The sequence below is a fragment of the Streptomyces sp. NPDC058674 genome, from assembly GCF_042716505.1.
Classification (GTDB): domain Bacteria; phylum Actinomycetota; class Actinomycetes; order Streptomycetales; family Streptomycetaceae; genus Streptomyces.
Genome location: NZ_JBHXSC010000066.1, coordinates 1 through 40,978 on the forward strand (window position 1 = coordinate 1; position 40,978 = coordinate 40,978).

Genomic DNA, 40,978 nt, shown 5'->3' on the forward strand with positions numbered 1-40,978 from the left:
TTCTCAAGGAACGGACGCTTCCTTCGTACTCACCCTCTCGGGCTTTCCTCCGGGCTTTCGTTCTGTTCTTGCGTTTCCGACTCTACCAGACTCTTCGTGTCCGATTCCCGGTCGAAGCGGGCTTCGCTTTCCAGGTATTCGCTTTCGCGCTTCCCTTTCCGGCGATTCCGACTCTACCAGATCGCTTCCCTGCCGCTTTCGGGCCGGGAATTGAATTCAGTGACCGTCGGAGGGTCTGTGCCTTTCGGCGCTCCGCTACGTTAGCGCTTTCCCCTTGGTGCTCATAATCGAGCCGGCGGTGAGGAATTCGGGCGTGCCGAAGAGGACCCCGCCAGGGGTAAGTCGTAGGGAGTGGGTTGGCCGCTCCGGGGTCTGCTGATGGCAGTGGCCCGTTCAAGCGGCTCGGGCAACGTTAGGCGTCCGGAAGGGGCGAGTCAAGTTGAGCGGCGGCGTGGCGCGTGGGCGCGGTACGGGCTGACCGTAGGGTCGCCCGTGAGCCAGTAGCGGTACGGGTGCAGGCCGCCCTCTCCGCCCACTCCGGTGCGGGGTCCGCTGCTCACCAGGTGGGGAGCCGTGGGGGCGCCCGCGAGTACGGAGAGGGGGGAGTCCGGGCCCCCGCAGAGGTCGGTGCCGTCGAGGGAGCGGTCGATGTCCAGGGCCGTGGCCAGGCGGGCCGGCCCTTTGGCCAGTTCCCTCGGGTTTTTGGCCGAGATGCGACGTTTCGCGGCCAGGTCGGCGCCCACCGTGACCTCGCCCGCGCGCAGGAGGACCCCGCTCGCGTGGCCGGGCGGACCGCACACCAGGTTGAGGCTGAACCACATGCCGTAGATGAAGTAGACGTACGCGTGTCCGGGCGGGCCGAACATCGATGCGTTGCGGGCGGTGCGGCCCCGATAGGCGTGGGAGCCGGGGTCCGCCTCGCCCTCGTAGGCCTCGACCTCCGTGATGCGCAGTTCCAGGGGGCCCTCCGGGGTGCGGCGGACCAGGGTGCGGCCGAGGAGGTCGGGGGCCACCGTGAGGACCGGGCGGTCGAAGAAGGACCGTGCCAGGGGCGTACGGTCGGTGCGCGCGCTCATCCGGTCGAGGGTAGTGGACGGTGCGCGCCTGCAACCGGGGCCTAGTGTTCCGCGTTGGTAGGGGTAGGTGCGATGCCGGTGCGGCGTCGTCGCCCGTCCTCAGGTCATAGGTCTTATGTCTTAGGTCTTCAGATCCTTCATCAGGGAGTTTGAACATGGGGTTCAAGAAGCTGTTCGCGAGCCTGGGTGCCGGTGGCGCATCGGTGGACACGGTCATCACCGAGCCGAACGTCGTGCCGGGCGGGATCGTCCAGGGCGAGGTCCGGATCCAGGGCGGCTCGGTGGAGCAGCAGATCGAGGGGCTGTCGGTCGGTCTCCAGGCGCGCGTGGAGGTGGAGGGCGGCGATCAGGAGTACAAGCAGGACGTCGTCTTCAACAAGCAGCGCCTCGGCGGGGCGTTCCAGGTGCAGGCGGGCGCCCTCCACGTGGTGCCCTTCGGGCTGGAGATTCCGGCGGAGACGCCGATCACCCACTTCGGGGGTCAGCAGCTGCACGGGATGAACATCGGGGTCAGCACCGAGCTGGAGATCGCTCGCGCGGTCGATGCGGGTGACCTCGACCCGATCAACGTGCACCCGGTGCCGGCCCAGCAGGCGATCCTCGACGCCTTCCGTCAGCTCGGTTTCTCCTTCCGCAGCGCGGACATGGAGCGCGGGCACATCCGCGGGACGCGGCAGACGCTGCCCTTCTACCAGGAGATCGAGTTCCTGCCGCCGTCGCAGTACCGGGGGCTTCACCAGGTCGAGCTCACCTTCGTCTCCGACGGACGCGAGATGGACGTCGTCCTGGAGATGGACAAGAAGCCGGGGCTGTTCAGCGAGGGCAGCGACACCTACCGCTGCTTCCAGGTCGGGCTGCAGTCGTACCAGGGGACCGACTGGGCGGCGTACCTGAACCAGTGGATCGCGTCCGTCGGTTCCACGCGCAACTGGCTCTAGCCTCCTAGGCTCTCCCGGGAGAAGCATCAGATCAGCCATCCGACCAGGAGGGTCAGCAGTGACCGAGCAGAGCAGGGCGCCGCTTCCGCACGACTTCCACCCCGAGGTGCAGGCATTCCGCGTGACGAGCGCGGAGCTGGCGCCCGGGGCGGATCTGGGTGACGCCCAGGTCCTGTCGGGCGGGAACGTCTCGCCGTCGTTGCGGTGGGAGGGGTTCCCCGAGGGGACGAAGAGCTTCGCGGTGACGTGCTTCGATCCGGACGCGCCGACGGGCAGCGGATTCTGGCACTGGGTGCTCTTCGACCTGCCGGCCTCGGTCACCGAGCTGCCGGCCGGCGCGGGCAGCGGGAAGTTCGAGGGGCTGCCCGCGGGCGCCGTCCACGTGCGCAACGACTACGGCACGAAGGACTTCGGGGGCGCCGCGCCGCCGAGCGGGGAGCGGCACCGGTACGTCTTCACCGTGTACGCGGTGGATCAGGAGGAGCTCGGTCCCGACGAGGACGCCTCTCCTGCCGCGGTCGGCTTCCATCTGCGGTTCCACACCCTGGGCCGCGCCCAGCTGATCGGTGAGTACGAGGCGCCCGCCGGCTGATCGTTCTCCGAGCGTTTGCCCGGTCCTGGTCTAAAGACGGCCAGGACCGGGCATTTTTATTGCGTTGTCCCGCGTGGCGCGCGCGGCCAGAGTGGTCGCGGGCCCTGCCGCCAGTGTGGTCGCGGGCCTGCACACGGGAGGTGGGCGAGATGCGGGACACGCTGGTGCTGAATGCGAGCTTCGAGCCGCTGTCGACGGTGACGTTGAACCGGGCTGTGGTTCTGGTGCTCCAGGACAAGGCCGTCGTCGAACAGTCGCATCCCGAGCTTCGTGTGCGCGCGGCCACGATGGAGCTCCCGATGCCCCGGGTGATCAGGCTCTGCAGGTACGTACGGGTGCCCTTCCGAAGACATGCTCCCTGGTCGCGGAGGGGGGTGCTGGTCCGGGACCAGCACCGGTGCGCCTACTGCGGGAAGCGCGCGACGACCGTGGACCACGTGCTGCCGCGGGCCCAGGGGGGTGGGGACACCTGGCTGAACACGGTCGCCTCCTGTGCCGAGGACAACCACCGCAAGGCGGCCCGGACTCCGGAGGAGGCGGGGATGCCCCTGCTCCGGAAGCCCTTCGTGCCCTCCCCCGCCGATGCCATGCTGCTGGCGATGGGGGTGGCCGGGCGGGACGTCCTGCCCGAGTGGCTGGAGCGTTCCGCCTAGTGCTGTGGCCGGGGGCCGTCCCCGGTGGGTACTCGGACGCGGGGGGCGGCGTAGCTCGGCTACGTCGCTCAGCGGATGAGCAGCTGGACGATCGCGATGACGCCGACGGTCACGATGACGGCGCGCAGGGCGGTGGGCGGGAGGCGCCTGCCCACCTTGGCGCCGATCTGGCCGCCGATGGTGGAGCCGACCGCGATGAGCAGCACCGCCGTCCAGTCGAACTCGGCGACGAAGAGGAAGACGACGGCCGCGATGCCGTTGACCATGGCGGCGATGACGTTCTTCACGGCGTTGGTGCGCTGGAGGTCCTCGCGGAGCAGCAGGCCCATCAGGCCGAGGTAGAGCACGCCCTGGGCCGCGCCGAAGTAGCCTCCGTACGCGCTGGCGAAGAGCATGCCGGTGAGCAGGGCGGGGCCGCCGTCGGGGTGGCCGGTGTCTCCCCCGGCGGCTTCCTGGCGCCTGCGCAGGGCCGCAGCCAGGCGGGGTTGGAGGACGACCAGCACGAGGGCCAGTCCGATGAGGACGGGCACGATCGTGTTGAAGGAGTCCGACGGCAGCGTGAGGAGCAGGACTGCGCCCGCGAATCCGCCGACGAGGGAGACGGCGCCGAGCCGCAGGATGCGGGCACGCTGCCCCTGGAGTTCCTTGCGGTAGCCGATGGCTCCGCTGATGGAGCCGGGCACCAGGCCGAGGGTGTTGGAGACGTTGGCGGTGACGGGCGGCAGGCCGGTGGCGAGCAGCACCGGAAAGGTGATCAGGGTGCCGGACCCGACGATGGTGTTGATCGTGCCGGCTCCGATGCCGGCGGCGAAGACCGCGAGTGATTCCCAGATGGACATGGACTGGGCCATCCCCTTTGCGTGAGTGAGTCGCCTCCCCGCCGTGAAGGTCGGGGGGCCTCACTGATCATGCAGGACGGGGCGGTCCGCCCGGGTTTCAGGGTCAGGCGTCGGGTGTCAGGCCGCCGGGGGCCGGGGGCCGGACCCGGGGTCAGTCGATGGGGGGCTGTTCGCGGCGCTCCCGGGTGTGGTCGTCACCCTGGCTGCCATTGCCATTGCCGTTGCCCTTGCCGGAGTTCTGCGGGTTGAAGCCGGTACCGCCGCCCATGGGGCCGAAGTTGCCCATGGCGCCGGAGAGGCCCTTGAGGGCGTCGCCGATCTCGCTCGGCACGATCCAGAGCTTGTTGGCGTCGCCTTCGGCGATCTTGGGGAGCATCTGGAGGTACTGGTAGGCGAGGAGCTTCTGGTCGGCGTCGCCGGCGTGGATGGACTCGAACACCGTCCGGATCGCCTGTGCTTCACCCTCGGCGCGCAGGGCGGCCGCCTTGGCGTCACCCTCCGCGCGCAGGATCGAGGACTGCTTCTCGCCCTCGGCGCGCAGGATCTCGGACTGGCGGACGCCCTCGGCCTGGAGGATCGCGGCGCGCTTGTCGCGGTCGGCGCGCATCTGCTTCTCCATCGAGTCCTGGATGGAGGTCGGCGGCTCGATGGCCTTGAGCTCGACGCGGTTGACGCGGATGCCCCACTTGCCGGTGGCCTCGTCGAGGACGCCTCGCAGGGCGGCGTTGATCTCCTCGCGGGAGGTGAGGGTCCGTTCCAGGTCCATGCCGCCGATGATGTTGCGGAGGGTGGTGACGGTGAGCTGCTCGATGGCCTGGATGTAGCTGGCCACTTCGTACGTCGCGGCCCGTGCGTCGGTCACCTGGTAGTAGATGACGGTGTCGATGTTGACCACCAGGTTGTCCTGCGTGATGACGGGCTGCGGCGGGAAGGGGACGACCTGCTCGCGGAGGTCGATCCGGTTGCGGATCGAGTCGATGAACGGGACGACGATGTTGAGGCCCGCGTTGAGGGTGCGGGTGTAGCGGCCGAACCGTTCGACGATGGCGGCGCTGGCCTGCGGGATCACCTGGATCGTCTTGACCAGTGCGATGAAGACCAGAACCACCAGAATGATCAGGACGATGATGATCGGTTGCATGCGGTTCCCCGTGCCCTTCCGGCTGTCTGTGCTGCCCCGTTGAGCGGAGTCTCGCAGACCCCGGGGCCGCGAGTCGGCTGGTTGCTCACATGACGGCTGCCTGACGGCTCACATCGGCTCACAACGGTTCACATGACGACTGCGGTCGCCCCGTCGATCTCCACCACGTCGACGGACTGGCCCGGTTCGAAGCTGGTGTCCGCGTCCAGGGCGCGGGCGGACCAGATCTCGCCGGCGAGCTTGATGCGACCCCCGCTGCCGTCGACGCGTTCGAGGACGACGGCGCTCTTCCCCCTCAACGCATCGATGCCGCTGCGGTGTTGGGGGCGTTGATCGCGGTGGCGGTTGGCGATCGGGCGGACGACCGCGATGAGCGCGACCGACACGACCGCGAAGACGAGGACCTGCGCCACCACTCCCCCGCCGAGGGCCGCCGTGACGGCGGCCGCGACCGCGCCGACGGCGAACATGCCGAATTCCGGCATGGCGGTCAGGACGAGGGGGATGCCCAGTCCGACCGCGCCGATGAGCCACCACACCCACGCGTCGATGTCCACATGGTCATGGTAGGTCGGGCGGGCACGGTGGGGACAGGGTGCGGGGACCGCGGCATGGGCGGACCCGCGCCGCGGGCGGACGACGCCCGCGGGCGGGTCCGCTAGCGCAGCGGCAGGCCCTGGGCGGTCCAGCGGTCGTTCTCGTTGCGCTCGACCACCAGCGGGAGTCCGAAGCAGAGCGAGAGGTTGCGCGACGTCAGTTCCAGGTCGATCGGCCCCGCCGTGACCACCTTGCCCTGGCGGATCATCAGGACGTGGGTGAAGCCGGGGGCGATCTCCTCGACGTGGTGCGTGACCATGATCATGGAGGGGGCGAGCGGGTCCCGGGCGAGACGGCCGAGCCGGCGCACGAGGTCCTCGCGGCCGCCGAGGTCCAGGCCGGCGGCGGGCTCGTCGAGGAGCAGGAGCTCGGGGTCGGTCATCAGAGCGCGGGCGATCAGCGTGCGCTTGCGTTCGCCCTCGGAGAGGGTGCCGAACTTGCGGTCGAGGTAGTCCGTCATGCCGAGGCGGTCGAGGAAGGCGCGGGCGCGCTGCTCGTCGACGTCCTCGTACTCCTCGTGCCAGGTCGCCGTCATGCCGTAGGCGGCGGTGAGGACGGTCTCCAGGACGGTCTGCCGCTTGGGGAGCTTGTCGGCCATCGCGATGCCGGCGACGCCGATCCGGGGGCGCAGCTCGAAGACGTCCACCTTGCCGAGGGTGCTGCCGAGGATGGTGGCGCTTCCCGTGGTGGGGAAGAGGTAGCTGGAGGCGAGGTTCAGCAGCGTGGTCTTGCCGGCGCCGTTGGGGCCGAGGATCACCCAGCGCTCCCCCTCCTTCACCGACCAGGAGACCTGGTCCACCAGAGCCCGGCCCTCGCGGACCACGGATACGTCCACCAGCTCCAGAACATCGCTCATGAGCGTGTTGTCACCCCTTGCAGTCACGGTTCTCTGTGCGCCGGCAGGCGCAGCCCCAGGGGAAAACCTACGCCACTCAGGGAGGGGTCCGGGGCCGGGGCCGGGTCGGGGGGCGGATCCGTAAAGTGGGGGGATGCTTTTCGAACCGCGTTCAGGGCGGCTGGCCGCCTGGGGGAATGCTCTGCTGGCAGGTCTGGTCTCGCCCGACGAGGCCGTGTCGTCGATCGTGGGCGAGGACGCCGTGCACCGCGTGGCGGGGCTGCCGGGGGAAGCGGGGCCGGTGGGGCTGACGCTCGCCCTGGGCCGGATGCGGGCGATGGGGGTGACCGGACTGCGGGTGGCACTGCCGGCGCCGGGGCATCCGCTGGGCCTGAGCGGACCGCCGGAGTTCAACGCGCGGGCCCTGGACGCCGAGGAGGCGGTGGTCGCCGTGGGCGCGGCCGTGGGCCTGGTGCCGGAGGTCTCCGAGGCGGGCCCGGACGGGGACGTGCACGTCTCGGTGACGTGGCACTGCCTGCCGGTACGGGAGGCTCCCCCGGCGGACGTACCGTCGCTGGGCGAGGCGGAGCGGGAGCTGGCGCAGGCGCTGCAGGAGGCGACGGTGGCGCTGACCCGGCTGGACGTGGCGGGCTCGGGGCCGGTGGCCGATGCGGCGCTGTCGGCGTACCGGGCACGGGCGGAGGCCGGGCGGGAGGTGCTGGCGCCGGGCTATCCGGCGCGGGCGGTACGGGTGCTGGCGCTGGCGCAGCGGGTGGACCTGCTGGTGTCGCTGGCACACGAGCACGGGCCCGGCGGTGCGGTGGCCGCCTCGGAGATGGCGGCGCGGGCAGAGGTGCTGCGCCCGGTGGAGCGGGTGGCGCGGCGGGCGCTGGTGGCGGCGTACAACGCGCCGGTGGAGGAACGCGAGCGGTAGGCCTCCGGCCGGGGTGGGCGGGGAGGCCGGGCTCCGGGCGCGCCTCCGCCCCGAGCGGGCGGGCGGGCTCGGCGGACGTGTGCCGCGCTGTGACCGCCGCGATTGCAGGTGCCTGCACGGCGCGGGCCGCTGCCGGGGGATTGGGGCGCCGGGGGATTGCCACTTTCACCCCGAAGCGCGAGGAGCGGGCATAGGCTCTTGGTCCATGAACATAAACGCGGACCCCGGGGCTCCCGAGGTGAAAGACGTGTACGAGGTAGGCCCGCTCACGTACCGCCAGGGGTACGTGATCGTGTCGAAGGAGCTGTCCGGACAGAGGGAGGACGCGCTGATGCACGACCGCGCGGTCGTCGCCGTGTACACGGGCACCCCAGAGCGGCGGGTCGAAGGCGACCAACTGTTCCGGGCGTGGGTGGACGCCAACGAGCTCCCCTCGGTCCTGGCCCATTGGGCCGACGTCCTGCGCTGACCGGGTCCCACCCCTCCCACCAGGCTTTCTGGGCGCGTTCGTTCACCCATCGCTCCGTGGATGCCGTCTCAGCGCCGAGGTGCATGGTGACTCCGACGAGGCGGCGGCCGCCTCAGGGTCCGATCTCGAACTTGGGCGCCTGGAGGTTCTTCACGCATTCGGTATCGGGTGCGGTCGGGTGGTCGAAGAACGAGAGGGTGATCTCCTGCGCGCACTTCGAGGTCGCGAACACCACGTGCGGCTCGTAGGGGATCGTGACGACGGTGGCCTTGTCCAGCGTGCGGGCGACGTAGGGCCCGTTGTCCGCCCCGGTCTGGGCGTCGAAGGCACCCGACAGGGCGAGGGTGGGGATGTCGCCTCGGGTGGCATCCCGGATCGAGGGCGCGGCCGCCGGGATGTCCCAGACGTCGCAGTCCGGACGCAGCGAGGCGAGCAGCGGAGCCTGTGCCTGCACCGAGCGCGGGAACGAGGGGAACTCCTTCTGACCGCCCTGGAGCGCCGCGTCCTCACCCTCGTACGGCGTCCACGCGCTGCAGAAGACGCCGTAGACGAGGCCGTGCGAAACCCTTCCGATGGCCTGGGGGCTGAGCTTGCCGCCCGCCCACTGCCGGGCGATGCGCTGCGGCTTCCCGTGCGCCAGTTCGTCGAGCGCAGCCGGTACCTGGGTCGCCACGTGGGTGGCGGACACCAGCCAGTTCACCAGCGCGCCGCCGTCCAGTACGACCTTCACCGGCTTGTCGCTGCCGGGGAGCGTGACGGTGGTGGTGACCGGCTCGGCCTCCAGGTCGCGGACGAGCTTCTCGAAGGTGGCCGACAGGTTCGGGTAGCGCTCGTTGCACGCCGGCTGGTCCGCGCACGCCTTGAACAGGCCGTCGAAGCCCTGCCGGGCGCTGCTCCAGGTCGACGCCTCCCCGGCCCGGGACGGCGGCAGGATGCCGTCGAGGCCGACCGAGCGGAGCCCTTCGGGGTGCAGGCGCATGGAGGTCAGGGCCAGGTGGGTGCCGTAGGAGATGCCGTACAGGTTCCACTCCTCGACGCCCAGCGCGGTGCGCAGGTCGTCGTAGTCGGCGGCGCTCTCGGTGTCGTTGTAGGCGCTGAGGTCCATCCCGCGGCCCGCCAGCTTGTCGCGGCAGGCCTTCGTGGCCTCGACGTGCAGGCGCTCGGTGGACGGCGCGCCGAAGACGAGGCCGACCGCGCGCGCGTTGAACTCGTCGATGTTGGGGCAGAGCAGGTCGGGCTCGGCCGAGTACGTACCGCGCTGGGACATGAAGATCACGTCACGGTCGCGGTTCAGGCCGCCGTCGATGGCCATCTTCGCCTCTCCGACCGCGTCGTCTCCGGGCCCGCCCGCGAGCCACACGACGGGGTCGGGCGCGGGCTCGTCGGTCGCGGCGGGCACGATCGCCACACCGAGTCGGATCGTGCGACCGCTCGGCTCGGTGCGGTTCTCGGGCACGGTGAGCGTTCCGCAGCGAGCCCCTTCCAGGGCTTCGATCGGCTCGGGAGTCTTGGGGCAGGGGCCCGGTTCGAAGCGGGCGTCGCCCACCGTGCGGGCCACCGTGCCGATCGGTGCTCCTGGGCTGGGGGCGGTGTCGGTACGGGGCTGCGCCGGCGCGGGCGCCGCGAGCAGGCCGGTGACGAGGAGACCTGTCGCCACGCCGGCCGACGGGGCCAGGAGCCGTCGCACGGTGCGCCGACGACGAGGCGCGTGATGACGTGCCATCTGCCCTCCCGGTTACTTCGGGATGATCGTGAACGGACCGGGCTCGAGATCGTCCACGCAACCGGTGTCGGGCGCGGTCGGGCGAGCGAGGAACGAGGCCAGTACGCGTTGCGCGCACGGCGACTGCGGGACCACCCAGTGGCCGATTCCGGGAACCTGGACGGCAGTCGAGTCGGACAGGTCGCGGCTCACGCCCTCCGCCCAGCTCGCACCGGTCTTCACGTCGAACGTGCCGGAGATGACGAGCGCCGGCACCGAGCTGACCGTGGGCACCCGCTGGACGGAGGCGCGGTCCGGAACGTTCCAGATCCCGCACGCCGCGTACTGGAAGGGCAGCTGGGGCACCTGCGCCAGGACCGTGTCCGGCCACCCGGGGAAGGCCTTCTGTCCCGCCTTCAGCACGTCGGGCTCCGTGTACCCCGGAGCCCACTCGCTGCACGCGATCGAGTTCGTCAGGCCGTGCGCGAATTCACCGACCTTCTGGACCGAGCCGGCCGCCCGGGCCTTCGCGAAGCGCTCCGGGTTGCCGCGGCTGAGCTCGTCGAGCGCCGCCGGCATGTCCTTGGGCCGCGGGGTGAAGGCGACGATCAGGTTCAGCAGCGCGCCGCCGTCGAGAACGGTCTTCACGGGCTTGCCGCCGTCCGGCGGCGTGACGTCCAGCGTGAGCGGCTGTGCCTCCAGCCTGCGCACCTGCTCCGTCAGCAGGCGCGGAAGGTCCGGGTACCGGTCCTTGCAGGCGGGCTGCGCCGCGCACGCCTCGAAGATGGTGCGGATCCCCTCGGCGGTGCTGCCCCACGTCCACGGCAGCGTCACCGACTGGGGAGGCGCGATCGAGTCGATCGCCACCGCGCGGATCCCCTCGGGGTGCAGGCGCAGGTAGGTGAGGGCCAGGTTGCTTCCGTAGGAGTACCCGTAGACGTTCCACTGGGCGATGCCCAGCGCCGTGCGCAGGTCCGCGAAGTCCGCGGCGTTCTCGGTGGTGTTGTAGGCGCTCAGGTCGGCGCCGTCGGCCGTCAGGCGGTCCCGGCAGTCCTGCACCGCCTTCAGGAAGAGCTGCTCCGCCCGCTGCGCGTCGTAGCCCAGGCCGACGGCCTGGGCGTTGAACCGGTCGACCTCCGGGCAGGCGAGGTTCGGCTGGTCGTAGCGGGTGCCGCGCTGGGCCATGATGATCAGTTCCCGGTCCTTGTTCAGACCGGCGTCGATGAGGAAGGGAATGTCGTCGAACGTGTCGGCGCCGGGGCCGCCCGCCATGAACACCACCGGGTCCGCCGCAGGCTTCGCGGAGGCGGCCTCAATGCGCGCGACGGCCAGCTTGAGGGTGCGGCTACCAGGGCGGGAGCGGTTCTCGGGGACCTCGAGGAAGCCGCAGCGCGCGTCCCCCAGCGCCTCGATCGGCTCGGGCGGCTTCGGACAGGGACCTGGCACGAACCGGGACGGCGCCACCGGGCCGGGCTGTCCGGCGGGCGCGGCGGGGGGACCGGCGGCGCCGCTGGGCGTGGGGCCGATCGCCGCCAGGCAGACCAGGGCGGCCGCCGCGGTCAGCGCCTGGATGCTGTGCTTTGGCATGTGATCCCGTTCCTCTGCCGGCATCGGCAACGGCCCTGCCGGACCGCAGCGTATGGGGCGGAACGCACGTCTTCGACGCTACCGGCTGGCTCCTCCGCGTGCACCCGGAGTGGTCACGACCGCTGGCCAGGGTCGGCTCTGGCGGGTGCCGAGCTGATGCCGGTGACGGAGTAGGTGAGGTAGCCAGGGCGTGCGTGAGGTGGTGATCAGCCGGCGGCTTTCAGGAGGTCGTCGATCCAGATCATTGCGGCGCGGATGAGTAGGCCTTGTCGCCGACGACCGCGCCGGGCCTGGTGCGGGGACGGCCGACCGTGTCTGCGCCCCGGCAGGACGGCATCCGTGGCGACGGCATGGGGCTGCCGTCCCGGATGCGGCGGCCCCCCGCCCGAACGACAGCCCAAGTCGGCGAGGGCGTGCCGGGGCCCCCTGGGTGTGCGGCGAGCCCGTCCCGCCGTGCCGGCGCCCTCACTCCACCCCTCAACCCGGCCGGACCCATCCGACGCGACAGCGTTGGGGCTCCCGGCCCGGGGACGGGTCGGCTGGGCTGCCCCTGTGCCAGCGGCCGCGTCCCGCACGCCCTCTGCCCACGCGGCAGCGCGAGGGCCTGCCGCCCCGGCCGAAACCGGTGGGGCGGTACGGGGGCCGCCGCTCGGGGAGGGACCGAGCCCGTCAGGCGGCCGTCCCCCACCCCAGCCACCCGCCGGGCGCCGTACGCCGTACGCCCCCCAGCCACCCGTCGGACGGAGTCCGGCGCAGCGGGGCGAAGCCCGCGGAGCGGCGCGAGGCTCGCGTTCAAGAGGGGACGGGGGTGGTCCTGAGGTCGGACACCCATGACGCCTCGCATTGCTTCCGCAACGCTGGGTCAGTTTGTTACGTACCCGATGTGACGCCGCACATAGGACCCACATCACTTACGAAGCTCCCTAGTGGACACATAAGCAGCGTGTCAGCACGGGTCCGCCTAGCCCCGGGGGGCAGGAACCGAGCGGAGTGCCGCCCCCTGATCCACTAAGCAGGATCGTACGTCACACCTTTGCCAGGCGTTTTTGCCACCGCTAAGAATTGCTCCCGTCGCACAGCGCCGCAGATCCCGGATCAGCGCGGCGCTTTCCTGTGGCTCCGCCCTCAGTCTGCCCGGGGGTGGCCCCCCGTCGAAGAGGTTGCCCCCGCCATGTCTGCTTCCAGCACTACCGGTCACAGTCGTCTGACGAAGGCACACAAGCTGTCCCTTGCCGGTGTCGCCACGCTCGGCGCCACTGCGCTCGCCTTCTCGCTCGTCCCGGCCGGTGCGGCCGAGGCCGGGACCGCCGTCCCCGCCGCTCCCGTCGCCTGGAGCCAGGTCGTCGCCGGCGCGCAGACCAAGGCCGTACAGCAGCACCTCTCCGTCCAGCAGGTCGTCGCGGACAAGGCGGCGAAGGACGCGGCCGCGAAGGCCAAGGCGAAGGCCGAGGCCGACGCGAAGAAGGCCCGTGCGAAGAAGGCGGCCGCGAGCCGTTCCGCGACCCGCGCCCCGGTCTTCGCGAACAACCTCGACGGCTGGATCAAGGAAGCCCTCTTCATCATGAAGCGCGAGGGCATTCCCGGCAGCTACGCCGGCATCCACCGCAACGTGATGCGCGAGTCCAGCGGCAACCCGATGGCGATCAACAACTGGGACATCAACGCCCGCAACGGCATCCCCAGCAAGGGCCTGCTCCAGGTCATCGCCCCGACCTTCAAGACGTACCACGTCAAGGGCACCAAGTTCGACCAGTACGACCCGGTCGCGAACATCGTCGCCGCCTGCAACTACGCGGCCGACCGCTACGGCTCGATGGACAACGTCAACAGCGCCTACTAGGCCTGCGGCGTTCCCGCACCCCCCATGCGCCTCAGGGCGGCCCCCGGAGTACCGGGTGCCGCCCTGAGGCGTTCGTGCGTTCGTACGACAGGTCGTACCGCTCCGGCCCTTCCCGCGTACGGGGCCGGGCCGTGCTGCTCGGGTCGTGCTACTTGCCCGCGCGCATGACCTCGGGCTCGTGGCGGCGCAGCAGGCGCTGCACCGCGAAGCCGCAGGCGATGCCGATGAGCAGCAGGATGGTGATGTTCAGGCTCCACTGTCCGAGCGTGGCGTCCCAGAGCGGGTCGGTGTTGGTCGGGTTGTCGGCGTCCCACGGCGGCATGAGCACGCCGAGGTTCAGCGTGGTTCCGGCGGCGGCGATCGCCCAGCGGGACGGCATCAGCCAGGCGAACTGCTCCAGGCCCGGGGAGTCGTAGAGCTGGAACAGGATGCCGGTGAAGACGACCTGGACGATCGCGAACATGACCAGCAGCGGCATGGTCTTCTCGGCGGTCTTCACCAGCGAGGAGATCACCAGGCCGAACATCATCGAGGTGAAGCCGAGCGCGATGACCGACAGGCAGATCTCCACGGCCGGGGGCATGAGCAGGCCCTCGGCCGGCAGGTCGCGGGGGTAGAAGCCGATCCCGCAGATGATCACGCCCTGGACGGCCGTAATGACGCCGAGGACGATCACCTTCGACATGAGGTAGGCCGAGCGGGACAGGCCGGTCGCGCGCTCGCGCTCGTAGATGACCCGTTCCTTGATCAGCTCACGGACCGAGTTGGCGGCGCCGGAGAAGCACATGCCGACCGCGAGGATCAGCATGATCGTGCCGGCGTCGCCGTTGAAGCGGGACGGCGCCACGGGCGGCGCGAGGCCGAACTTCGCGGGGATGACCGTGGAGACCACGCCCAGGACCGCCGGCAGGATCAGCATCAGGCCGATGAAGCCCTTGTCGGAGGCGATCACCGAGACGTAGCGGCGGATCAGCGTCCACAGCTGGGAGCCCCAGGCCTGCGGCTTGGGCGGGCGCATCTGCTGGGCCGGGGGCATCGCGACGGACTGCGGGGCGACGGAGTCTATGTCGGCGGCGTACAGCTGGTAGTGCTGCGAGCCCTTCCAGCGGCCGGCCCAGTCGTACTCGCGGTAGTTCTCGAAGGCCGAGAAGACGTCCGCCCACGTCGTGTAGCCGAAGAAGTTCAGCGCCTCGTCCGGCGGACCGAAGTAGGCGACCGAACCGCCCGGTGCCATGACCAGCAGCTTGTCGCAGATGGCCAGCTCGGCGACCGAGTGGGTGACGACGAGCACCGTGCGGCCGTCGTCGGCGAGGCCGCGCAGCAGCTGCATGACGTCGCGGTCCATGCCCGGGTCGAGGCCGGAGGTCGGCTCGTCCAGGAAGATCAGCGACGGCTTGGTGAGCAGCTCCAGGGCCACGGACACGCGCTTGCGCTGCCCGCCCGAGAGCGAGGTGATCTTCTTGTCCTTGTGGATGTCGAGCTTGAGCTCGCGCAGCACCTCGTCGATGCGGGCGGCGCGCTCGGACTCGGCGGTGTCGCCCGGGAAGCGGAGCTTGGCCGCGTACTTCAGGGCGGTGCGGACGGTCAGTTCCTTGTGCAGGATGTCGTCCTGCGGGACCAGGCCGATGCGCTGGCGCAGCTCCGCGAACTGCTTGTACAGGTTGCGGTTGTCGTAGAGGACGTCGCCCTGGTTGGCCGGCCGGTAGCCGGTCAGCGCCTTGAGCAGGGTCGACTTGCCGGAGCCGGACGGGCCGATGACGCCGACCAGCGACTTCTCCGGGACGCCGAAGGTGACGTCCTTGAGGATCTGCTTGCCGCCGTCGACCGTGACCGTGAGGTGGCGGGCCGAGAAGGAGACCTCGCCGGTGTCGACGAACTCCTCGAGCCGGTCCCCGACGATCCGGAACGTCGAGTGGCCGACACCGACGACGTCGTTCGGGCCGAGCAGTGCGGTGCCGGACTTGGCCACCGGCTGGCCGTTGACGTAGGTGCCGTTGTGGCTGCCCAGGTCGTGGATCTCGAAGCGGCCGCCCGGCATCGAGCGGAACTCGGCGTGGTGGCGGGAGACCTGGAGGTCGGAGACCACCAGTTCGTTCTCCAGCGCGCGGCCGATCCGCATGACGTGGCCCATCGAGAGCTGGTGGAACGTGGTCGGGCTGCGGTCGCCGTAGCCGGGGGCCGCTCCCTGCGCCGGTACGGAGGCGGCGGGGCCGCCGCCCTGCTGGTGCGGGAAGTGCGCCTGCGGCTGGTGCGGCTGCTGTGCGTGCTGCTGCTCCCAGGACTGCTGCGGCGGGAGCTGCTGCTGCGGGGCCTGGTACGCCGGGGCCTGCTGGGCGTACGCCTGCTGCTGCGCCGGGGCCTGCTGGGCCGCGGCCGGCTGCGGCGCCGGAGCCGCGGCGGCGACCGGATTCAGGCGCGGGCCGTCCGTGGCGTTGCCCAGGTGGACCGGCGTACCGGGCGCGAGCTCCGCCTGCTGGACCCGGGCCCCGTGCACGTAGGTGCCATTGGTGCTGCCGTGGTCCTCGATCCCCCAACCGCGTCCGTTCCAGCTGATGGTGGCGTGCCGCCACGACACCCGTGCGTCATCGATCACGACGTCTCCCTGGGGATCGCGCCCCAGCGAGTACGACCTGGACGGATCGAGCGTCCAGGTCCTTCCATTCAATTCCAGTACGAGTTCCGGCACTCCAGCCCCACTTAAGTCCCCCGAGAATCCCCCATGACGTCAGGGAGTCTAGGGATGGCGAACATCCTGGGGAACTATTTCAGGCCCGCGGCCACATGTGGAATCCGGGCCGTGCCGGGCCGGCCGCGCGTGCCCGCCGGCGGGGTCGAAAGCCGCCCGGAGAGTGAGATTCGGGACTTCTCGCCCGGCATCCCCTCGGCTCTCGCCGGAAGAACGCGCCGGGCACCGCGCCCGACGGGGCGGGCGGCAGGGCGGGTCCCGGCGTACGTGCTCCCCCGCCCGCTCCGGGCCGGGCGGCGGGGAGGGGCGTCCGCCGCGTTCAGGGAGTGGGACGGGGGTCCTGTCCCCGGTGCCGGGAAGATACGGTGACCTCACCATGAGCGCATCGCAGACCTCCGACGTCCCCACCCTCCTCGTCAAGATCTTCGGCAAGGACCGTCCCGGGATCACCGCCGGGCTGTTCGACACCCTCGCCGCCTACTCCGTCGACGTCGTCGACATCGAGCAGGTCGTCACGCGGGGCCGCATCGTCCTGTGCGCCCTCGTCACCCAGCCCGTCGGCGGCACCGAGGGCGACCTGCGGGCCACCGTCCACAGCTGGGCCGAGTCCCTCAAACTGCAGGCCGAGATCCTCTCCGGCACCGGCGACAACCGGCCGCGCGGCAGCGGCCGTTCCCACGTCACCGTGCTGGGGCACCCGCTCACCGCCGAGTCCACGGCGCAGATCGCCGCCCGGATCACCGCGACCGGCGGCAACATCGACCGCATCTTCCGTCTCGCCAAGTACCCGGTGACCGCGGTGGAGTTCGCCGTATCCGGCACCGAGACGGAGCCGCTGCGCACCGCGCTGGCCACCGCCGCCGCCCACATCGGTGTGGACGTCGCCGTGGTCTCGGCGGGGCTGCACCGCCGGGCGCAGCGCCTCGTCGTCATGGACGTGGACTCGACCCTGATCCAGGACGAGGTCATCGAGCTCTTCGCGGCCCACGCGGGCTGCGAGGCCGAGGTCGCCGAGGTCACCGAGCGGGCCATGCGCGGCGAGCTGGACTTCGAGCAGTCGCTGCACGCCCGCGTGGCGCTGCTGGCGGGCCTGGACGTCTCCGTCGTGGACAAGGTCCGCGCCGAGGTGCAGCTCACCCCGGGTGCGCGGACCCTGATCCGGACCCTGAAGCGGCTCGGCTACCAGGTGGGCGTCGTCTCGGGCGGGTTCACCCAGGTGACCGACGACCTGCGGCAGCGGCTCGGGCTGGACTTCGCCGCCGCCAACACGCTGGAGATCATCGACGGGAAGCTGACCGGGCGGGTCACCGGCGAGATCGTCGACCGGGCCGGCAAGGCGCGGCTGCTGCGCCGGTTCGCCGCCGAGGCGGACGTCCCGCTGTCCCAGACGGTGGCCATCGGTGACGGCGCCAACGACCTGGACATGCTGAACGCGGCGGGGCTGGGCGTGGCCTTCAACGCCAAGCCGGTGGTCCGCGAGGCCGCGCACACGGCGGTGAACGTGCCCTTCCTGGACGCGGTGCTGTACCTGCTCGGGATCACCCGCGAGGAGATCGAGGCCGCCGACCTGGCGTGACCGGGGGGCCCGTACGTCCGTGACGTACGAAAGGGGCCCCGGCGGCGGTGTGCCCGCCGGGGCCCCTGCACGCGTGGCCCGCGGACCCGGTCAGTGGCCCTTGGGGGTCCAGTAGTCGACCAGCGTGCCCACGCCGTGTTCCAGGGTCTTCCACGATCCGGTGAAGGAGACGACGGCGAGCGCGGCGGTGGGGAATCCCGTACGGCTGATTCGCGCCAGGGCGTCGCCCTCCGCGCGCCCGGAGAGGGCGTCGGCGAGGGCGTGCATGCCGGGGTTGTGGCCGATGACGAGGAGATTGGCGACGTCGTCGGAGGTCTCGTTCAGCAGGGCGATCAGCTCGCCGAGCGAGGCGTCGTACAGCCGCTCCTCGTACGAGGTCTTCGGCCGGTGCGGCATCTCCTGGACGGCCAGCTTCCAGGTCTCGCGCGTGCGGGCGGCGGTGGAGCAGAGGGCCAGGTCGAAGGCGATGCCGGTATCGGCGAGCTTCAGCCCGGCGGCCGGGGCGTCCTTGCGGCCTCGTTCCGCCAGCGGCCGTTCGTGGTCGGACACCTCGGGCCAATCGGCCTTGGCGTGCCGGAGGAGGGCGATCCTGCGGGTCGTGTCGGCGCTCATGACTCCCAGCTTCGCATGAAACGAGCCACGGGGCGCGGGGTGTTGGGAGGCTCGTCGGCCGGTGCGGGGCGCGTGTCGGCGCACGTGGGCGCGCGGGGTCAGCCCACGGCGCGCAGGAGCTTCCCCGCGACCTGGACCAGTGCGGGGCCGTCGCCGTCCGCGGTGGCGGCCCGCGCCTCGCCGGAGCCGGCGAGCAGCAGCAGGAGGCCGAAGGCGAGTGCGGGCAGGGCCAGGGCCCACCAGTGCAGGCGGGCGTCGGCACCGCTACGGACGCGCCCGACGCCGCGGTGGACACGGCCCGCGCCGCTGCGGACACGGCCGGCGACGGCCGCGGCGGCGCGGGGACCGGACGGGAGGGGCCGGCCGGACGGGAGGGTAGGGAGGTGCGGGAGGGACCGGGTGTGCGTGGGGGCCGACATGGCCGCCTCCGTGGGTGTGCGGTCGGGACGGGCTCGCTGTCTTCGAATCTAAGGACCCGAAGGCGCTGCTCCCATCCGGGGCGCACCCCACTTCCCCCTGAGCCTGGCCCCCTAGGGGGTGGTGGGGTTATCCCCACCTCCCCCGGCCGTTGCGGTCAGGGGGAGGCGATCGTCGCGATGACGGCGATGATCACGGTCACGGCGATCATGGCGCCGAAGATCAGGCCGAGCTTCTTCCGGCCGTTCTGGGGGTTCGGTTCGAGTACGGGCGACATGCCGGTCAGTCTCGCATGCCCGCATTCGTCCTCGATCGTGCGGTCCCGGCCGGCCAGGACGCCGAGGGCCATCTGCGGGACGAGGAGTCCGGCCATCAGGGCGAGCGGGAGGTCCCAGCCGCCGCTGTGCTGGTAGAGGGTGCCGATGAGCAGCGGCCCGGGGATGGAGATCAGGTAGCCGGTGCTCTGGGCGAAGGCGGAGAGCCGGACGACCCCGGCGGGGGACTTGGCGCGCAGTCCGATCATGGTGATGACGAGCGGAAAGGCGCAGTTGGAGACGCCGAGCAGGAGCGCCCAGGCCCAGGCGCCGGCGGCCGGGGCGAGGTAGAGGCCGAGGTATCCGGCGAGGCCGAAGAGGCCGAGGGTGGCGGCGATCGGGCCCTGGTTCCTCATCCGGCCGGCCAGGCCGGGGATGACGAAGGCCAGCGGGACGCCCATGACCATGGTGACGGCGAGGAGCACGCCGGCGGTGGAGGCGGAGACCCCGGCGTCGCGGAAGATCTGCGGGAGCCAGCCCATGGTGACGTAGGCGCCGGTGGCCTGTAGGCCGAAGTAGCAGGCCAGGGCCCAGGCGGTACGGCTGCGGGCGACCCGGGGTCCCGCGTCGGCCGCGACCGCGGCGCCGACGCCGGCGCCGAGCCGGGCGGCGGCGGCGGCCCGGTCGGCGCGCCGGGAGGCGCGGGCGACGGGCAGCCACGGCAGTACCGCGACCACGGCGAGGGCGGCCCAGACCAGCAGGCCGGTACGCCAGCTGCCGCCGAGGGCCCCCGTCAACGGGACGGTCGCGGCCGCGGCGAGGGAGGTGCCGGCCGCCAGGGCCATGGAGTACAGGCCGGTCATGGTGCCGACGCGGCCGGGGAAGTAGCGCTTGACGATCACCGGGAGCAGCACGTTGGTCAGGGCTATGCCGGCCAGTGACAGGGCGCTGGCCGCGAGGAAGCCGGCGGCGCCGGTCGCGAAGGGGCGGACCAGCAGGCCCGCGGCGACGGCGGCCATGCCGGCGCAGACGACGGCGGCCGGCCCGAAGCGTCGGGAGAGCCGCGGGGCGGTGACGCCGACCACGGCGAAGCAGAGGGCGGGTACGGAGGTGATCAGTCCGGCGACGGCGCCGCTCATCCCGAGTCCCGTGCGGGCCTCCTCGAAGAGGGCGCCGAGGCTGGTGATGGCGGGTCGCAGGTTGAGGGCGGCCAGCACGATTCCGACGACGAGCACCGGACCGAGCCACGTGGGGGCGACGTGGGCGGGGGCGGGGGCGGACCGGTCGGCGCGGACGTGCGCGACCGGCGGGCGGTTCAGGGTCTGGATTTCTTCGTCGGACATTGAACCATCATAGAATCATGGGATGATTGGTTGTCCAGTCGCACGCTGCTCTCGAGAGGAACCCATGCCGCTCTCCTCCCCCCGGCGCTCCGCGCTGTCCGACCAGGTGATCGCACAGTTGCGCAACCAGATCACCTCCGGCGAGTGGCCGGTGGGTTCCCGCATTCCCACGGAACCGGAACTCGTGGAGCTGCTCGGGGTCGCCCGCAACACCGTCCGCGAGGCCGTACGGGCGCTGGCGCACAACGGCCTGCTCGACATCCGCCAGGGTTCGGGCACCTACGTCATCGCCACGAGCGAGCTGGCCGGGGTCATGCACCGGCGCTTCGCGGGTGCCGAGCCGCGGCACATCGCGGAGCTGCGCTCGACCCTGGAGTCGTCGGCGGCCCGGCTCGCGGCGGAGCGGCGGACCGAGCGGGACCTCGTACAGCTGGACGCGCTGCTGGCGCGGCGCGAGGAGGCCTGGGCGAGCGGGGACGCGGAGCGGTTCGTGGCGGCGGACGTGAGCCTGCACATGGCGGTGGTCACCGCCTCCCACAACGACGTGCTGATCGAGCTGTACGCGGACCTCGGCGACCTGGTGGCGGACTGGCTGCGGAGCGACGTGGGGTCCGTCCTGGACCCGGCGGCCCACCTGGACCACGCCCGGCTGATCGAAGCGGTCCGGCGGGGTGACGGGGACGCGGCCGCCTCGGAGGCGGCCGGCTATCCGTTCGCCTGCCTCGGCGGGCGCCGGGAGGCATAGTGCCGTGACCGGAAGGGCTCACGGCACTAGCGATTGCCGGAGGGAACCGGGCGGGGGCTCTGCGGGGGGCGGCGGTGCGTGACCCAGGCCGAGCGGACCTCCTTGTAGCAGCGGCCGGTCAGCTCGGCCCGGCCGGCCGGGCCGATCGCCACCGCGGCGCCGTCCCCGTCCACGTCCCACCAGCGGTCGCATTCCACGTGCAGGCTCACCAGGTCGGTCTCCGGGTAGCCGTTGTGGCAGTACGCGGTCACCGTCGAGCCCTCGGTCCCGATGTCGCAGTCGGCCCCGAAGAGCTCCCGGCCCGCGGTCCGCGAGGGCTGCACGGGCGGCTCGACCGGGACCTCCGCGAGGTCCACGACGGCGGGGGCCACGGCCTCGGGGCCGGGCGCGGGCTCGCCGTGCAGAGGTCGCGCGGCCGCTCCGGAGGACAGGAATCCGCTCAGGACCACGGAGGTCACCAGCAGTGATACCGCTCGGTTCGGCCTGGCGCGCACTCCTGTACCCCCTCCCGGCAGGAGCCGGGAAGATCCCGGCTCGGCCAGTTTGCAGGCATTTGTCCCGGTTTTCGACTCGGGAGGGCTCCGTCCGGCGGTGAACATCCGATCGAGCGCGGGGCCGCGGGCCGTGCCCCGCCCGTGAAAAACGGCGGCGGCCGCACCTCCCGGAAGGGGGGTGCGGCCGCCGCCGTACGGAGGGGGAGCCGTCAGGCGCCCATCGCGTGCAGGCCGCCGTCCACGTGGACGATCTCGCCGGTCGTCTTCGGGAACCAGTCGGACAGCAGGGCGACGATTGCCTTGCCCGTGGGTTCCGGGTCGTTCATGTCCCACTCCAGCATCGAGCGGGAGTTCCAGACGTCCGCCAGCTCGGAGAAGCCCGGGATGGACTTCGCGGCCATCGAGCCGATCGGACCGGCCGAGACCAGGTTGCAGCGGATGTTCTCCTTGCCCAGGTCGCGGGCGAGGTAGCGGCTCGTGGCCTCCAGCGCGGCCTTGGCCGGGCCCATCCAGTCGTACTGCGGCCAGGCGAACTGCGCGTCGAAGGTGAGGCCGACGATGGCCGCGCCCTCCGCCGGGAACAGCGGCTTGCAGGCCATGGCCAGCGACTTCAGCGAGAACGCCGAGACGTGCATGGCGGTCGCGACCGACTCGAACGGGGTGTTCAGGAAGTTGCCGCCGAGGGCGTCCTGCGGCGCGAAGCCGATCGAGTGGACGACGCCGTCGAGGCTTCCGAGCTCGTCCCGGACCAGGCCCTCCAGGCGGGCCAGGTGCTCGTCGTTGGTGACGTCGAGCTCGATGACCTTGACGGGCTTCGGCAGCTTCTTGGCGATGCGCTCCGTCAGCGTGGGGCGCGGGAACGCGGTGAGGATGACCTCGGCGCCCTGCTCCTGGGCCAGCTTGGCGGCGTGGAAGGCGATGGAGGATTCCATCAGCACCCCCGTGATGAGGATGCGCTTGCCGTCGAGAATTCCGCTCATGGTGATCAGTGACCCATGCCCAATCCGCCGTCAACGGGAATGACGGCTCCGGTGATGTACGCGGCGTCGTCGGACGCCAGGAAGCGCACGGCTGCCGCGATCTCCTCGGGCTGCGCGTAACGGCCGAGCGGCACCTGGCCCACGATGCCCGCGCGCTGTTCGTCGGTGAGCACCTTCGTCATGTCGGTGTCCACGAAACCGGGGGCGACCACGTTGAAGGTGATGTTGCGCGATCCGAGCTCGCGGGCGAGCGAGCGGGCGAAGCCGACCAGCGCGGCCTTGGAGGCCGCGTAGTTGGCCTGCCCCGCCGAACCCAGCAGTCCGACGACCGAGGAGATCAGGACGACACGGCCCTTCTTGGCACGGAGCATGCCACGGTTCGCGCGCTTGACCACACGGAAGGTACCGGTGAGGTTGGTGTCGACGACCGAGGCGAAGTCCTCCTCGGACATCCGCATCAGCAGCGTGTCCTTGGTGATGCCGGCGTTGGCCACCAGCACCTCGACGGCGCCGTGCGCCTCCTCGATCTGCTTGTAGGCCTGCTCCACCTGCTCGGAGTCGGTGATGTCGCAGCGGACCGCCAGGACGCCCCGCGAGGTGAGCTCCTGCGGCGGCTCGCCCGAGCGGTACGTGACCGCGACCTTGTCACCGGCCTCCGCGAAGGCGTGGGCGATGGCGAGGCCGATGCCCCGGTTTCCTCCGGTGACGAGAACCGAGCGGCTCAACGGATCACCCTTTCACTAGCGGTCTGAACACCAAAAACCTATAGGTCGCGGCCGCCGTACGGAGAATCGGGTCCGACAGGGCCACGCGGCGCCCTCTGTCGAATCCCTACAGAAACATGTATGCACGAGAGCCCCGATCGCGACATGATCGGGACGACCGGCCCCGACCCCGGGAGGAATTCCGTGCCCCATTCCATCGACGCGGCCTTCACCGCACTGCCCCTGCGGGCGCTCGCCGACGCGGCGCTCGCCCGGGCGCGCGCGCTGGGCGCCGAGCATGCCGACTTCCGGCTGGAGCGGATCCGCAGCGCCTCCTGGCGGCTGCGGGACGCCAAGCCGTCGGGCGGCTCCGACACCACCGACCTCGGGTTCGCGGTCCGGGTGGTGCACGGGGGCAGTTGGGGGTTCGCCTCCGGCGTGGACCTCACCATGGACGCGGCGGCCAAGGTGGCCTCGCAGGCGGTGGCCATGGCGAAGCTCTCCGCCCAGGTGATCAAGGCGGCCGGTTCGGACGAGCGGGTGGAGCTGGCCGACGAGCCGGTGCACTCCGAGAAGACCTGGATCTCCGCCTACGACGTGGACCCCTTCGCGGTGCCCGACGCGGAGAAGGCGGCGCTGCTCGCCGACTGGAGCGCCCGGCTGCTGGCGGCCGACGGGGTGGCCCACGTGGACGCCTCGCTCCTCGCCGTCCACGAGAACAAGTTCTATGCGGACACCTCGGGCACCTCGACCACCCAGCAGCGGGTGCGCGTGCATCCGCAGCTCACGGCGGTCGCCGTGAACGCCGCCACCGGCGAGTTCGACTCGATGCGCACCATCGCCCCGCCCGCCGGCCGGGGCTGGGAGTACCTGACCGGCACCGGCTGGGACTGGAACGCCGAGCTGGAGCAGATCCCGGGCCTGCTCGCCGAGAAGATGCGGGCCCCGAGCGTCGAGGCCGGGACGTACGACCTCGTCGTGGACCCCTCGAACCTGTGGCTCACCATCCACGAGTCCATCGGCCACGCCACCGAGCTCGACCGGGCCCTGGGCTACGAGGCGGCGTACGCCGGGACCTCCTTCGCCACCTTCGACCGGCTGGGCACGCTCAAGTACGGTTCGTCGATCATGAACGTGACGGGTGACCGCACGGCGGAGCACGGGCTGGCCACCGTCGGCTTCGACGACGAGGGCGTGGCGGCGCAGAGCTGGGACCTGGTCAAGGACGGCACCCTGGTCGGCTATCAGCTGGACCGGCGGATCGCGAAGCTGACCGGCCTCGGGCGCTCCAACGGCTGCGCCTACGCCGACTCCCCCGGGCACGTGCCCGTCCAGCGGATGGCGAACGTCTCGCTCCGGCCGGACCCGGGCGGGCTGTCCACGCAGGACCTGATCGGCGGGGTCGAGCGCGGGATCTACGTGGTCGGCGACCGCTCCTGGTCGATCGACATGCAGCGCTACAACTTCCAGTTCACCGGGCAGCGCTTCTTCCGCATCGAGAACGGCCGGCTGGCCGGGCAGCTGCGCGACGTCGCCTACCAGGCGACGACCACCGACTTCTGGGGCTCGATGGAGAAGGTCGGCGGCCCGCAGACGTACGTCCTGGGCGGCGCCTTCAACTGCGGCAAGGCCCAGCCGGGCCAGGTCGCGGCGGTCTCGCACGGCTGCCCGTCCGCGCTGTTCCGCGACGTGAACATCCTGAACACCACGCAGGAGGCCGGCCGATGAGCCGAACGAAGCCCCACGAGATCGTCGAGCGCGCGCTGGAGCTCTCCACCGCCGACGGCTGCGTCGTCATCGCCGACGAGGAGTCCAGCGCCAATCTGCGCTGGGCCGGAAACGCGCTCACCACCAACGGGGTGACCCGCGGACGGACCCTGACGGTCATCGCCACGGTCGACGGCAGGGAGGGCACGGCCTCGGGGGTCGTCTCGCGCTCCGCCGTGACCGCCGCGGACCTGGAGCCGCTGGTACGGGCCGCCGAGGCGGCCGCGCGCGGCGCCGGTCCCGCCGAGGACGCCCAGCCGCTGGTGACCGGGACCCCCGCCTCGCCGGACTTCGCGGACGGCCCGGCCGAGACGTCCTCCGCGGTGTTCGCCGACTTCGCGCCGGCGCTCGGCGAGGCCTTCGCCCGGGCGAAGGCGGGCGGCCGGGAGCTGTACGGCTTCGCCCACCACGAGATGGTCTCCACGTACGTGGGAACCTCCACGGGCCTGCGGCTGCGGCACGACCAGCCCAACGGCACCCTCGAACTGAACGCGAAGTCCCCGGACCGGCAGCGCTCGGCCTGGGCGGGCCGCGCGACCCGCGACTTCAAGGACGTGGACCCGACCGAGCTGGACGCGGACCTGGCCGTGCGCCTGGGCTGGGCGGAGCGGAAAGTCGAGCTGCCCGCCGGGCGGTACGAGACGCTGCTGCCGCCGACGGCCGTCGCCGACCTGCTGATCTACCAGATGTGGTCGGCGGCGGCCCGGGACGCGGTGGAGGGCCGGACGGTCTTCTCCAAGCCCGGGGGCGGCACCCGGGTCGGCGAGCGGCTGTCCCGGCTGCCGCTGACCCTGCGCAGCGATCCCCACGCGCCGGGCCTGGAGTCCGCGCCGTTCGTGATCGCGCACAGCTCGGGCGACGACGCCTCGGTGTTCGACAACGGCCTCCCGGTCCCGGCGACCGAGTGGATCCGCGGCGGCGAGCTGGCCCGGCTGACCACGACCCGGCACAGCGCGGAGCTGACGGGGCTGCCGCTTGCCCCGTCCTTCGGGAACCTGGTCCTGGACGGGGGCGGGGACAAGTCGCTGGAGGAGATGGTGGCGGGTACCGGGAGGGGCCTGCTGCTGACCTGCCTGTGGTACATCCGCGAGGTGGACCCGGCGACCCTGCTGCTGACGGGCCTGACCCGGGACGGCGTGTACCTGGTCGAGGACGGGCAGGTCGTGGGGGAGGTCAACAACTTCCGGTTCAACGAGTCCCCGGTGGACCTGCTGTCGCGGGCCACGGAGGCGGGGCGGACCGAGAAGACCCTGCCGCGCGAGTGGGGCGACTGGTTCACCAGGGCCGCGATGCCCGCCCTGCGCGTCCCGGACTTCAACATGAGCTCGGTCAGCAAGGGCGTCTGACCCACCTAGACTGAGTGACGCAATTCCATCATCCGAAGGAGTCGAGAGACCGTGACGGACATCGTCGACGAACTGAAGTGGCGCGGGCTCTTCGCCCAGTCCACCGACGAAGAAGCGCTGCGCAAGGCGTTCGCGGACGGTCCTGTCACGTTCTATTGCGGCTTCGACCCGACCGCGGCCTCGCTGCACGTCGGGCACCTGGTCCAGGTCCTGACCGTGCGCCGGCTCCAGCAGGCCGGCCACCGGCCGCTGGCGCTGGTCGGCGGGGCCACCGGGCAGATCGGCGACCCGCGGCCGACGGCCGAGCGGACCCTGAACGACCCGGAGACCATCGCGAACTGGGTGGCCCGGCTGCGCACCCAGATCGAGCCGTTCCTGTCCTTCGAGGGCGAGAACGCCGCGGTCATGGTCAACAACCTGGACTGGACGGCGGGCATGTCCGCCATCGAGTTCCTCCGGGACATCGGCAAGCACTTCCGGGTCAACAAGATGCTGGCGAAGGACTCGGTCGCCCGCCGGCTGGAGTCCGACCAGGGCATCAGCTACACCGAGTTCAGCTACCAGCTGCTCCAGGGCATGGACTTCCTGGAGCTGTACCGGCGCTACGGCTGCGTGCTCCAGCAGGGCGGCTCCGACCAGTGGGGCAACCTGACGGCCGGTCTCGACCTGATCCACCGCCTGGAGCCGGGCGCGCACGTGCACGCCCTGGCCACCCCGCTGATGGTCAAGGCGGACGGCACCAAGTTCGGCAAGTCCGAGAGCGGCGCCGTGTGGCTGGACCCGGAGATGACCACGCCGTACGCGTTCTACCAGTTCTGGCTGAACGTGGACGACCGGGACATCTCGACGTACATGCGCATCCTGTCCTTCCTGAGCCGTGAGGAGCTGGAGGCGCTGGAGGCGCAGACCGCCGAGCGGCCGCAGGCGCGCGCCGCGCAGCGGGCACTGGCGGAGGAGCTGACCACGCTGGTGCACGGCGCCGACCAGTGCGCGGCCGTGATCGCCGCGTCGAAGGCGCTTTTCGGCCAGGGCGAGCTGGCGGAGCTGGACGAGGCCACGCTGACCGCGGCCCTCTCCGAGCTGCCGCACGCCCGGGTCGCCGAGCTCGGGCAGGTCGTCGACCTGCTGGCGGAGACGGGCCTGGTCGCGAGCAAGTCGGCCGGCCGGCGGACCGTGAAGGAGGGCGGGGCCTACGTGAACAACGTCAAGGTGACCGCCGAGGACGCGGTCCCCGCGGCGGAGGACCTGCTGCACGGGCGGTGGCTGGTACTGCGCCGGGGCAAGAAGAACCTCGCCGCGGTGGAGGTCGCGGGCGCCTGACACAGGGCGGGAGTACGGCGCAGGGGCCGGCCCGGACGCGAAGTCCGGCCGGCCCCTGCGCCGTGACCCGGCTGCCCGGCGCCACCGGGTCCGTCCGGGTCCCCTGTTGTCAGGTGGTACGGCGCTTGTTGCCCCGCAGCGACAGGTAGATCATGTCGCCGAGGCCGACGATGACGACCGCTCCGGCGAGCTGGAGCAGGTGCCGGATCCAGTCGATGCCCTTGGTCTCGTTGACGCCGATCCACGTGGCGACGGCATTGCCGAGGACGGCGCCGATGATGCCGAAGATGGTGGTCAGCCAGAGGGGCTGGTGCTGCTTGCCCGGCAGGATGGCCCGGGCAATCAGGCCCAACACGAAACCGACGATGATCGCCCACAACCAACTCATGCCGAGCCTCCTCCTGGCGCGTTGTGCGCACGTGCGCCCAGTCTCGGCCCGAGGGGTGTACCGCGCATTTCGGACGGTCCGTCCGGGGGACACCCCCTCTCCTTCCGGCGGGAGGGGCGGCGTACCGTGGAAGGGTCCGGGACGCGAGCGCCCGGCGGGTGATCGGGTGGTGGACCATGGAACGGACGAAGCGGCACAAGCGGAACGGGCCCGAGGTCTTCCGTATCACCGGCGCCCGGATGGGGCTCGCCGAGGACGTGCGGGGGCGTCAGCGCCGGTACGTGATCTCGATGGTGATCAGGACCCTCTCGGTCGTGGCGACGGTCATCCTGTGGAACGTGCAGCGTCCTGTGGCGATCGTGACGCTGGTCGCGGGCGCCCTGCTGCCGTACATCGCCGTGGTCATCGCCAACGCGGGGCGCGAGTCGACGCCGTCGCTGCCCTCGCACTTCATTCCGGCCCCTGTGCACCCCGCACTGGAGGCCGGAAACCTCAAGAAAAGCTCAGATCAATCATGAAGTTCCGGTGCACCGCACCGGGTCCTGCGTGACATACTGCCTACGCGCTCCGCATCCCCCGTCGGAGCGACGGACCGACGCCGGGCAGCTCCCCCCGTGGCTGCCCGGCGTCGCCATTCCGTTCTAGGGTGGGACCGTGACCTTCCCCCTCTTCCCCGGCTCCGGACCCTCCGGCCCCGACGCCGGTGCTCCCACCTGCTCCGCCAAGGCCTGCCGCGACGCGGCCGTATGGGTGCTGGCGTGGAACAACCCGAAACTGCACACGCCGCAGCGGCGCAAGACGTGGCTGGCGTGCGAGGAGCACCGCGAGCACCTCTCCCGGTTCCTGGGGGTGCGCGGTTTCCTGAAGGACGTCGTGAAGCTCGACGAATGGGTGCAGCCGGAGGGCTCGGACCGGGCCTGACCGGCCGCGGCGGACTCAGCCGCCGATCGCCGACATCGGGCGGTCGGGCTGGAGGAAGGCCGGATCGTCAAGGCCGGATCCGGCCTTCTTCCCCCACATCGCCACCTTCCACAGCCGGGCGATCTCCTCGTCGGCGGCGCCCGAGCGCAGGGCGGCCCGCAGATCGGACTCCTCGGTGGCGAACAGGCAGGTGCGGATCTGGCCGTCCGCGGTGAGGCGGGTGCGGTCGCAGGCGCCGCAGAAGGGCCGGGTGACGGAGGCGATGACTCCGACGGTGGCCGGGCCCCCGTCGACGACCCAGCGCTCGGCCGGGGCGGAGCCGCGCTCGTCGGCGCCTTCCTCGGTGAGCGTGAAGCGGGTGCGCAGGGACCGCAGGATGTCCCCGGCGGTGATCATGCCGTCGCGCTTCCAGCCGTGCTGGGCGTCGAGCGGCATCTGCTCGATGAAGCGCAGCTCGTAGGCGTTCTCCACGGCCCAGGCCAGCAGGTCCGGGGCCTCGTCGTCGTTGAGGCCCGGCATCAGCACGGCGTTGACCTTGACGGGGGTGAGGCCGGCGTCGCGGGCCGCTGCCATGCCGTCGATGACGTCCTTGTGGCGGTCGCGGCGGGTGAGGGTCTTGAAGACCTCGGGCCGCAGGGTGTCCAGGGAGACGTTCACCCGGTCCAGGCCGGCGGCCTTCAGCGCCTGCGCGGTGCGCTTGAGGCCGATTCCGTTCGTCGTCAGGGACATCTTGGGGCGGGGCTCCAGGGCCGCGCACTGCTCGACGATCCCGACCAGGCCGGGCCGGAGCAGCGGCTCGCCGCCGGTGAAGCGGACCTCGGTGATGCCGAGCAGGGTGACCGCGATGCGGACGAGGCGCACGATCTCGTCGTCGCTGAGCAGGTCGGACTTGCCGAGCCACTGCAGGCCCTCCTCGGGCATGCAGTAGGTGCAGCGCAGGTTGCACCGGTCGGTGAGCGAGACGCGCAGATCGGTGGCCACGCGGCCATAGGTGTCGAGAAGCACTGTGGGCCCCCTCCCCCGTCCGGTTCAGTAGGGTTCGCGCAGCCGTTGACGGACTGCATGCGTTGTGTTCGAGCCTACGCGACACCCGTGGCGCACAGGGGCGCCCGAACGAACGAGAGACGGCGCGGCCGCGTCGTAGGGACGTACGACGCGGCCACGCTGGGTGTTCGGACGATCTCAGTGCGCCCCTGTTCCGGTGAGGGAGCGCACTTCCAGCTCCGCGAACTTCGCGGCGTCCGCCTTCTCCTTGGTCAGGACGGTTCCCAGCCAGCCCAGCAGGAAGCCGAGCGGGATCGAGATGATGCCGGGGTTCTCCAGGGGGAACCAGTAGAAGTCGGCGTCCTTGAACATCGAGGTGGGCTTGCCGGAGACGACCGGGGAGAACAGCACGAGGCCGACCGCCGCCACCAGGCCCCCGTAGATGGACCACAGCGCGCCCTGGGTGGTGAAGCGCTTCCAGAAGAGGCTGTAGAGGATCGTCGGCAGGTTGGCGGAGGCGGCGACCGCGAAGGCGAGCGCGACGAGTCCGGCCACGTTCAGGTCGCGGGCGAGGGCGCCCAGGCCGATGGCGACGGCGCCGATCACCACGGTGGACCAGCGGGCGGCGCGCACCTCCTCCTTCTCGGTGGCCTTGCCCTTGCGGATGACGTTCACATAGAGGTCGTGCGCGAAGGACGAGGAGGAGGCCAGGGTCAGGCCGGCGACCACCGCCAGGATGGTGGCGAAGGCGACCGCGGAGATCACGGCGAGCAGGACGGCTCCGCCGGTGGAGTCCGGGCCGCCGCCGATCTCCTGGGCGAGCAGGGGGGCCGCGGTGTTGCCGGCCTTGTTGGAGGCGAGGATGTCGGCCCGGTTCAGCAGGGCGGCGGCGCCGAAGCCGAGGGCGATGGTCATCAGGTAGAAGGCGCCGATGATGCCGATGGCCCAGTTCACGGACGTGCGGGCGGCCTTGGCCGTGGGCACCGTGTAGAAGCGGATCAGGATGTGCGGCAGTCCGGCGGTGCCGAGGACCAGGGCGAGCCCGAGCGAGATGAAGTCGAGCTTGGTGGTGGAGTCCTTGCCGTACTTCATGCCCGGTTCCAGGAACTGGGCCCCCTGGCCGCTGTTCTCCGCGGCCTTGCCCAGCAGCTCGGAGACGTTGAAGTCGAACTCCAGCAGCACCAGGAAGGTGATCAGCAGGGCACCCGCGATCAGCAGGACCGCCTTGATCATCTGCACCCAGGTGGTGCCCTTCATGCCGCCGATGGTCACGTAGAGGATCATCAGGACGCCGACCAGGGCGACCACGGCCACCTTGCCGCCGTCGCTGGTGATGCCCAGGAGCAGGGAGACGAGCACGCCCGCGCCGGCCATCTGGGCGAGCAGGTAGAAGATCGAGACCACGATGGTGGAGGTGCCGGCCGCGGTGCGGACGGGGCGCTGGCGCATCCGGTACGCGAGGACGTCGCCCATCGTGTAGCGGCCGGAGTTGCGCAGCGGCTCGGCCACGAGCAGCAGGGCGACCAGCCAGGCGACGAGGAAGCCGATGGAGTAGAGGAAGCCGTCGTAGCCGAACAGGGCGATGGCTCCGGCGATGCCGAGGAAGGACGCCGCGGACATGTAGTCGCCGGAGATGGCGAGGCCGTTCTGGAAGCCGGTGAACTGGCGTCCGCCCGCGTAGAAGTCGGCGGCGCTCTTGGTCTGGCGCCCGGCCCACACCGTGATGATCAGTGTGGCGACGACGAACAGGCCGAAGAGGGTGATGATCAGCGGGCGGTGCTCGGAGGCCCCGGCGGCGACCGTCGTCAGGTGCACTGCGCTGCTCATTCTCCGGCCTCCATACGGGACTTGATGGCGAGGGCCTTGGGGTCGAGCCTGGCTGCGGCGTGCCGCGAGTACAGCCAGGCGATCAGGAAGGTCGTGGCGAACTGGGCCAGGCCCAGGGCGAATCCGACGTTGAGGTTTCCGAAGAGCTTGGCGCCCATGAAGTCGCGCGCGTAGCTGCACAGCAGGACGTACAGCAGGTACCAGGCGATGAAGGCCACGGTGAGCGGGAAGGCGAACGAGCGGAAGGAGCGGCGCAGTTCTCCGAACTCGGCGCTCTCCTGGACGCGCGTGAACTCTTCGGCCGTGGGGCCCGCGCGGAGCGGGTCCGCGCCTTCGGGCGGCGGCGGCGCTGCTGCTGCTTCGATGGTCACGGGGTGCTCTCCTTGCGGCGCGGGCGGGGTGGGGGCGACAGACAAAACAACCTCCGTGCGAGGGGGACGGTGACGCTGATCCCCCTTGTCAACGGCACGGACGGCGTGGCGGGACGGTTCAACTCCCGATGTTTCTCCAGGGACTGATTTCTCGAACTGATGGCGCAGTGGGGAACGGGGGCACTAGGTTCACGTGTCATGAACCCGTCCGACGCAACCGCGTCAGGACGGCTTTTTCACGGATGATGTGGAGAACCCATGGCGCATCTGGGGTCACGCTCCGCCCGGAAGTACGGCCGCCTGGCCGTTCCGGTCGGCCTGGCGCTCACCGCTTCCCTCGCCTTCCTGCCCACGGTCGCGGCCTCCGCCGCTCCGCTGGGCACGGAGGCCGCGGCGACGACGTCGAAGCCCGTCACCTCCGGCCCCACGATGTCGTACGTGGCGAACCTGACCGCGTACGGCACGGTGAAGCAGGCGAAGAAGGCCATCGAGCGCGCCGGCGGGACGGTGGTGACCTCCCACGAGCAGATCGGGGTGGTCGTCGCGCATTCCCAGAACCCGGAGTTCGCCCGCCAACTGCGGGCCCAGCGCAGCCTCTTCGTGTCGGTGGGCGCCACGCGCACGGCCCCCCTGACGACGGTGCAGACCACCGAGGAGGGCACCACGCAGCAGCTGAGCGCGGCGGACGCCGCCAAGGCGGCGGCGCAGGCCGCTCCGGGGCAGGAGCCCCTGGAGGCCAACCAGTGGGACCTGCGGGCGATCAAGGCCGACCAGGCGCACAAGATCAACGACGGCAGCCGGAACGTCACGGTGGGCGTCATCGACACGGGCGTCGACGACACCCACCCGGACCTCGCGGCGAACTTCTCCAAGGACCAGTCGGCCAACTGCGTGGGCGGTGTCGCGGACACCTCCGAGGGTGCCTGGCGCCCGTACGCCGACGGCAGCGACCACGGCACGCACGTGGCCGGCACGATCGGGGCCCCGCGCAACGGCGTCGGTGTCAGCGGTGTCGCGCCGGGCGTGCAGATAGCCGCGATCAAGGTGAGCGAGCCGGCCACCAGCCTCTTCTACACCGAGGCGGTCGTCTGCGGCTTCATGTTCGCCGCCGAGAAGGGGATCGAGGTGACCAACAACAGCTACTACGTCGACCCCTGGTACTTCAACTGCAAGACGGACGACGACCAGAAGGCGCTGGTGGAGGCCCTCACCCGGGCCAGCAAGTACGCCGAGCGCAAGGGCGTCCTGAACGTCGCCGCGGCCGGCAACGAGAACTTCGACCTCTCGGCCGACTCGATCACCGACGAGACCAGCCCGAACGACACCACCCCGGTGCCGCGCACCATCGACCCGCGGGTCTGCCTCGACGTCCCGACGCAGCTGCCGGGCGTGGTGACGGTGACCGCGACCGGCGACCAGGGCTTCAAGTCCTACTACTCCAGCTACGGCCTGGGTGTCGCGGACGTCTCGGCCCCCGGCGGCGACAAGTGGCAGGTCCCGGCCACCCCGGACGCCAACGGCCGGGTGCTGTCGACCGTCCTGGGCGGCGGCTACGGCTACAAGCAGGGCACCTCGATGGCGACCCCGCACGTCGCGGGCGTCGCGGCGCTGCTGAAGAGCGCGCACCCGGGGGCCACTCCGGCGCAGCTCCAGACGATGCTCAAGGGCCAGGCCGTGAAGACGGCCTGCCCGGCGCAGGTCTACGACACGACGGGCGTCCTCGTCGACGCCACCACCTGCGAGAGCAAGTGGGGCCAGACGGGCTACTACGGCCACGGCGTGGTCGACGCGCTGAAGGCCGTCAAGTAGCGGGCACCACCCCGGGCCGCGGCTCGGGCGTCACCCGGTGACCGAAGGGGCCGGGCGGGGAGTCCCCGCCCGGCCCCTTCGTCCGGACGGGCTCAGGGCTTGATCAGCACCTTGAGCCGGCTGGAGGGGTTCAGTCTCGTATGACGTCCTTACCGCACGCCTGCCGCTCGGCCAGTACGCCCGTGGCCAGCAGGTACTGGGCGGCCAGGTAGGTCGCCATGATCCAGAAGTCCGGTCGGGGCAGCTGCGGCCAGTCGGCGACCCCGGTCGCGATCAGCGTGTCGGAGAGCAGGAACAGCGCGCCGCCGAAGCCGGCCCGCCGTCCGAGGGCGCTGGAGCGCAGGGCCATGGCGGTGAGCAGCAGGCTGTAGCCGGCGACGGGGATGCGCAGGTCGGCGGGGAGGTCCGTCCACATCAGGCCGACGGTGCCCAGGAGGGCGAGGGCGTACGCACCGCCGAGCAGCGGGTGCGCGGGCCGCTTGGCGAAGAGCACGAGGTAGCAGACGTGCCCGGCGGCGAAGGAGCCCATGCCGACGAGGAAGGCGGCCTCGGCGTCGAAGAGCAGGGCCAGGTCCCCGCCCCACCCGAACAGCAGGGCCGCGACCAGCAGGCGGGGCGCGCCCCGGGTGAGGGCGTACGCGACGAGCAGCGGCATGAGCAGCGGTTTGAAGACCAGGTGGCCGGGGTCCCAGCCGGCGAGGAGGGAGCCGAGGTCGCCGGCGGCGGCGAGGGCGAACCCGGCGAGGGCCGCACGGCCCAGCCGGGCGTGGCCGGCGGGCACGCCGCCGGCGGCCCAGGAGGGGGCGGGCCGGCCGGGGGACTCTGCGGTGCTCACGCGGTGGTCTCCCGTACGGGCTGCGGGGCGGGGGCTTCCGGGGCTGGGGCGGGGGCAGTCGCAACCGCCGTCGCGGGAGCGGTCGCCGTCGCGGGAGCGGTTGCCGTCGCGGGCGTCGGGGCCGGCTGCCAGCCGGGGCCGCGGAAGACCCGGCCGGCGCGCTCGCTCCAGCTGCCGGCGGCGCGCACGTCCCGGGCGATGGCGGCGTACTCGTGGGTGGCCACGCGCAGCGGGTTGTGGGTGTCGATGTTCTTGGTGAGGCCGTAGACGGGCCGGTCGGTCTCCCCCACCCAGGACCCGAACATCCGGTCCCAGACGATCAGGATGCCGCCGTAGTTGCGGTCAAGGTAGCCGCCCTGCGAGGCGTGGTGGACGCGGTGGTGGGAGGGGGTGTTGAAGACGTACTCGTAGGGCCGCGGCAGCTTCCCGATGCGCTCGGTGTGCACCCAGAACTGGTAGAGCAGGTTGAGTCCGTAGCAGAACGGGATCGCCGCCGGGTGCACGCCGAGGGCCACCATGGGCAGGTAGAACCACCAGGTGGTGGCGCTGGTCCAGGGCTGGCGCAGGGCGGTGGTGAGGTTGAACCGCTTGCTGCTGTGGTGGACCACGTGGCAGGCCCACAGGATGCGGATGACGTGGTGGAGGCGGTGCTGCCAGTAGTACAGGAAGTCCTGGGCGAGCAGCATCAGCAGGGCGGTCCACCACAGGAACGGCACGCGCAGCGGGGTCAGTTCGTAGACCGCGGTGAAGACCGCGACGACCGGGATCTTCCAGAGCAGGTCGAACCCGATGCTGCCGAGCCCCATGGTGATGCTCGTGGCGGCGTCCTTGGGGTCGTAGCCGGCGGCATCCTCGTCCGGATGGAGCCGGTAGCTCACCACCTCGATCACGGTGAGCAGCACGAAGGCGGGTATGGACCACAGCACGACATCGGGCAGGTTCGGCATGACCGCACCATAGAGGCGGCCTCGCGGGCGCCGCTAGGGGTTGTTACCGATCGGTATCCATTGATGTTACCGGCGGTTCGCGCGGGGGTCCGGGGGCGCCCGCCGGAGCGGCCCGCGCCGGGTGCGCGGGCCGCTCCGGCGGACTGCCGGGGTGGCTTCTCAGTCGCCACCGGCCGCCCGGCGGGCGTCGCCCGTCACCACACGCGGACCGAACCCCCGCGGGCGAAGGCCGGGCTGGTGGCCTGCGGGGGCACCTCCGTCAGGGGCCGGGCGATCTCCGAGACCAGGGGTCCGTGCCGGGCGGCCACCGCGTCCAGGAGGGCGAGGTCGAAGCCGTAGACGCGGGCGGCGTTGCCGCCGACCATCGCCGCCACCTCCTCGCGGGGAAGGCCCGCGTACGCGATGCGCAGGCCTTCGCGGGAGTAGGGGGTGGTGCCCTCGTCGTGGGGGTAGTCGCTGCCCCACATGATCTTGTCGAGGCCGATCCGGTCGCGCAGCGGGACCTCGTGGGGGCGCATGAAGCTCGCCCCCACGAAGCAGTTGTCCCGCCAGACCTCGCTCGGGCCCTTGCCCATCGAGTCGGCGAGGCCCGCCCCGAACTTGGCCTCGGCCGTGGCCGAGGCCGCGACCAGCCGGCCGTGGTAGTAGTCCAGCATGTCCAGCACGCCCGGGATCCACCCGGAGCCCTGCTCCGTCAGAACCAGGGTGAGGCCCGGGTGCCGGCGGAAGGCGCCGCCGAAGACGAGGTGCCACAGCGCCCGGTGCGAGAACCAGGTGGTCTCCACCATGAAGACGGCGCGGGCGGCCGGTTCGTCGCCCAGCGGCGGGGACGCCGAGCCCCCGTGGTGGTTGACGGGGACGTCCAGCTCGTCGCAGACCGCCCACAGGGGGTCGTACACCGCCGAGTAGAGCTCCGGGACGCCGCTGCCGGGCGGGGCGCCGGGCAGCAGGATTCCCCCGGTGAGGCCGGCCTCCTTCGTCCGGCGGACCTCCGCGACCGCCGCGTCGATGTCGTTGAGCAGGATCTGCGCGACGCCCGCCCGCCGGCCCGGGGCGTCCGCGCAGAAGTCGGACAGCCACCGGTTGTGGGCCCGCAGCCCCGCCCACCGCAGCTCGAACTCGGCGGCCGAGGGCGCCGGCGCCATCAGGGAGGCGCTCGGGAAGAACGGCGGGATGGTGTTCGGGAAGAGGACCTCCGCCACGATCCCGTCGGCCTCCAGCTCGGACAGCCGCCGCCGGGAGTTCCAGTTGCGGTCCGCCGTGTCCGCGAGCAGGTCCTCGTACGGATTGACGTACGAGGCGGCCCAGGCGTCGAACTCCCCGTGGTGGCGCTTCTCCAGGTACGGCTTGTAGTCCGGCAGGTCGGCGCCCGCGTGGCAGTCCGCCGAGATCACCGTGTACCGGTCCTGCTCGCCGGTCATCCGCCGACCCCCAGGGCCGGGAAGTCGTGGCCGGTCAGCCAGTGCCGGCCGACCTCGCGGGAGCGGGCCCACGAGGCCTCCACCGCCGCCTGGTCGGCGCTCTGGCCCAATGCGGCCGGGGTGGGGCCGATCCGGCGGGCGGTCGGGGCGAGCCGGTCCGTGTCGAAGCCGAAGACCTCCGCCGCGGCCAGGCCCAGCATCCGCCGGGTCTCGGCGACCGGGATGTCGTGGAAGGTGTTCCTCAGCCAGGACCGGGTGTTCGGCCAGGTCCCCTCGGGATGCGGGAAGTCCGAGCCCCACAGGATGTTGTCCACGCCGATCTCGTAGCGCTGGGCCAGCTCCCTGCGCTTGGTGTTCGTCGCGCAGACGAACACCTGCCGGTCCAGGTACTCGCTCGGCGGGCGCTTCAGCTCCTCGAACGGCGAGAGCTTCTTGCCGCCGTGGGCGCCGAGATAGAGGCGGTCCATGAACCACAGCTGGTTCGGCAGCCACCAGCAGCCCGACTCGGCGACGCCGAACCTCAGGCCGGGGTGCCGCTCGAAGACGCCCGACCAGAGCAGGAACCACAGCGGCCGGGCGGGCCACCAGGTGACCTCGGAGACGAAGATGCCCAGGTGGTCGCCGTACTCGTGGCGCGGTGAGGACCCGGAGTGGGTGACGATCGGCATCCGCGCCTCGGCGGCCGCCGCCCACACGGGGTCGTAACGGCGGTCGTGGTAGGGCGCCTTGTCCACCCACATGGCCGGGATCATCAGCGCGCCCAGCCCGGACTCCTTGGCCCGGTGGATCTCGGCGACGACCGTGTCCGGCTCGCCCGTGATGGGCAGCAGGGCGACCCCGCAGTGGCGCTCCGGGTTCTGCGAGACGAATTCGGCCAGCCACCGGTTGTGCGCCTGCGCGCCCGCCATGCCCAGCTCGGGGTCCTGGTCGCCGGAGAGTCCGAGGCCCACTCCGAAGGGGGCCGCGGTCTGGCTGTCGACGGCGTCCGCGTCGGGGAAGACGACTTCGGCGGCCACTCCGTCGCCGTCGAGCTCCTTCAGCCGCTGTCCGGTGTCCCAGCCGCCCCTGAGGCCTTCCTCGTGGTCGTGGAACCACTTCTCGGCGAAGGCCTCGTTGCGCACGCCGAGGCGGGTGGCCTCGGCGCGGCGGGCGTCGCGCTGGCCGAGGAAGGCGTCGAAGTCGCGATGGAAGCGGGAGTCGAGGTAGGGGCGGTACCGCTCGGTGGGCAGGCCCGCGTGGCAGTCGGAGGAGATGATCAGGTACGGGTCGCGGGCGGTGTCACGGCTGCTGTCACCGTCGGTGTCGGCGACCGTGTCGCGGCCCGCGTCGCGGGCGGTGTCTTGCGCATGCGTCTCGTCAGGCACGGCGGGCCCCTCAGTCGAGGATGAAGCTTTCCAGGTAGGCGGGGTTGGCGCGGTCGAGCATCGACCGCGAGCGGGCGCGGATCTGCCGGTCGCTGTGCTCGCTCGCCGGGAGCATCCAGAAGCGGTCGGCGCGGATGCCGTCCACGACGTGCCCGGCGACCTCCTCCACGGCCGTGAAGTGCACCTCGTGCCCGGCCTGCTTCATCGCGGCCTCGTACTGGTCGAGGCTGCGGTACGGGGCCTTGCGCGGCCGCTCCTTCGCGTAGCGCGCGGGCCGGTTGCGGTGGGACTCCCACAGGCCGGTGCGCAGCATGTGCGGTCCGGGGAAGAGGACGGACGCGCCGATGTCCGCACCCTCCGCCCTGAGGTGGGCGTACAACGACTCCGTCATGGTGACCACGGCCGCCTTGGTGACGGCGTACACGGACGCGGTGGGCAGCGGGGCGATGCCGCCGTCCCCGGAGGAGGTGTTGACGACGTGTCCGGGGGCCCCGGCCGCGATCATGCGGGGGACGAAGGCCTGGATGCCGTGGAAGACGCCCCACACGTTGACGGAGAAGGCCCACTTCCAGTCGTTGGGCTCGTGCTCCCACATCCTGCCCTCGGCTCCGGAGCCGACGCCCGCGTTGTTGCAGAGCACGTGCACGGCTCCGAAGGCCGCGTACGCGGCGTCGGCGAGGGAGACGACGGAGTCGCGGTCGCTGACGTCGACGGCCTCGGCCAGGACCTCGGCGCCGTCCTCGGCGAATTCGCGGGCGGCGGCGCGCAGGGCGCCCTCCTCCACGTCGGCGAGGACCACCTTCAGCCCCTCGGCGGCGAAGCGGCGGGCCATCGCGAGGCCGATGCCGCTCGCGGCGCCGGTGACGACGGCGACCTGTCCCGGTTCCAGCCGCATCAGGCACCGCCTTCCGGAGGACCGTCGAGGATCTGCATGGGGTCGTCGTACCGCTGGTGGATGTACGGGAGCAGCGCCTGCGCGCTGACCCGCTCGGCGACCCGGCCCTTCTGGTCCGTGGTCTTCTCGCCGATGGTGATCTCCACGATCCGGCGGACGGGGAGGTCGGCGACCGGGTCGTACATCGACTCCCGCAGGACCACGTCACCGGTGATGTGCTCCAGCTTGCGGATCTTCTCGTTCCGGGTGCAGTGGACCAGGACCGGGTCCGCGTCGAAGCCCGCACCGTCCACCGCAGGGAGGAACTTGAAGTAGAAGTCCGTCTTCCGCGTCGGCTCGGGCACCGGCAGCGCGCGGTCCACCGCCCCGCGGACCTCCACGAAGGCAATCCCGTGCCGGGCCAGTACGGCCCGTACGACGAGGCCGTCGCGCTCCACGGCCACCTCGCCCAGCTTCTTCGGTTCGCCGAAGACCTCGCGTCCGCCGATCAGGGCGCGCTCGTGGGTCATGGGCATGACGAGCGGGTACCAGCCCTCGACTCCGCCGTGCCGGGCGGCGACGGCCACGGAGCCGGCCCCCAGCGGATAGCCGGGCAGGTCCACCCGGCTGATGCCGGCCCGCACCAGGGGCCGCTCGGCGGGCTTGAGCGGCGGGGGCAGGACCGCCGCCACCACGTCCGGATCGCTCTCCCAGACGGCCACCACGCCGGTGGACCAGATGTCGGGGAGCTGGGAACTCTTCTCGCGCGCCGCCGCGATCTCGGCCTCGGTCCGCGCTCCGTACCGTATGCGTGCCATGCCTCGCACCATCCTTCGGTCGGTTCTGTAACACAGTTACACCGCTGCCGATGAAGGGTAAATACCCCTGCACGCAGCAGAACTGACGCATCGACAGATTGGCTGCCGGACATGGCCAGAAGCACGCTGACCCGCCCGGAGGTGCTGGACGCCGCCGCACTGCTGGTCAGGCGGCACGGCCCCGCCGCCCTCACCATGCGCAAGCTCGCCGCCGAACTGGGCACCGCGGTCACCTCCATCTACTGGCACGTCGGCAACCGCGAGTCCCTGCTGGACGCCCTCGTGGAGCGGACGGTCGAGGAGATGGGCTCGATCCGGCCGGCCGGCCGCACTCCCGCCGCCCGCATCCTGTCCGTGGCCCGGATCCTGCGCCGTGAACTGCGCGCGCGGCCGCACCTGATCGCGATGGTCCACGAACGCGGCCTCACCGAGCGGATGTTCCTGCCCGCCCAGCAGGCCCTCGTCCACGAGGTGCACGCGGCCGGACTGCGCGGCGCCCGGGCGGCTGACGCCGTGCGCGTGATCCAGTTCCAGGTCGTCGGCTTCCTGCTGGTCGAGCGCAACCGCGAACGCTCCCCCGTCCAGTCCCCCGCCGAGAGCGAGCTCTGGGACCCGGCCGCGGCCCCCCGCGACCCGGCGCTCGCCCGCGACCCGGCGCTCGCCCGCGCGCTGGCCCGGCCGGCCGATCCGGAGCGGATCTTCCTCATCTCGGTGCGGGGCCTGGTCGAGGTGCTGCTCAAGGAGGGTGCCGGCCCGCCCCGCTGATCCGCCCGGCGCGCTCCGGGCCCTGGGCGGCTCTTCCTCGGCCCCGGACGGCGCCCTCCCGGCTGGTCCGCCCGCGCGATCCCGACGGCACTGCGCTCCGAGCGGGCCGTCGTGCTCGCGGGCGCCGCCGCCTCCGGCCGGTCGGCGTTCCCCGCGCCGGCGGACGCCGAGGCCGCTCCCGCCGGCGCCCGCGGAGCCGTATCCGCC

Annotated in this window: 39 protein-coding genes; 15 read left to right on the forward strand and 24 right to left on the reverse strand. The window is 71.6% G+C overall.

What is annotated here, in order from left to right:
- Window positions 1-434: 434 nt before the first annotated feature.
- On the reverse strand, window positions 435-1,076 hold the full coding sequence (locus ACFWU6_RS27120; protein ID WP_383983536.1) for a DNA-3-methyladenine glycosylase: 642 nt from the start codon (window positions 1,074-1,076) through the stop codon (window positions 435-437).
- Window positions 1,077-1,231: 155 nt separating this feature from the next.
- Between ACFWU6_RS27120 and ACFWU6_RS27125 the strand changes: the two genes are divergently transcribed.
- From ACFWU6_RS27125 to ACFWU6_RS27135, 3 genes are all read left to right on the forward strand, one after another.
- On the forward strand, window positions 1,232-2,014 hold the full coding sequence (locus ACFWU6_RS27125; protein ID WP_383983538.1) for a sporulation protein: 783 nt from the start codon (window positions 1,232-1,234) through the stop codon (window positions 2,012-2,014).
- A 58-nt stretch (window positions 2,015-2,072) separates the two neighbouring features.
- Window positions 2,073-2,606: a YbhB/YbcL family Raf kinase inhibitor-like protein gene (locus tag ACFWU6_RS27130; RefSeq protein ID WP_383983540.1), complete on the forward strand. Its 534-nt coding sequence runs from the start codon at window positions 2,073-2,075 to the stop codon at window positions 2,604-2,606.
- Window positions 2,607-2,755: 149 nt separating this feature from the next.
- A complete protein-coding gene (locus ACFWU6_RS27135) occupies window positions 2,756-3,259 on the forward strand; it encodes an HNH endonuclease (protein ID WP_383811417.1) in 504 nt (167 codons plus the stop codon).
- A 68-nt stretch (window positions 3,260-3,327) separates the two neighbouring features.
- Here ACFWU6_RS27135 and ACFWU6_RS27140 read toward each other — a convergent pair whose 3' ends face one another.
- The 4 genes from ACFWU6_RS27140 to ACFWU6_RS27155 form a co-directional block, all read right to left on the reverse strand.
- On the reverse strand, window positions 3,328-4,098 hold the full coding sequence (locus ACFWU6_RS27140; RefSeq protein ID WP_383811420.1) for a sulfite exporter TauE/SafE family protein: 771 nt from the start codon (window positions 4,096-4,098) through the stop codon (window positions 3,328-3,330).
- Window positions 4,099-4,249: 151 nt separating this feature from the next.
- Window positions 4,250-5,239 carry an SPFH domain-containing protein gene (locus ACFWU6_RS27145; RefSeq protein ID WP_383811423.1) on the reverse strand — a complete coding sequence of 330 codons (990 nt, stop codon included), beginning with the start codon at window positions 5,237-5,239 and terminating at the stop codon, window positions 4,250-4,252.
- A gap of 128 nt (window positions 5,240-5,367) precedes the next feature.
- Complete coding sequence (locus tag ACFWU6_RS27150) at window positions 5,368-5,796, reverse strand: NfeD family protein (protein WP_383811426.1); 429 nt, start codon at window positions 5,794-5,796, stop codon at window positions 5,368-5,370.
- 101 nt (window positions 5,797-5,897) lie between these two features.
- A complete protein-coding gene (locus ACFWU6_RS27155) occupies window positions 5,898-6,692 on the reverse strand; it encodes an ABC transporter ATP-binding protein (RefSeq protein WP_383811429.1) in 795 nt (264 codons plus the stop codon).
- Between the two features lie 133 nt (window positions 6,693-6,825).
- Here ACFWU6_RS27155 and ACFWU6_RS27160 point away from each other — a divergent pair, with 133 nt between their 5' ends.
- Window positions 6,826-7,605, forward strand: coding sequence for a hypothetical protein (locus tag ACFWU6_RS27160; RefSeq protein WP_383811432.1), 780 nt, complete (start codon window positions 6,826-6,828; stop codon window positions 7,603-7,605).
- A 205-nt stretch (window positions 7,606-7,810) separates the two neighbouring features.
- The gene (locus ACFWU6_RS27165; protein WP_383811434.1) at window positions 7,811-8,074 is read left to right on the forward strand and encodes a hypothetical protein; all 264 of its coding nucleotides are present in this window, start codon (window positions 7,811-7,813) and stop codon (window positions 8,072-8,074) included.
- A 112-nt stretch (window positions 8,075-8,186) separates the two neighbouring features.
- Here the strand turns inward: ACFWU6_RS27165 and ACFWU6_RS27170 are convergent, their stop codons facing one another.
- Both ACFWU6_RS27170 and ACFWU6_RS27175 read right to left on the reverse strand, forming a co-directional pair.
- Complete coding sequence (locus tag ACFWU6_RS27170) at window positions 8,187-9,797, reverse strand: alpha/beta fold hydrolase (protein ID WP_383983542.1); 1,611 nt, start codon at window positions 9,795-9,797, stop codon at window positions 8,187-8,189.
- Between the two features lie 12 nt (window positions 9,798-9,809).
- Window positions 9,810-11,363 (reverse strand): alpha/beta fold hydrolase, encoded by a 1,554-nt coding sequence (locus tag ACFWU6_RS27175; RefSeq protein ID WP_383983544.1) that lies wholly within the window; start codon window positions 11,361-11,363, stop codon window positions 9,810-9,812.
- Between the two features lie 1,171 nt (window positions 11,364-12,534).
- On the opposite strand from ACFWU6_RS27175, the gene ACFWU6_RS27180 reads away from it, so the two are divergent.
- The gene (locus tag ACFWU6_RS27180) at window positions 12,535-13,203 is read left to right on the forward strand and encodes a transglycosylase SLT domain-containing protein (protein ID WP_383811443.1); all 669 of its coding nucleotides are present in this window, start codon (window positions 12,535-12,537) and stop codon (window positions 13,201-13,203) included.
- A 148-nt stretch (window positions 13,204-13,351) separates the two neighbouring features.
- Here ACFWU6_RS27180 and ACFWU6_RS27185 read toward each other — a convergent pair whose 3' ends face one another.
- Entirely contained in the window at window positions 13,352-15,868 is a 2,517-nt protein-coding gene (locus ACFWU6_RS27185) for an FHA domain-containing protein (RefSeq protein ID WP_383811457.1), read from the reverse strand.
- 397 nt (window positions 15,869-16,265) lie between these two features.
- Between ACFWU6_RS27185 and serB the strand changes: the two genes are divergently transcribed.
- A complete protein-coding gene (serB, locus tag ACFWU6_RS27190) occupies window positions 16,266-17,465 on the forward strand; it encodes a phosphoserine phosphatase SerB (RefSeq protein ID WP_383811446.1) in 1,200 nt (399 codons plus the stop codon).
- A 90-nt stretch (window positions 17,466-17,555) separates the two neighbouring features.
- On the opposite strand, the gene ACFWU6_RS27195 is transcribed toward serB, so the two are convergent.
- The 3 genes from ACFWU6_RS27195 to ACFWU6_RS27205 form a co-directional block, all read right to left on the reverse strand.
- On the reverse strand, window positions 17,556-18,077 hold the full coding sequence (locus ACFWU6_RS27195) for a SixA phosphatase family protein (RefSeq protein WP_383811449.1): 522 nt from the start codon (window positions 18,075-18,077) through the stop codon (window positions 17,556-17,558).
- A 98-nt stretch (window positions 18,078-18,175) separates the two neighbouring features.
- The gene (locus ACFWU6_RS27200) at window positions 18,176-18,496 is read right to left on the reverse strand and encodes a hypothetical protein (RefSeq protein WP_383983546.1); all 321 of its coding nucleotides are present in this window, start codon (window positions 18,494-18,496) and stop codon (window positions 18,176-18,178) included.
- A 155-nt stretch (window positions 18,497-18,651) separates the two neighbouring features.
- Window positions 18,652-20,091, reverse strand: a complete 1,440-nt coding sequence (locus ACFWU6_RS27205) for a CynX/NimT family MFS transporter (protein WP_383983548.1) — start codon at window positions 20,089-20,091, stop codon at window positions 18,652-18,654.
- A gap of 64 nt (window positions 20,092-20,155) precedes the next feature.
- On the opposite strand from ACFWU6_RS27205, the gene ACFWU6_RS27210 reads away from it, so the two are divergent.
- Window positions 20,156-20,836, forward strand: coding sequence for a FadR/GntR family transcriptional regulator (locus ACFWU6_RS27210; protein WP_383813270.1), 681 nt, complete (start codon window positions 20,156-20,158; stop codon window positions 20,834-20,836).
- Between the two features lie 26 nt (window positions 20,837-20,862).
- Here the strand turns inward: ACFWU6_RS27210 and ACFWU6_RS27215 are convergent, their stop codons facing one another.
- The 3 genes from ACFWU6_RS27215 to fabG all read right to left on the reverse strand — a co-directional run bounded on the left by ACFWU6_RS27215 (window position 20,863) and on the right by fabG (window position 23,035).
- Entirely contained in the window at window positions 20,863-21,294 is a 432-nt protein-coding gene (locus ACFWU6_RS27215) for a hypothetical protein (RefSeq protein WP_383983550.1), read from the reverse strand.
- Window positions 21,295-21,539: 245 nt separating this feature from the next.
- Window positions 21,540-22,310, reverse strand: a complete 771-nt coding sequence (gene fabI, locus ACFWU6_RS27220; RefSeq protein WP_383983552.1) for an enoyl-ACP reductase FabI — start codon at window positions 22,308-22,310, stop codon at window positions 21,540-21,542.
- A gap of 5 nt (window positions 22,311-22,315) precedes the next feature.
- Entirely contained in the window at window positions 22,316-23,035 is a 720-nt protein-coding gene (fabG, locus tag ACFWU6_RS27225; protein ID WP_383813112.1) for a 3-oxoacyl-[acyl-carrier-protein] reductase, read from the reverse strand.
- A gap of 144 nt (window positions 23,036-23,179) precedes the next feature.
- On the opposite strand from fabG, the gene ACFWU6_RS27230 reads away from it, so the two are divergent.
- The 3 genes from ACFWU6_RS27230 to tyrS are packed head-to-tail and all read left to right on the forward strand — an operon-like array spanning window position 23,180 to window position 27,447.
- The gene (locus tag ACFWU6_RS27230; protein ID WP_383983570.1) at window positions 23,180-24,742 is read left to right on the forward strand and encodes a TldD/PmbA family protein; all 1,563 of its coding nucleotides are present in this window, start codon (window positions 23,180-23,182) and stop codon (window positions 24,740-24,742) included.
- Entirely contained in the window at window positions 24,739-26,127 is a 1,389-nt protein-coding gene (locus ACFWU6_RS27235) for a metallopeptidase TldD-related protein (RefSeq protein WP_383983554.1), read from the forward strand. Before ACFWU6_RS27230 ends, ACFWU6_RS27235 begins: the two co-directional genes overlap by 4 nt.
- Window positions 26,128-26,178: 51 nt before the next feature.
- On the forward strand, window positions 26,179-27,447 hold the full coding sequence (tyrS, locus tag ACFWU6_RS27240) for a tyrosine--tRNA ligase (RefSeq protein ID WP_383983556.1): 1,269 nt from the start codon (window positions 26,179-26,181) through the stop codon (window positions 27,445-27,447).
- 109 nt (window positions 27,448-27,556) lie between these two features.
- Here the strand turns inward: tyrS and ACFWU6_RS27245 are convergent, their stop codons facing one another.
- Entirely contained in the window at window positions 27,557-27,835 is a 279-nt protein-coding gene (locus tag ACFWU6_RS27245; protein WP_383812983.1) for a GlsB/YeaQ/YmgE family stress response membrane protein, read from the reverse strand.
- Window positions 27,836-28,011: 176 nt separating this feature from the next.
- Here ACFWU6_RS27245 and ACFWU6_RS27250 point away from each other — a divergent pair, with 176 nt between their 5' ends.
- Window positions 28,012-28,353, forward strand: coding sequence for a DUF3099 domain-containing protein (locus ACFWU6_RS27250; RefSeq protein ID WP_383812982.1), 342 nt, complete (start codon window positions 28,012-28,014; stop codon window positions 28,351-28,353).
- Between the two features lie 136 nt (window positions 28,354-28,489).
- Entirely contained in the window at window positions 28,490-28,756 is a 267-nt protein-coding gene (locus ACFWU6_RS27255) for a hypothetical protein (RefSeq protein WP_383983558.1), read from the forward strand.
- Between the two features lie 15 nt (window positions 28,757-28,771).
- On the opposite strand, the gene moaA is transcribed toward ACFWU6_RS27255, so the two are convergent.
- From moaA to ACFWU6_RS27270, 3 genes are all read right to left on the reverse strand, one after another.
- Window positions 28,772-29,761 (reverse strand): GTP 3',8-cyclase MoaA, encoded by a 990-nt coding sequence (gene moaA / locus ACFWU6_RS27260; RefSeq protein ID WP_383983560.1) that lies wholly within the window; start codon window positions 29,759-29,761, stop codon window positions 28,772-28,774.
- Window positions 29,762-29,938: 177 nt separating this feature from the next.
- A complete protein-coding gene (locus ACFWU6_RS27265; protein WP_383983562.1) occupies window positions 29,939-31,567 on the reverse strand; it encodes a cation acetate symporter in 1,629 nt (542 codons plus the stop codon).
- On the reverse strand, window positions 31,564-31,938 hold the full coding sequence (locus ACFWU6_RS27270; protein ID WP_383812975.1) for a DUF485 domain-containing protein: 375 nt from the start codon (window positions 31,936-31,938) through the stop codon (window positions 31,564-31,566). The genes ACFWU6_RS27265 and ACFWU6_RS27270 overlap by 4 nt, the downstream gene beginning before the upstream one ends.
- 258 nt (window positions 31,939-32,196) lie before the next feature.
- On the opposite strand from ACFWU6_RS27270, the gene ACFWU6_RS27275 reads away from it, so the two are divergent.
- Complete coding sequence (locus tag ACFWU6_RS27275) at window positions 32,197-33,747, forward strand: S8 family serine peptidase (protein WP_383983564.1); 1,551 nt, start codon at window positions 32,197-32,199, stop codon at window positions 33,745-33,747.
- A 130-nt stretch (window positions 33,748-33,877) separates the two neighbouring features.
- On the opposite strand, the gene ACFWU6_RS27280 is transcribed toward ACFWU6_RS27275, so the two are convergent.
- The 6 genes from ACFWU6_RS27280 to ACFWU6_RS27305 form a co-directional block, all read right to left on the reverse strand.
- Window positions 33,878-34,528 carry a lysoplasmalogenase gene (locus tag ACFWU6_RS27280; protein ID WP_383812985.1) on the reverse strand — a complete coding sequence of 217 codons (651 nt, stop codon included), beginning with the start codon at window positions 34,526-34,528 and terminating at the stop codon, window positions 33,878-33,880.
- A 50-nt stretch (window positions 34,529-34,578) separates the two neighbouring features.
- Complete coding sequence (locus ACFWU6_RS27285) at window positions 34,579-35,529, reverse strand: sterol desaturase family protein (RefSeq protein WP_383983566.1); 951 nt, start codon at window positions 35,527-35,529, stop codon at window positions 34,579-34,581.
- Between the two features lie 194 nt (window positions 35,530-35,723).
- Window positions 35,724-36,950 carry an amidohydrolase family protein gene (locus ACFWU6_RS27290; protein WP_383811249.1) on the reverse strand — a complete coding sequence of 409 codons (1,227 nt, stop codon included), beginning with the start codon at window positions 36,948-36,950 and terminating at the stop codon, window positions 35,724-35,726.
- Window positions 36,947-38,209, reverse strand: a complete 1,263-nt coding sequence (locus ACFWU6_RS27295) for an amidohydrolase family protein (RefSeq protein ID WP_383811305.1) — start codon at window positions 38,207-38,209, stop codon at window positions 36,947-36,949. Before ACFWU6_RS27295 ends, ACFWU6_RS27290 begins: the two co-directional genes overlap by 4 nt.
- A gap of 115 nt (window positions 38,210-38,324) precedes the next feature.
- Complete coding sequence (locus ACFWU6_RS27300; protein WP_383983568.1) at window positions 38,325-39,209, reverse strand: SDR family NAD(P)-dependent oxidoreductase; 885 nt, start codon at window positions 39,207-39,209, stop codon at window positions 38,325-38,327.
- Window positions 39,209-40,006, reverse strand: coding sequence for an acetoacetate decarboxylase family protein (locus tag ACFWU6_RS27305; protein ID WP_383811255.1), 798 nt, complete (start codon window positions 40,004-40,006; stop codon window positions 39,209-39,211). The genes ACFWU6_RS27300 and ACFWU6_RS27305 overlap by 1 nt, the downstream gene beginning before the upstream one ends.
- A gap of 111 nt (window positions 40,007-40,117) precedes the next feature.
- Between ACFWU6_RS27305 and ACFWU6_RS27310 the strand changes: the two genes are divergently transcribed.
- Entirely contained in the window at window positions 40,118-40,771 is a 654-nt protein-coding gene (locus ACFWU6_RS27310) for a TetR/AcrR family transcriptional regulator (protein ID WP_383811258.1), read from the forward strand.
- Window positions 40,772-40,978: the final 207 nt, after the last annotated feature.

What these genes read in the sequence shown, in the direction of transcription:
- ACFWU6_RS27120 (WP_383983536.1), bottom strand. Translation starts at nt 1,076, where the DNA reads ATGAGCGCGCGCACCGACCGTACGCCCCTGGCACGGTCCTTCTTCGAC.
- ACFWU6_RS27125 (WP_383983538.1), top strand. Translation starts at nt 1,232, where the DNA reads ATGGGGTTCAAGAAGCTGTTCGCGAGCCTGGGTGCCGGTGGCGCATCG.
- ACFWU6_RS27135 (WP_383811417.1), top strand. Translation starts at nt 2,756, where the DNA reads ATGCGGGACACGCTGGTGCTGAATGCGAGCTTCGAGCCGCTGTCGACG.
- ACFWU6_RS27140 (WP_383811420.1), bottom strand. Translation starts at nt 4,098, where the DNA reads ATGTCCATCTGGGAATCACTCGCGGTCTTCGCCGCCGGCATCGGAGCC.
- ACFWU6_RS27145 (WP_383811423.1), bottom strand. Translation starts at nt 5,239, where the DNA reads ATGCAACCGATCATCATCGTCCTGATCATTCTGGTGGTTCTGGTCTTC.
- ACFWU6_RS27155 (WP_383811429.1), bottom strand. Translation starts at nt 6,692, where the DNA reads ATGAGCGATGTTCTGGAGCTGGTGGACGTATCCGTGGTCCGCGAGGGC.
- ACFWU6_RS27160 (WP_383811432.1), top strand. Translation starts at nt 6,826, where the DNA reads ATGCTTTTCGAACCGCGTTCAGGGCGGCTGGCCGCCTGGGGGAATGCT.
- ACFWU6_RS27165 (WP_383811434.1), top strand. Translation starts at nt 7,811, where the DNA reads ATGAACATAAACGCGGACCCCGGGGCTCCCGAGGTGAAAGACGTGTAC.
- ACFWU6_RS27170 (WP_383983542.1), bottom strand. Translation starts at nt 9,797, where the DNA reads ATGGCACGTCATCACGCGCCTCGTCGTCGGCGCACCGTGCGACGGCTC.
- ACFWU6_RS27175 (WP_383983544.1), bottom strand. Translation starts at nt 11,363, where the DNA reads ATGCCAAAGCACAGCATCCAGGCGCTGACCGCGGCGGCCGCCCTGGTC.
- ACFWU6_RS27180 (WP_383811443.1), top strand. Translation starts at nt 12,535, where the DNA reads ATGTCTGCTTCCAGCACTACCGGTCACAGTCGTCTGACGAAGGCACAC.
- serB (WP_383811446.1), top strand. Translation starts at nt 16,266, where the DNA reads ATGAGCGCATCGCAGACCTCCGACGTCCCCACCCTCCTCGTCAAGATC.
- ACFWU6_RS27195 (WP_383811449.1), bottom strand. Translation starts at nt 18,077, where the DNA reads ATGAGCGCCGACACGACCCGCAGGATCGCCCTCCTCCGGCACGCCAAG.
- ACFWU6_RS27200 (WP_383983546.1), bottom strand. Translation starts at nt 18,496, where the DNA reads ATGTCGGCCCCCACGCACACCCGGTCCCTCCCGCACCTCCCTACCCTC.
- ACFWU6_RS27205 (WP_383983548.1), bottom strand. Translation starts at nt 20,091, where the DNA reads ATGTCCGACGAAGAAATCCAGACCCTGAACCGCCCGCCGGTCGCGCAC.
- ACFWU6_RS27210 (WP_383813270.1), top strand. Translation starts at nt 20,156, where the DNA reads ATGCCGCTCTCCTCCCCCCGGCGCTCCGCGCTGTCCGACCAGGTGATC.
- fabI (WP_383983552.1), bottom strand. Translation starts at nt 22,310, where the DNA reads ATGAGCGGAATTCTCGACGGCAAGCGCATCCTCATCACGGGGGTGCTG.
- ACFWU6_RS27230 (WP_383983570.1), top strand. Translation starts at nt 23,180, where the DNA reads ATGATCGGGACGACCGGCCCCGACCCCGGGAGGAATTCCGTGCCCCAT.
- ACFWU6_RS27235 (WP_383983554.1), top strand. Translation starts at nt 24,739, where the DNA reads ATGAGCCGAACGAAGCCCCACGAGATCGTCGAGCGCGCGCTGGAGCTC.
- ACFWU6_RS27245 (WP_383812983.1), bottom strand. Translation starts at nt 27,835, where the DNA reads ATGAGTTGGTTGTGGGCGATCATCGTCGGTTTCGTGTTGGGCCTGATT.
- ACFWU6_RS27250 (WP_383812982.1), top strand. Translation starts at nt 28,012, where the DNA reads ATGGAACGGACGAAGCGGCACAAGCGGAACGGGCCCGAGGTCTTCCGT.
- ACFWU6_RS27265 (WP_383983562.1), bottom strand. Translation starts at nt 31,567, where the DNA reads ATGAGCAGCGCAGTGCACCTGACGACGGTCGCCGCCGGGGCCTCCGAG.
- ACFWU6_RS27275 (WP_383983564.1), top strand. Translation starts at nt 32,197, where the DNA reads ATGGCGCATCTGGGGTCACGCTCCGCCCGGAAGTACGGCCGCCTGGCC.
- ACFWU6_RS27285 (WP_383983566.1), bottom strand. Translation starts at nt 35,529, where the DNA reads ATGCCGAACCTGCCCGATGTCGTGCTGTGGTCCATACCCGCCTTCGTG.
- ACFWU6_RS27290 (WP_383811249.1), bottom strand. Translation starts at nt 36,950, where the DNA reads ATGACCGGCGAGCAGGACCGGTACACGGTGATCTCGGCGGACTGCCAC.
- ACFWU6_RS27300 (WP_383983568.1), bottom strand. Translation starts at nt 39,209, where the DNA reads ATGCGGCTGGAACCGGGACAGGTCGCCGTCGTCACCGGCGCCGCGAGC.
- ACFWU6_RS27305 (WP_383811255.1), bottom strand. Translation starts at nt 40,006, where the DNA reads ATGGCACGCATACGGTACGGAGCGCGGACCGAGGCCGAGATCGCGGCG.
- ACFWU6_RS27310 (WP_383811258.1), top strand. Translation starts at nt 40,118, where the DNA reads ATGGCCAGAAGCACGCTGACCCGCCCGGAGGTGCTGGACGCCGCCGCA.